The organism is Serratia sp. CY40230, from assembly GCF_052168835.1.
In the GTDB taxonomy this organism is placed as follows: Bacteria; Pseudomonadota; Gammaproteobacteria; order Enterobacterales; family Enterobacteriaceae; genus Serratia; species Serratia nematodiphila.
Genome location: NZ_JBJNLX010000001.1, coordinates 1,471,291 through 1,520,904 on the forward strand (window position 1 = coordinate 1,471,291; position 49,614 = coordinate 1,520,904).

At 60.5% G+C, this 49,614-nt stretch carries 54 protein-coding genes and 2 rRNA genes (1 of these 56 only partly in view); 31 read left to right on the forward strand and 25 right to left on the reverse strand.

Annotation, left to right across the window (positions count from 1 at the left end):
- The 3 genes in view from ACJ8IJ_RS06920 to ACJ8IJ_RS06930 are tightly spaced (at most 38 nt apart) and all read right to left on the reverse strand, a layout consistent with a single transcriptional unit that may run on beyond the window.
- A protein-coding gene (locus tag ACJ8IJ_RS06920) for an HlyD family secretion protein (protein WP_131165094.1) crosses the window boundary here: on the reverse strand, window positions 1-9 show its 5' portion. The gene continues 1,128 nt to the left of window position 1, outside the view; the window shows 9 of its 1,137 coding nt (coding positions 1-9); it begins with the start codon at window positions 7-9; the stop codon falls past the left edge of the window.
- Between the two features lie 9 nt (window positions 10-18).
- The gene (locus ACJ8IJ_RS06925; protein WP_015378821.1) at window positions 19-363 is read right to left on the reverse strand and encodes a DUF3302 domain-containing protein; all 345 of its coding nucleotides are present in this window, start codon (window positions 361-363) and stop codon (window positions 19-21) included.
- A gap of 38 nt (window positions 364-401) precedes the next feature.
- A complete protein-coding gene (locus ACJ8IJ_RS06930; protein WP_004929005.1) occupies window positions 402-1,055 on the reverse strand; it encodes a DUF3313 domain-containing protein in 654 nt (217 codons plus the stop codon).
- Window positions 1,056-1,190: 135 nt separating this feature from the next.
- Here ACJ8IJ_RS06930 and ACJ8IJ_RS06935 point away from each other — a divergent pair, with 135 nt between their 5' ends.
- Window positions 1,191-2,126 carry a LysR family transcriptional regulator gene (locus ACJ8IJ_RS06935; protein WP_082997558.1) on the forward strand — a complete coding sequence of 312 codons (936 nt, stop codon included), beginning with the start codon at window positions 1,191-1,193 and terminating at the stop codon, window positions 2,124-2,126.
- Window positions 2,127-2,181: 55 nt separating this feature from the next.
- Here the strand turns inward: ACJ8IJ_RS06935 and ACJ8IJ_RS06940 are convergent, their stop codons facing one another.
- The 3 genes from ACJ8IJ_RS06940 to ACJ8IJ_RS06950 all read right to left on the reverse strand — a co-directional run bounded on the left by ACJ8IJ_RS06940 (window position 2,182) and on the right by ACJ8IJ_RS06950 (window position 4,890).
- Window positions 2,182-3,843 carry a DUF2534 family protein gene (locus ACJ8IJ_RS06940; protein WP_165491285.1) on the reverse strand — a complete coding sequence of 554 codons (1,662 nt, stop codon included), beginning with the start codon at window positions 3,841-3,843 and terminating at the stop codon, window positions 2,182-2,184.
- A gap of 71 nt (window positions 3,844-3,914) precedes the next feature.
- A complete protein-coding gene (locus ACJ8IJ_RS06945; RefSeq protein WP_257214287.1) occupies window positions 3,915-4,331 on the reverse strand; it encodes a DUF2946 domain-containing protein in 417 nt (138 codons plus the stop codon).
- 106 nt (window positions 4,332-4,437) lie between these two features.
- Entirely contained in the window at window positions 4,438-4,890 is a 453-nt protein-coding gene (locus ACJ8IJ_RS06950; protein WP_080116054.1) for a GNAT family N-acetyltransferase, read from the reverse strand.
- Between the two features lie 100 nt (window positions 4,891-4,990).
- On the opposite strand from ACJ8IJ_RS06950, the gene ACJ8IJ_RS06955 reads away from it, so the two are divergent.
- Window positions 4,991-5,725 carry a class I SAM-dependent methyltransferase gene (locus tag ACJ8IJ_RS06955; RefSeq protein WP_131165096.1) on the forward strand — a complete coding sequence of 245 codons (735 nt, stop codon included), beginning with the start codon at window positions 4,991-4,993 and terminating at the stop codon, window positions 5,723-5,725.
- A gap of 69 nt (window positions 5,726-5,794) precedes the next feature.
- Here ACJ8IJ_RS06955 and ACJ8IJ_RS06960 read toward each other — a convergent pair whose 3' ends face one another.
- The gene (locus tag ACJ8IJ_RS06960) at window positions 5,795-6,301 is read right to left on the reverse strand and encodes a DUF1543 domain-containing protein (protein WP_131165097.1); all 507 of its coding nucleotides are present in this window, start codon (window positions 6,299-6,301) and stop codon (window positions 5,795-5,797) included.
- Between the two features lie 120 nt (window positions 6,302-6,421).
- On the opposite strand from ACJ8IJ_RS06960, the gene ACJ8IJ_RS06965 reads away from it, so the two are divergent.
- The gene (locus ACJ8IJ_RS06965; RefSeq protein WP_015378856.1) at window positions 6,422-6,604 is read left to right on the forward strand and encodes a YodC family protein; all 183 of its coding nucleotides are present in this window, start codon (window positions 6,422-6,424) and stop codon (window positions 6,602-6,604) included.
- A gap of 34 nt (window positions 6,605-6,638) precedes the next feature.
- On the opposite strand, the gene ACJ8IJ_RS06970 is transcribed toward ACJ8IJ_RS06965, so the two are convergent.
- Together ACJ8IJ_RS06970 and ACJ8IJ_RS06975 are read right to left on the reverse strand one after the other, a co-directional pair.
- A complete protein-coding gene (locus ACJ8IJ_RS06970) occupies window positions 6,639-6,917 on the reverse strand; it encodes a GNAT family N-acetyltransferase (RefSeq protein ID WP_033644139.1) in 279 nt (92 codons plus the stop codon).
- Window position 6,918: 1 nt separating this feature from the next.
- The gene (locus tag ACJ8IJ_RS06975; protein ID WP_016929825.1) at window positions 6,919-7,149 is read right to left on the reverse strand and encodes a (4Fe-4S)-binding protein; all 231 of its coding nucleotides are present in this window, start codon (window positions 7,147-7,149) and stop codon (window positions 6,919-6,921) included.
- Between the two features lie 192 nt (window positions 7,150-7,341).
- Between ACJ8IJ_RS06975 and ACJ8IJ_RS06980 the strand changes: the two genes are divergently transcribed.
- Entirely contained in the window at window positions 7,342-7,755 is a 414-nt protein-coding gene (locus ACJ8IJ_RS06980; protein WP_004928980.1) for a DoxX family protein, read from the forward strand.
- A 50-nt stretch (window positions 7,756-7,805) separates the two neighbouring features.
- Here the strand turns inward: ACJ8IJ_RS06980 and smrA are convergent, their stop codons facing one another.
- Window positions 7,806-8,378 carry a DNA endonuclease SmrA gene (smrA, locus tag ACJ8IJ_RS06985; protein WP_131165098.1) on the reverse strand — a complete coding sequence of 191 codons (573 nt, stop codon included), beginning with the start codon at window positions 8,376-8,378 and terminating at the stop codon, window positions 7,806-7,808.
- Between the two features lie 184 nt (window positions 8,379-8,562).
- On the opposite strand from smrA, the gene ACJ8IJ_RS06990 reads away from it, so the two are divergent.
- Both ACJ8IJ_RS06990 and ACJ8IJ_RS06995 read left to right on the forward strand, forming a co-directional pair.
- On the forward strand, window positions 8,563-8,898 hold the full coding sequence (locus ACJ8IJ_RS06990) for an MbeD/MobD family mobilization/exclusion protein (protein ID WP_004928976.1): 336 nt from the start codon (window positions 8,563-8,565) through the stop codon (window positions 8,896-8,898).
- A 64-nt stretch (window positions 8,899-8,962) separates the two neighbouring features.
- Entirely contained in the window at window positions 8,963-9,409 is a 447-nt protein-coding gene (locus ACJ8IJ_RS06995; RefSeq protein ID WP_004928974.1) for a DUF1198 family protein, read from the forward strand.
- Window positions 9,410-9,434: 25 nt separating this feature from the next.
- Here ACJ8IJ_RS06995 and ACJ8IJ_RS07000 read toward each other — a convergent pair whose 3' ends face one another.
- The 3 genes from ACJ8IJ_RS07000 to ACJ8IJ_RS07010 all read right to left on the reverse strand — a co-directional run bounded on the left by ACJ8IJ_RS07000 (window position 9,435) and on the right by ACJ8IJ_RS07010 (window position 12,043).
- On the reverse strand, window positions 9,435-9,773 hold the full coding sequence (locus ACJ8IJ_RS07000; protein WP_004928971.1) for a DUF2002 family protein: 339 nt from the start codon (window positions 9,771-9,773) through the stop codon (window positions 9,435-9,437).
- Between the two features lie 102 nt (window positions 9,774-9,875).
- On the reverse strand, window positions 9,876-11,048 hold the full coding sequence (locus ACJ8IJ_RS07005; protein ID WP_442518382.1) for an MFS transporter: 1,173 nt from the start codon (window positions 11,046-11,048) through the stop codon (window positions 9,876-9,878).
- A gap of 98 nt (window positions 11,049-11,146) precedes the next feature.
- A complete protein-coding gene (locus ACJ8IJ_RS07010; protein ID WP_442518383.1) occupies window positions 11,147-12,043 on the reverse strand; it encodes a LysR substrate-binding domain-containing protein in 897 nt (298 codons plus the stop codon).
- 105 nt (window positions 12,044-12,148) lie between these two features.
- Between ACJ8IJ_RS07010 and ACJ8IJ_RS07015 the strand changes: the two genes are divergently transcribed.
- Window positions 12,149-13,531, forward strand: a complete 1,383-nt coding sequence (locus ACJ8IJ_RS07015) for an MFS transporter (RefSeq protein ID WP_049187029.1) — start codon at window positions 12,149-12,151, stop codon at window positions 13,529-13,531.
- Window positions 13,528-13,908, forward strand: coding sequence for a DUF4440 domain-containing protein (locus ACJ8IJ_RS07020; RefSeq protein ID WP_004928958.1), 381 nt, complete (start codon window positions 13,528-13,530; stop codon window positions 13,906-13,908). The genes ACJ8IJ_RS07015 and ACJ8IJ_RS07020 overlap by 4 nt, the downstream gene beginning before the upstream one ends.
- Before the next feature lie 196 nt (window positions 13,909-14,104).
- Here the strand turns inward: ACJ8IJ_RS07020 and asr are convergent, their stop codons facing one another.
- Window positions 14,105-14,455, reverse strand: coding sequence for an acid resistance repetitive basic protein Asr (gene asr / locus ACJ8IJ_RS07025; protein WP_004928953.1), 351 nt, complete (start codon window positions 14,453-14,455; stop codon window positions 14,105-14,107).
- Between the two features lie 229 nt (window positions 14,456-14,684).
- Between asr and ACJ8IJ_RS07030 the strand changes: the two genes are divergently transcribed.
- Window positions 14,685-14,993, forward strand: coding sequence for a DUF883 family protein (locus ACJ8IJ_RS07030; protein ID WP_004928950.1), 309 nt, complete (start codon window positions 14,685-14,687; stop codon window positions 14,991-14,993).
- A gap of 61 nt (window positions 14,994-15,054) precedes the next feature.
- Here ACJ8IJ_RS07030 and pdxR read toward each other — a convergent pair whose 3' ends face one another.
- Entirely contained in the window at window positions 15,055-16,485 is a 1,431-nt protein-coding gene (gene pdxR / locus ACJ8IJ_RS07035; protein ID WP_131165101.1) for a MocR-like pyridoxine biosynthesis transcription factor PdxR, read from the reverse strand.
- 95 nt (window positions 16,486-16,580) lie between these two features.
- On the opposite strand from pdxR, the gene ACJ8IJ_RS07040 reads away from it, so the two are divergent.
- The 5 genes from ACJ8IJ_RS07040 to nrdF all read left to right on the forward strand — a co-directional run bounded on the left by ACJ8IJ_RS07040 (window position 16,581) and on the right by nrdF (window position 21,036).
- Window positions 16,581-17,012 carry a carboxymuconolactone decarboxylase family protein gene (locus tag ACJ8IJ_RS07040; protein WP_131165102.1) on the forward strand — a complete coding sequence of 144 codons (432 nt, stop codon included), beginning with the start codon at window positions 16,581-16,583 and terminating at the stop codon, window positions 17,010-17,012.
- A gap of 273 nt (window positions 17,013-17,285) precedes the next feature.
- The gene (gene nrdH / locus ACJ8IJ_RS07045) at window positions 17,286-17,516 is read left to right on the forward strand and encodes a glutaredoxin-like protein NrdH (protein ID WP_004928934.1); all 231 of its coding nucleotides are present in this window, start codon (window positions 17,286-17,288) and stop codon (window positions 17,514-17,516) included.
- Between the two features lie 9 nt (window positions 17,517-17,525).
- A complete protein-coding gene (gene nrdI / locus ACJ8IJ_RS07050) occupies window positions 17,526-17,930 on the forward strand; it encodes a class Ib ribonucleoside-diphosphate reductase assembly flavoprotein NrdI (protein WP_015378865.1) in 405 nt (134 codons plus the stop codon).
- The gene (nrdE, locus tag ACJ8IJ_RS07055; protein ID WP_442518384.1) at window positions 17,912-20,056 is read left to right on the forward strand and encodes a class 1b ribonucleoside-diphosphate reductase subunit alpha; all 2,145 of its coding nucleotides are present in this window, start codon (window positions 17,912-17,914) and stop codon (window positions 20,054-20,056) included. Before nrdI ends, nrdE begins: the two co-directional genes overlap by 19 nt.
- 8 nt (window positions 20,057-20,064) lie before the next feature.
- The gene (gene nrdF, locus ACJ8IJ_RS07060; RefSeq protein ID WP_004928917.1) at window positions 20,065-21,036 is read left to right on the forward strand and encodes a class 1b ribonucleoside-diphosphate reductase subunit beta; all 972 of its coding nucleotides are present in this window, start codon (window positions 20,065-20,067) and stop codon (window positions 21,034-21,036) included.
- 61 nt (window positions 21,037-21,097) lie between these two features.
- On the opposite strand, the gene ACJ8IJ_RS07065 is transcribed toward nrdF, so the two are convergent.
- From ACJ8IJ_RS07065 to ACJ8IJ_RS07075, 3 genes are all read right to left on the reverse strand, one after another.
- The gene (locus ACJ8IJ_RS07065; RefSeq protein ID WP_004928916.1) at window positions 21,098-21,301 is read right to left on the reverse strand and encodes a DUF1289 domain-containing protein; all 204 of its coding nucleotides are present in this window, start codon (window positions 21,299-21,301) and stop codon (window positions 21,098-21,100) included.
- A gap of 64 nt (window positions 21,302-21,365) precedes the next feature.
- Window positions 21,366-22,106 (reverse strand): SDR family oxidoreductase, encoded by a 741-nt coding sequence (locus ACJ8IJ_RS07070; protein ID WP_131165104.1) that lies wholly within the window; start codon window positions 22,104-22,106, stop codon window positions 21,366-21,368.
- Between the two features lie 153 nt (window positions 22,107-22,259).
- Entirely contained in the window at window positions 22,260-23,204 is a 945-nt protein-coding gene (locus tag ACJ8IJ_RS07075; RefSeq protein WP_442518385.1) for an MBL fold metallo-hydrolase, read from the reverse strand.
- Between the two features lie 206 nt (window positions 23,205-23,410).
- Here ACJ8IJ_RS07075 and ACJ8IJ_RS07080 point away from each other — a divergent pair, with 206 nt between their 5' ends.
- Window positions 23,411-24,382: a patatin-like phospholipase family protein gene (locus tag ACJ8IJ_RS07080; RefSeq protein ID WP_004928911.1), complete on the forward strand. Its 972-nt coding sequence runs from the start codon at window positions 23,411-23,413 to the stop codon at window positions 24,380-24,382.
- Between the two features lie 97 nt (window positions 24,383-24,479).
- Here ACJ8IJ_RS07080 and ACJ8IJ_RS07085 read toward each other — a convergent pair whose 3' ends face one another.
- On the reverse strand, window positions 24,480-25,835 hold the full coding sequence (locus ACJ8IJ_RS07085; protein ID WP_369324218.1) for a 2-hydroxycarboxylate transporter family protein: 1,356 nt from the start codon (window positions 25,833-25,835) through the stop codon (window positions 24,480-24,482).
- 326 nt (window positions 25,836-26,161) lie between these two features.
- On the opposite strand from ACJ8IJ_RS07085, the gene ACJ8IJ_RS07090 reads away from it, so the two are divergent.
- Both ACJ8IJ_RS07090 and ACJ8IJ_RS07095 read left to right on the forward strand, forming a co-directional pair.
- Window positions 26,162-27,754, forward strand: a complete 1,593-nt coding sequence (locus ACJ8IJ_RS07090) for an ATP-binding protein (RefSeq protein ID WP_265261908.1) — start codon at window positions 26,162-26,164, stop codon at window positions 27,752-27,754.
- Between the two features lie 32 nt (window positions 27,755-27,786).
- Window positions 27,787-28,473 carry a response regulator gene (locus tag ACJ8IJ_RS07095; RefSeq protein ID WP_004928904.1) on the forward strand — a complete coding sequence of 229 codons (687 nt, stop codon included), beginning with the start codon at window positions 27,787-27,789 and terminating at the stop codon, window positions 28,471-28,473.
- Window positions 28,474-28,489: 16 nt separating this feature from the next.
- On the opposite strand, the gene ACJ8IJ_RS07100 is transcribed toward ACJ8IJ_RS07095, so the two are convergent.
- Window positions 28,490-28,753, reverse strand: coding sequence for a hypothetical protein (locus ACJ8IJ_RS07100; protein WP_442518386.1), 264 nt, complete (start codon window positions 28,751-28,753; stop codon window positions 28,490-28,492).
- A 126-nt stretch (window positions 28,754-28,879) separates the two neighbouring features.
- Here ACJ8IJ_RS07100 and proV point away from each other — a divergent pair, with 126 nt between their 5' ends.
- The 3 genes from proV (at window position 28,880) to proX (ending at window position 32,252) form a co-directional block, all read left to right on the forward strand.
- Window positions 28,880-30,082, forward strand: a complete 1,203-nt coding sequence (gene proV, locus ACJ8IJ_RS07105) for a glycine betaine/L-proline ABC transporter ATP-binding protein ProV (RefSeq protein ID WP_044030619.1) — start codon at window positions 28,880-28,882, stop codon at window positions 30,080-30,082.
- Entirely contained in the window at window positions 30,075-31,181 is a 1,107-nt protein-coding gene (proW, locus tag ACJ8IJ_RS07110; RefSeq protein ID WP_004928897.1) for a glycine betaine/L-proline ABC transporter permease ProW, read from the forward strand. The genes proV and proW overlap by 8 nt, the downstream gene beginning before the upstream one ends.
- Before the next feature lie 69 nt (window positions 31,182-31,250).
- Window positions 31,251-32,252 (forward strand): glycine betaine/L-proline ABC transporter substrate-binding protein ProX, encoded by a 1,002-nt coding sequence (gene proX / locus ACJ8IJ_RS07115; protein ID WP_442518387.1) that lies wholly within the window; start codon window positions 31,251-31,253, stop codon window positions 32,250-32,252.
- A gap of 30 nt (window positions 32,253-32,282) precedes the next feature.
- Here the strand turns inward: proX and ACJ8IJ_RS07120 are convergent, their stop codons facing one another.
- On the reverse strand, window positions 32,283-33,161 hold the full coding sequence (locus ACJ8IJ_RS07120; RefSeq protein ID WP_044030617.1) for a LysR family transcriptional regulator: 879 nt from the start codon (window positions 33,159-33,161) through the stop codon (window positions 32,283-32,285).
- A 105-nt stretch (window positions 33,162-33,266) separates the two neighbouring features.
- On the opposite strand from ACJ8IJ_RS07120, the gene ACJ8IJ_RS07125 reads away from it, so the two are divergent.
- The 7 genes from ACJ8IJ_RS07125 (at window position 33,267) to emrB (ending at window position 40,584) form a co-directional block, all read left to right on the forward strand.
- Window positions 33,267-34,466 (forward strand): MFS transporter, encoded by a 1,200-nt coding sequence (locus ACJ8IJ_RS07125; protein WP_004928887.1) that lies wholly within the window; start codon window positions 33,267-33,269, stop codon window positions 34,464-34,466.
- 121 nt (window positions 34,467-34,587) lie between these two features.
- Window positions 34,588-35,334, forward strand: coding sequence for an AzlC family ABC transporter permease (locus tag ACJ8IJ_RS07130; RefSeq protein WP_261126203.1), 747 nt, complete (start codon window positions 34,588-34,590; stop codon window positions 35,332-35,334).
- Window positions 35,324-35,671, forward strand: coding sequence for an L-valine transporter subunit YgaH (gene ygaH / locus ACJ8IJ_RS07135; RefSeq protein WP_442518388.1), 348 nt, complete (start codon window positions 35,324-35,326; stop codon window positions 35,669-35,671). Before ACJ8IJ_RS07130 ends, ygaH begins: the two co-directional genes overlap by 11 nt.
- A 162-nt stretch (window positions 35,672-35,833) precedes the next feature.
- On the forward strand, window positions 35,834-36,352 hold the full coding sequence (gene mprA / locus ACJ8IJ_RS07140; protein ID WP_004928879.1) for a transcriptional repressor MprA: 519 nt from the start codon (window positions 35,834-35,836) through the stop codon (window positions 36,350-36,352).
- A 28-nt stretch (window positions 36,353-36,380) separates the two neighbouring features.
- Entirely contained in the window at window positions 36,381-37,832 is a 1,452-nt protein-coding gene (locus tag ACJ8IJ_RS07145; RefSeq protein WP_004928878.1) for an efflux transporter outer membrane subunit, read from the forward strand.
- 23 nt (window positions 37,833-37,855) lie between these two features.
- Window positions 37,856-39,028, forward strand: coding sequence for a multidrug efflux MFS transporter periplasmic adaptor subunit EmrA (gene emrA, locus ACJ8IJ_RS07150; protein WP_015378875.1), 1,173 nt, complete (start codon window positions 37,856-37,858; stop codon window positions 39,026-39,028).
- Window positions 39,029-39,042: 14 nt separating this feature from the next.
- Complete coding sequence (gene emrB / locus ACJ8IJ_RS07155) at window positions 39,043-40,584, forward strand: multidrug efflux MFS transporter permease subunit EmrB (RefSeq protein WP_161800767.1); 1,542 nt, start codon at window positions 39,043-39,045, stop codon at window positions 40,582-40,584.
- 58 nt (window positions 40,585-40,642) lie between these two features.
- On the opposite strand, the gene ACJ8IJ_RS07160 is transcribed toward emrB, so the two are convergent.
- A complete protein-coding gene (locus tag ACJ8IJ_RS07160) occupies window positions 40,643-41,731 on the reverse strand; it encodes a tRNA/rRNA methyltransferase (RefSeq protein WP_004928870.1) in 1,089 nt (362 codons plus the stop codon).
- Window positions 41,732-41,938: 207 nt separating this feature from the next.
- Between ACJ8IJ_RS07160 and trxC the strand changes: the two genes are divergently transcribed.
- From trxC to pssA, 4 genes are all read left to right on the forward strand, one after another.
- Window positions 41,939-42,358 (forward strand): thioredoxin TrxC, encoded by a 420-nt coding sequence (gene trxC, locus ACJ8IJ_RS07165; RefSeq protein ID WP_004928868.1) that lies wholly within the window; start codon window positions 41,939-41,941, stop codon window positions 42,356-42,358.
- A gap of 114 nt (window positions 42,359-42,472) precedes the next feature.
- Window positions 42,473-43,168, forward strand: coding sequence for a tRNA-uridine aminocarboxypropyltransferase (locus tag ACJ8IJ_RS07170; RefSeq protein ID WP_049187045.1), 696 nt, complete (start codon window positions 42,473-42,475; stop codon window positions 43,166-43,168).
- A gap of 42 nt (window positions 43,169-43,210) precedes the next feature.
- Window positions 43,211-45,859, forward strand: coding sequence for a bifunctional acetate--CoA ligase family protein/GNAT family N-acetyltransferase (locus ACJ8IJ_RS07175; RefSeq protein WP_442518389.1), 2,649 nt, complete (start codon window positions 43,211-43,213; stop codon window positions 45,857-45,859).
- Between the two features lie 152 nt (window positions 45,860-46,011).
- The gene (gene pssA, locus ACJ8IJ_RS07180) at window positions 46,012-47,367 is read left to right on the forward strand and encodes a CDP-diacylglycerol--serine O-phosphatidyltransferase (RefSeq protein ID WP_033645522.1); all 1,356 of its coding nucleotides are present in this window, start codon (window positions 46,012-46,014) and stop codon (window positions 47,365-47,367) included.
- A gap of 36 nt (window positions 47,368-47,403) precedes the next feature.
- On the opposite strand, the gene ACJ8IJ_RS07185 is transcribed toward pssA, so the two are convergent.
- The 3 genes from ACJ8IJ_RS07185 to ACJ8IJ_RS07195 form a co-directional block, all read right to left on the reverse strand.
- A complete protein-coding gene (locus tag ACJ8IJ_RS07185) occupies window positions 47,404-48,714 on the reverse strand; it encodes an MFS family transporter (protein ID WP_004928860.1) in 1,311 nt (436 codons plus the stop codon).
- Window positions 48,715-49,161: 447 nt separating this feature from the next.
- Window positions 49,162-49,277: ribosomal RNA gene (gene rrf, locus ACJ8IJ_RS07190) — 5S ribosomal RNA — on the reverse strand.
- A gap of 106 nt (window positions 49,278-49,383) precedes the next feature.
- Window positions 49,384-49,614: ribosomal RNA gene (locus tag ACJ8IJ_RS07195) — 23S ribosomal RNA — on the reverse strand; the annotation flags it as partial.

Below are 49,614 nucleotides of genomic sequence, written 5' to 3' on the forward strand. Positions count from 1 at the left end.
CAAATCCATAGGCTACGCTCAACTTACCGTGGGGCCGGGAACCGCCGTCGGCTTTTCCTGCAGGCGTTGTAATTCGGTTTCGAGCAGTGCGATGCGCGCCTGCAGATCCGTTGAGGATTCCGTTCTTTCACTCATGCCCCAGCCGCGTTCCGGCCGATAGAGCGTCGCCCAGATCCACAGCAGCGGCCAAATGGCGTGCAGCGTAAACAGGCTGACCCAACCGGCAACGTGAATCGCATCCTGATGCGGGTGCCGGCGCTTTTTCGCCAGCAAATAAGGAATGTCATGAATAATAATGACGCCGTAGAATAATATCAGGAATACCGCAATCAGTACGCCTAACGCAAAATAGTTAAGAAACATGTAAAGTCCTGGTTGAGAATAATGGAAATAAATAATCTCTATAGCGTGTTATATTGTCTGATATCGTTGGCGATGGTATCGATGGCGTTCTTCACGTCGGTGACTTTCAGCTGTGCTTTCTCATTATTAAGATTTTCTCCCGAAGCCTTACGCACCACTTTAATCACAGGCTGGTTGGTCGCGGCATCGATAAACTCCCCTTCCATATAAACCGCGCTCTCCATGGTGCGGTGCCCGGTTACGCTTTGCGTGGCGGCGATCAGCAGCGTGATTGGCAAGACTTCATAGACCTGCAGCCCTTTCTTCTGCGTGTCGATCGCCGTGATGGCGCCGCGGAAAATCAGCGTATGCTCGCGCGGCATGTCCACCAGCGTAAAGTGGGTGCCCATCGCCTGTTTAAACTGCTGATTGGTGTAATTCAGGATATTGTCGAGCGCGCGTTGGCTGACCATTTCGCTCGGTTTCGGCCGCGGGAAATAGATCATCGGTTGATACACCAGATATTGATAACGGGAAAAATCGACGCTCTGATCCTTCCAATATAAAACGTCTTTACCGGACGCGGATTGGCCTTTGTTAATATCGTTATAATTGGTCAGAAAGGTCGAATATTTTTCTTTTTCGGTCACGGCGGACGAGCACGCGGCCAATAATAACAGCGCAGGTAAAATCACCGTTCTTGTTACTTTCATTGACGGATTTCTCTTTATTTATGTGGATAGCAAATAATCAAATCGAATGATACCCACCCGCCCGTGATAAGTCATATGACAATGCCGCCAAAGACGTATATCATTTTTGATATACATACTCATACGAGCCAGCCAGTGAAAGAGAAAGACTTCCGTATTGAAGAACTCAGGATTGTAAGCGTCATCGCCGAAACGGCGAGCGTCAGCAAAGCGGCGCAGCTGCTGGATATGCCGCAGTCGAATGTGTCGCGCGCCCTCACCGCGCTGGAGCGGCGGCTGGGTCTGGAACTGTTCTTGCGCGGCCCGCGCACTCTGTCACTGACCGAGTTCGGCGAACAATTCTTGCGCCGCGCCTCCCAGTTGCTGAACGAGCATAGCGATCTGCTCGATATGGCCGGCACCTATAAGCGCAGTATGAGCGGCATGGTCACGCTCGGCGCGCCGATCGGTATCCACGCTTTCCTGGCCAGCTATTTGCTGCCGCCGCTGCTGCACGCTGCGCCGGCGCTGACTGTCGATCTGGTGACCCGCAACCCCGACGAACGTGAGAAAAAATATGGCGCAGTATTCGACAGCGACTGCGATTTGCTGATCAGCTTTTTCCAGCCGCAAAACGAAAGCCTGATCGCCAGGCCCTTTACCCGTTTTCGCGTCGGGCTGTTCGCCGCGCCGGATTACATCGCCCGCATGCCGTTGAAGGAGCTGGATGAACTGTCGCAGCATCGCTGCATTACCTTGCGTATGCTGGGCGGCATCCGCAATACCTGGAGCGGCTACAATGCACAGGGGGAGTTGGTGCAGGTCGAGATCAACGGCGCCAGCGTCTGCGATAACATTCTGCCGGCGATCGAGCTGGCCAAACAGGGCCTGGGCATCGTCTACGCCCCGTATTATTCCGTGGCCGCCGAGCTGGATGCCGGCACACTGCAGCCTTGCCTGGCGCGCGAGCGCGGCATCGATATGCAGGCCTACCTGATCTACCGCCGGCGAGGCGTGTTGCCGCACCGCGTGCAGGTGACGATGGACAGCATCATGGAAAGTGTCAAACTGCACGCGCACCGGCTGATGTAACCAAGAAAAACCCCGCCGCAGCGGGGTTGAACGCCTCACATCAGCGCAAAATACCTCACCGCCCCTCTTTTTCCCCCAGGAAGAAATACCACAGCGGAATGGAAAGCAGCAGGGTGAACACCAGCGTATACAGCAACACCATCAGGCTCTGCATCACGATCATCTGGGCGCTCCAGGCACCGATCGGCAGCTGAAACTGCTCGACGGTGCCGCCGAGGATCGCCCGGCCCATCACGCAGCCAACCACCACCGCGACCGTCGCCACCGCCGCGCGGAACTTGCGCACCTCGGCGCGGCGGGCGGCCGCTTCCGGCGTTCCGTCCCGAAGGCCTTGCCGCTGGCCGCGCCAGCGCCATACGTCCACCAGCAACAACGCCGCGAGGCTCACGCCCATCACCGGCAGGCAATAACCCAGTACGGCTGCAACCAGCAGCGTGACGGCGCGCGCCGGCAGGGAAAGCGCCAGCCAGGCGGCAACCAGCGTATGCACCGGATGCTGCGCACCCGCCGCCGGGCGGCGACTCCACCACATGCGGTAACCCAGCACGATCGTCAGGCACAGCCCAAGGCCAAACGCCGCCAGCAGCAGCTGATTCGGCAAGCCGAACAGAATGCCCATGTGGGCGTCGATGCCCCAGCGGGTCAGCTTGGCGATGAGCGGGAAGGTGTCGAACCGCACCTGGTCGACGACGGCGAAGCTTTGCGGCGCGATGGCGACCGAGTCCACCTGCGTTGGCCAACTGCGATCCACTTCGGTCACCGTCCAGGCTTTGCCCTCGCCTTTCGGCTGGCGAAGCTCGACCTTAGCGGCGTCTATTCCGGCGGCGCGCGCGGCGTGCAGCGCCCGATCCCAATCGCCGTTCAGCGCATTGCTTTGCGCGGCAGGGCCCATCTTCATGCCAGGCATCATCCCGCGGTGCTCGGCGTGCGGATCGGCCGGCATCTGCGGCGCATCGGCCTGCAGGCTGGCGTTGACCTGCGGCGTCAGCCAGCCCAGGTTGGCCCGCAGCGCGTCGATGTTGCCGCCGGCCCACTGCGACCAGGTCAGCCCGGTAGCCGAGAAGAACAGCAGCCCGGCCAGCAGCGCTACGCCCAGCGTGATATGCCACTGGCGGTTAGCGGCGAAGCCCCCTTTCACCCTTTTCAGCTTGCGCTTCGGCCGCGTCGCCAGCCACAGCGCCACGCCGCCCAGCGCGGCCACCCACAGCCAGGAAGCCGCCAGCTCGCTGTAATTGCGGCCCATATCGCCGAGCAGCAGGCTGCTGTGCAGCTTATCCAGCCAGGTGCGCAGCGGCAGTACGCCGGAGGTGCCGTACACCGTCATATCGCCCTTGATCGCCAGGGTGTAAGGATCGACAAACAGCGCGCGCGACTCGGAAGCGCCCAGATCGGCTCCCACGAACTGTACGCGCGTGGTATCCGTCGCGCCGGGCGCCGGGCGCACGGCGTAAATGCGCGTCTCGGCACCCGCCACGCGGCGGGCGGCGGCGATTTGGTCGGCCAGCGATGTCGCCTGTCCGTGCGGTTCGGTGAAAAGCGCATCGCGATACAGCGCCTCTTCAAGCTGCGGGGTTAGCACATACAGCGTGCCGGTCAGTGCGGCGACCAGAATAAAAGGGGCAACCAGCAGGCCGATATAAAAATGCAGCCGTCTGATCAGGTTCAGCACCGCGCCTCGCGGCGATGCGGCAGGTGGAGTTTTGGTTATTGAAGACATGGCCTTTCTCGTTTTTCAAACTGTGTGCGCAGGCAAACCGTCCGCAGCGATACGGACGGCGTGACCCATGATCAAGCAATAGGGAAAAACGATTGGCCGGGTGGCCCGCGCGGGCTCGGCCGCAGATTAAGGCGCCGAATGGGCGGAGAAACGATGCGCGGCGCGCAAGGCAGGCGTGCGATGCGCGCCATCAGCCACAGCAGCGGGACGAATGTCCACAGCAGCAGCGGCACGTGGATCAGCAGCTCGCAGTAGCCGCAGAAAATCATCTCCGCCGGATCCATGCCGTGGTGGCCGGCATGCTCGGCGGCGGGCATCGCCATCCCGTGCATCTCGTGCGGCATGGCGGCTGCCGGCTGCGCCATGCCGCCCATCATCTGATGGTGCATCAGCAATTTCGACACCACCGGCGCCACAAACAGCAACAGCACCGCCATAATGGCGATGCAGGCGGTAAAGCGTTGCGGTAGCTGGCGTGGCACTCTCATCGCGGCGGCGAATGAATCCGGTCGGTGGCGAACAAGCGGCCAGTGTAACCCGCGATGCGCGATGAGGTGAATGAAAAGTCAGGTTTGTCTTACACGGCGGCGGCGATCACAGCACCCGCGAATAGACCCGCGAGGTCTCGCCCCAGGGGTGATACCCAAGCCCGTTATAAACGAAACCGCTGCGCTCGTAGTAACCCTCCAGATCGGTGCACAGGTGCAGCTGCGGGAAGCCCAACCGGCGAGTTTCCGCCGCCACATGCTCAATCAGCTTGGCGCCGCAGCCCCGGCCGCGCTGCGTTTCCTCTACGTAGAGCGCACACAGCCAGGGATACAGCTCGCCGCGGCTGATAAAGTCGTTGGTAATCAGCCCCGCACAGCCGAGGATCTGGTCATTTTCCATCAGCAGGTACCACTGCGGCAGCGGGTTGGCGGCGCCGAGGCTGCGGTTGATAGCGTCTTCATACATCATCAGCGTCTCTGCCGTGGCCCAGTGCCGCTGAAAATATGCAATGGCGCGCGGCGCCAGCTCGGGCGCTTGCCGCACCGAAATCATGTCCATCGTCATTCCCGTTATTCATGTTGTCAGCGTAGAATTATGCAGCAATATGCAGAGTATGGCAGCGGCATTCCGCCGCCGTCATTCATCCCAAGGAGTCATCATGACGCAAAACATCTATGACAATCAGGCCTTCTTCGACGGCTACGCGCAGCTCAGCCGCTCGCAGCACGGCCTGGACGGCGCGCCGGAATGGCCCGCCATCCGCCGCATCCTGCCGGACTTGCAGGGAAAAAGCGTGGTCGATCTCGGCTGCGGCTACGGCTGGTTTTGCCGCAGCGCGCGCGAACAGTGCGCAGCCAGCGTGCTGGGGCTGGACGTCTCGGAAAAGATGCTGGCCAAGGCGCGGGAGATGACCGCCGACGCGGGCATCGAGTACCGCCGGCAAGATTTGGCGCAGCTGCAGCTGCCGCCGGAAAGTTACGATCTGGTCTACAGCTCGCTGACGCTGCACTACCTCGAGGATCTGGCCGCGCTGTTCGCCACGGTTTACGCCGCGCTGAAACCCGGCGGGCAGTTCATCTTCACCGCCGAGCACCCGATCTACACCGCCCCGGCGCAGCAGGGTTGGCTGACCGACGGCAACGGGCAGAAATCCTGGCCGGTCAACGGCTACCAGCGGGAAGGCCAGCGCGTCTCCAACTGGCTGGCGGAAGGCGTCATCAAGCAGCACCGCACGCTCGGCAGCTATATCAACCCGCTGGCGCAGCAAGGATTTATCATCCAGCATTTGAACGAATGGGGCCCCAGCGCGCAGCAAATCGCCGCTACCCCGGCGCTGGACGAAGAGCAGGAACGCCCGATGATCTTCATTCTCGCCGCCCGCAAACCCGCCTGATGCTTGCCTGATTCACCTGCAGTACACCATTAACACCGCCAAATTTGGGGAGGTCGCCTCCCCCCAACATTACTCACCAATCGGCAGATACCCCTGCCACAGCGGCCGGGCCGGTTTGCCGTGCGGGTTGGCCCGCAGATGAACGTGATAACCCTGCAACGCCTGCAGCAGCAGGCAGTCGTCCACCTCGGCCAGGTCATCCTTGTGCTGCTGCGCGCTGTCGGTCAGCAGCACTCGTTTGGCTTTGTCTTTCGCCTCGTCGGCGGAGCGCGCCACGAACAGGCCGAACTGGTGCAGTTCCGCCAGCTCATCGCTGCGGTAACCGCCCACGTTAACGAAAAACAGCTTCTCTTCACCGGCGAACGGCGCAGGCTCCAGACTCACGTCGTAACCGTCCGCCCAGTCGATGCGCGCATAGCCGTCGACATGCACCTTGCGCTTATCGCCGAACCACTTTTCGCGCAGCAGTGGATACGCCTCATCCGGCCGATCCGCCGCCGCGAACTGCACGTCGTGCAACTCAATATTGGCGCCCGGCGCCGTACCGCCCACATAAAACATCAATAATCCCGGCATGTTAGTCTGCTCTCCCTGGTGATAATCGCTGTATAAGTTAATACATAACGAAACATCTGCCAACGGTAGCGCCATTCTGTGTTATCAATAGGTGAGGTTTAATCTGTTGTGGAGGAACGCATGGCATTCAATATCGGTGATTTTGTACAACGCACCACCGGCGGCCCAAAGATGACCGTGGTGGCGATCGACGGCGAAACCCTGGTTTGCAGCTGGAATGAACTGGGTAAAGAGCAGCGCACGGAGGTGCAGGCCAGCGAGGTGGCGCTGTACCACGAAGACGGCGATTTCGGCGTCTGCTGAACGCTCGGGGCGCGCGCCGCGCCCCGTTATCGCCTCAGGCGCGAATGTCCTGATAGGCTGGCGTGGTATCAAACTCATGCTTGGCGAACGGGCACAGCGGAATGATTTTACGCTGCTCAGCGCGCATTTTCTCCACCACCAGCGCCACCAGCTTTTTGCCGACGCCCTGCCCCTTCAATGACTCATCCACCCAGGTGTGATCGATAATGGTCAGCTTGTCCCCGCTCGGCACGAAAGAGATCTCGGCGATCAACTTGCCGTGCTCGTCATTGATATAAAAACGCTTCTCGTCCGCCAGTATTTTATGATCCATATTATTTCTCCCTATATTTCAGTGCGCCGCTGGGGCAAGTGTCGATAACGCGTTTCACTTCGGCCGCGTCGGCATTGTCCGGCATAATCCACGGCCGGCGGTTCAGGGTAAAAATAGCCGCGTTGCCACGCACGCAGTTGGCGGAATGGCGGCATATCGCGCTGTTAAAATAAACGTCAATCTTGTCGCCGGAATAACGGCGGTAACCGGCGGCGGTCAATTCCTCATCCATCACGACCTCACATTGCCTGTTTTATTGTTTTTGCTCCAGGCTCAAGTATAGGCAATGTCGCCGGCTTCACCACGCGTCTCGCCCAACGAAAAAAGTGGCGCAACCGCCCGTCGCCGCTAGAAAAAAACGTAAATTGTTCTAATCTTTATACAGTAAGACAACATAATTCCGACAGTGGCTAAGGAGTTCGAAATGGGTGATAGCTCAAAAGACGGCGTAATTCTGCTGTCCCGCATATTGCTGATGATTCTGTTTATCATTTTCGGCTGGATGAAACTGGTCAACTTCGGTGCGACCGTCACGGCGATGGAAGGTTACGGCACGCCGATGCCTTATTTGGCGGCGATCGTTGCCGTGGTGGTGGAGTTTATTTTCGGCATCGCGCTTATTCTCGGCCTGTTTACTCGCCCTATCGCGGTCATTTTCGCCCTCTATGTTTTGGGCACCGCGTTTATCGGCCATCCATTCTGGAAAATGACCGGTATGGAAATGATGGGCAACGAAATCAACTTCTTTAAAAACATCAGCATCATTGGTGGTTTGCTGTTGCTGGCGGTGACCGGCGCCGGCCGTTATTCGCTGGACTATAAAATATTTAATAAATAATTCATCGATGGCCGGCGTCTATCGCCGGCCATTTTATTTCGGCAATCCTTTCAACGGCTACGCTTGGCGTGGCGCTCAAAGTTTTCCGCCCTGGCCTGCACCGATTTACGCAGCGTGACGTAGCAGGCGCCCTCGCCGCCGTCGCGCGGTAAGGCGCGGCAAAACGCCTGCACCTGCTCAAACTGCGCCAGCCATTTGGCGACGTAACTGCGCACGATATTCGGATGGCTGTCGTTCTGCCGCCCGCGGCCATGCACGATCAGCAGCGAACGCAGGTTTTGTGTCTCCGCCTGCACGATGAAGCGAAACAGCGCCTGCCGGCTGGCTTCGACCGACTGACGCAGCAGGTTCAGCGACGCCTGCGGCGGGTAACGCCCGTTGCGCAGCTTGTCCAGCACGCCCTGCTGAATGCCTTCTCCTTTGAACTCCAGCGGCTGTTCGCAGGGGATCACCTCGAGAAAATCGGTGCTGAGGAAGTTTTCCTGCCGCAGCCGCTGTGCTTCGCGCCGCGCGCTTTTGTCCACCGTCTCCTGCGGCCGGAGGTGCAACGTCTGCCGCCCGTTCGCCAGCGGCACCACGTCCGCCATCGCCTGTTCAAAAAAGTCTTTTTCCTGCTCGCTCATGTTCCACCTCTCTTGAACGGCAGCCTTTACGGCCGGGAATGGGGTCGATTGTAAGACGCCTTGCCACGGTTGCAAGCCGGGAATTGTCAGCGGCATGTGTCTCATTTGTCGTCAACGGGTGAGCTTGCGAACAGTTTTCGCTATACTGCTAAGCCATCATTGAGTGCCGCAAAGGATCGAGCCCATGACAATGCGCGAGCTGGAAATCCAGTTTCAAAATGCGATGAATGAGTTGCAGAGCAGCTTCGAACGGCAACACCGCGAATGGCAGCAGAGCTACCAGGCGCTGCAGCAACTGCTGGAAGAAGCCAAACAGCGCGAAGCCGCGCTGCGGGCGCAGAATGAACAACTGGCACGCAAGCTGAGCACCGCCAGTTCGGTGCCGGAACAACATGCGCTGGTGAAGCAGATCAAAATGCTTGGCGCCCATCTCGACGCGTTGGCCAAAGACGCGGCCACCTTTAACCACCATCTGCGCCAGCAGAGCGCGGTCGGTAATTTCAGCGGCGAACAGCATTGATAGCGGGCGCTGTCGCACAGCGCCTCTCCCTCTTCTGGCGTATTGAGAGTGTAATAAAGCCTAAATGACCTGGATCATCCTCGCCGTCCTGATCGTCGTATTTATTATCGGTTACCGCATTCTGACGTCCGACACCCGCAAAGCCATCGATTCGCTGGCCCATCTGCTGAGGGTCAAACCGATGCTGATCGAATCGATGATCCAGGAAATGGGCGGCCGCCAAAGCCAGACCTTTATCCGCATGCTGAACAACGGCTACACCGAAGAGATGCACCAGGCCGCTTACCTGCTGTTCATCTATCTGACGTTCATCAAACAGGCGGACGACGAACAGATTGCCCTGTGGCGCGACGTGCTGCTGCGCGCCGGGCTGTCGCCGGAGCTGCACGCCGAGCACACCGAAGCGGCGCTGTTTTACTTCGCCGAGCTGGATATCGATGCATTTGAACTGGCGCAGTTCCGCCGCGCCTACAATGAGCGTTTCAACCGCGAAGCGTTGGCCCACGGCTGATCGCGTCCCCCGGGCGGGGGACCGATTACAGGAACATGCTGTAGAGGTAGCGCGACAGCGCTTCGCGCGAGCTGAAGCCGTGTGCGATGCCGTAACGCAGGTTCGGGGCGTCGCTGCTTAAATCCAGGGGAAACTCCAGATACTGCTCGCTGGTGCGCACCGGGGAGGTCGGCGTGGCGAAATGCACGCTTCTCTCTTTCAACGCCGGGTGGATCACCAATGCGGTTCTGCCCATCCGCGCTTCGCGATTCACATACACATAATGCGTACCCTTGCGGTAGCCATAGGCCTGATCGGTGACATAATCACGCTCAAAGCCGGTATTCTCCAACACTTTAGCCACTTCATCCGGCCGTAAATACATCGATTCCTCCTCTCATTCTGGACCGCTGAGCGACCTTACCGTAATCATTCACCGAAACAACGATTTTCTGGGGAGGAATCCGGGTTTCGGACTATTCCTGAATCAGCGCCGGCTGCGCTGCAGCAGACGCAGGGTGAGCAGCACCCCGATCGCCACCAGCAGTGCCGCCGCCAGATAGATCGACGGCACGCCCGCTTGCCCAATCAGCAGCCCGGCCAGCGGGCCGGTGATGCCCAACGCCAGGTCGAGGAACGCCGAATAAGTGCCGAGCGCCGTGCCCTGGTTCTGCGGCGGCACCTGTTTCACCGCCTCAACGCCCAGCGCCGGGAACACCAGCGAAAAACCGGCGCCGGCCAGCAACGCGCCGGTTTGCACCATCCAGGGTTCGCCGGCCTGCCAGATCAACAGCAGCCCGACGATCTCGACCAGAAACGATGCCAGCGTCACCTTCAACCCGCCGTGGCGGTTGATGACGTTGCTGAAGATCAGGCGGATGCCGACAAAGGCGCAGCTGAACAGCGTCAGCGAAAACGCCGCGCCGCTCCAGCCCTTGTCGGCGTAGTAAAGGGTGATGAACGTGGCGATGACGCCGAAGCCGACGGTGCCCATCGCCAGCCCGAGACCATAGGCCCAGATGCGGCCGAACACCGCGCTGAAGGCGATGCGCTGCCCGGCGGCGATCGAGACGTCCAGCTTGCCGCTCGCCAACAGCAGCGCCACCGCGACCGCCAGCACGATCAGCGCCGCCACTCCGGCCAAGCCCCACTGATGATTCAGGTACACGCCGAGCGGCGCGCCGGCCGCCATCGCCCCGTAGGTGGCGACGCCGTTCCAGGAAATCACCCGTGCGGTGTGCATCGCCCCGACCCGGCCGATGCCCCACAGCGTGGAACCGGTGCTGGCGAAGCTTTCGCCAATGCCGAGAAACACCCGCCCCACGCACAGCAACAGCAGGCTGAGCCACGGATAACCGTCAACGCCAAACGCCAGCGCGTAAAACAGCCCGCTGGCGCCGCAGCACGTCAGGCCGAACAGCACCACCTTCTTCGGCCCCAGCTGATCGGCGTAGCGCCCGGCATGCGGGCGGCTGAACAGCGTGGCGAAGTATTGCGCACTGATGATAAGGCCCGCCAACACCGAGTTGTAGCCCAGGTGGTCATGCACAAATCCCGGCAGCACCGCCAGCGGCAGGCCGATGGTCAGGTAGCAGACGAAGGTGAACATCACCACGGACAGAATGCGTCGGTTCAGCTGGAAGTTATTTTCTGCGGTCATCGAAGGTGGCTCGCATCGGACGGGGTAGACGAAGCCCTCCAGCATACCCCGATGAGATTTGATGATAAATGAGAGAGTGATAACGAATTATTATTTCGCTAACGGTTTGTCGCCACCCGCACGCGCAGAAAATCGATAAACGCCCGCACCTTCTCCGGCACATGACGGGTATTCGGGTAGAGCGCATAGATGCTCTGCTCGGGGAAACGGTGATCCGGCAGCAACCGCTGCAGCCTGCCGGCGTCGATCTCGGGCTGCGCCAGCCACGCCGGCAACAGCGCCACCCCGGCGCCATGCAGGGCGAACGCCAGCAATGCCGCGGCGCTGTCGCCGGTGAGCGTCGCAGCGTCCGCCACCTTGAACAGCACCGCTTCGCGCTGCGGCGTGACCACCTGCCAACTGAGCGGCGAACTGAGCCGGCTGTGGGCGATCCACTGCGCCTGCGCCAGATCCGTCAGTGAATGAATCGGCCGGTCGGCCAGATAATCCGGCGCCGCCACCGGAAAAATGGCGAAGCTGTCGATCAACGCCGCGCGGTGGCTGGAATCCGCCAGCTGGCCCAGGCGGATCGCCACGTCGAAGCGCTCCGAGATCAGATCGGCATGATAAGAAGAAGAGACATGCTGGATGCGCAGGCGCGGATGCTGGCGCGAAAACGCCGCCAGCGCCGGCGCCACCACCTGCGCGCCGTACTCCGGCGTGCTGGTGATGCGCAGCACGCCGCTCAGCCCGTGATGATCGCGACGCACGTCGTCGAGCACGTTCTCCGCCTCCTGCAACAGCTGCAGGCTGCGCTGGTAGAAGCGTTCGCCGGCATCGGTCAGCGATAATCGGCGGGTGCTGCGCGCCAGCAGTGACACCCCCAGCTCATTCTCCAGCTGCTTGACGTTAAAGCTCACCACCGCCTTGGTTTGCCCCAGCGCCGCCGCCGCTGCGGTAAAGCTGCCCGCCTCCACCACCGCCGCGAAGATCGCCAGGCGCTGCAAATTCAGCATTTCGCCGCCCTTATTGTCAAAATGATTTTGACAGTGTAATCGCCCGCCGCCGATTTATCCGCACTTTTCCCCCCGCTACACTGCTCGCCTTCAACCGGAGGCACCATGTCTTATCGCAGCAAAGTGGCAATCGTCTATCTGCTCGGCTTTTTCGTCGATTTGATCAATATGTTTATCGCCAACGTCGCCTACCCCGCCATCGGCCAGGCGATGCGGGCGTCGGTCAGCCAACTGGCGTGGGTCAGCAACGGCTATATTCTCGGCCTGACGCTGGTGATCCCGCTCAGCGCCTGGCTGGCGCAGCGCATCGGCGGGCGGCGGGTGTTTCTGCTCTCGCTGGCGCTGTTCATGCTGGCCACCCTCGGCGCGGGCAACGCCGAGAGCATCGGGGCGCTGATCGGCTGGCGCACCCTGCAGGGCATGGGCGGCGGCTTGCTGATCCCCATCGGCCAGACGCTGACCTATCAGCTGTATCGCAGCCATGAACGCGCCGGGCTGTCTGCGGCCATCATGTTAGTCGGGCTGCTGGCGCCGGCGCTGTCACCGGCGCTGGGCGGCTGGCTCGTCGATCGGTTGGACTGGCGCTGGGTGTTTTTCGCCAACCTGCCGCTGGCGGCTCTGGCCCTGGCGCTGGCGGCGCTGTGGCTGCGCGCGGAAGCGCCGACGGCGGCGCGTAAACCGCTCGACGCCACGGGGCTGCTGAGCGGCTGCGCGGCGCTGACGCTGCTGCTGCTCGGCCTGACCCGGCTGAGCGAGGCCGGCCATCAGGCTTCCGGCGCGGCGCTGCTGGCCGCCGGCCTGCTGGTGCTGGCCTATTATTTGCGCCATAGTCTGCGCACCCCGCAGCCGCTGCTGAACCTGCGGCTGGTCGGCGATCCGCTGCTGCGCAACGCCATGGCGGTTTATTTATGCATTCCCGGCCTGTTCATCGGCGTCAGCCTGGTGGCGATGCTGTATCTGCAAAACCAGCTGGGGATGTCCGCCGCACAGGTCGGCGGCCTGATGCTGCCCTGGGCGCTGGCATCGTTCCTGGCCATCACGCTGACCGGCAAAACCTTTAACCGCCTTGGCCCGCGGCCGCTTTTGATCGTCGGCTGCCTGCTGCAAGGCGCCGGCATGCTGACGTTGGCGCAGATCGATCAGGCCGGGCAGCACGCGCTGCAGATCGCCGCCTTCGCCCTGATGGGGTTCGGCGGCAGCCTGTGCAGCAGCACCGCGCAGAGCAGCGCGTTCCTGCAGATCCCCGACGCTCAGCTTGCGGACGCCAGCGCGCTGTGGAACATCAACCGCCAACTCAGTTTTTGCCTCGGCGTGGCGCTGCTCAGCCTGCTGCTGAATCTGCTGCTGGCCGTGTTGCCGCCCGCGGCGGCTTACCGCACCTGCTTCATTCTGGCGGGCAGCAGCGTACTTATCCCGCTGCTGCTGTGCCTGCGCCTCGCCAACCGCGCCATCGTGCGCCAACTCAACGCTCAACAGGATGCTTTATGAACCCGTATTTTACCGAAGTGATCGACGCCCACATCGCCATTGAACGCTGGCTGGGCAAAGGGGCCGGAGAAGAGCAAGCGCTGCTGGCGCGCTTTACTCCGGATTTCAGCATGATCGCGCTGAACGGCGCCCCGCTGGATTTCACCGCGCTGTGCGCTTTTTTCCGCGCGCATCGCGCCGCCAAACCGGGACTGGAAATCGAGATAGAAGAGATGAAGCTGGTGGCCGAATGGCCGACGGGCGCGGTAGTCAGCTACCGGGAAAAACAGAGTCTGCCGGGGCAAAGCGCCACGCTGCGCTACTCCACGGTGGTGTTTGAACGCCTGCCCGACGCGCTCGGCTGGCGGCATTTGCACGAAACCGCCGCGGCGCAATAATTACAGGAAGCTGCCGGCCAGAAACAGTTCCCAACCGACGATCACCCCGCACAGGGTTACCGCGCTGAAAATGACTTCAAACAGATAGCGATGGATCATCGTGAGTAGCCTCAAAAGAAGACACCCGGAAAGACCGGGTGTCTGGAATACGGGCTGTAGAGTGCGGAACCTTGTCGGTTCCGCAAACATCACTTAATTAAGCTTTTTTACCGGCTTTTTTGTGGTGTTTTTTAGCGGCCTGAGCTTTCTGCACTGGCGCTTTTTTGTGGTGTTTTTTAGCAGCCTGGGCTTTCTGAGCCGGCGCTTTTTTGTGGTGCTTTTTAGCGGCCTGAGCTTTCTGGGCTGGCGCTTTTTTGTGGTGCTTGGCTTTCTTGTGGTGCGTTGCTTTAGCTGGCGCTTTTTCAGCAGCCGCCGCTGGCGCAGCGGTAGTGGTGGTCGCAGCTGGCGCGGTGGTGGTAGCCGGAGCAGTAGCTGCAGTATCAGCAGCGAAAGCAACAGAAGACAGACCCATAGTGGCAGCAACGATCAGCGCTAATACTTTTTTCATCTTTAAATCCTCAGAGTGTTGTTTCGGTAAGCTCCGGTGGAGCCGTTGAAACAGATACTAGTGGAATCAAACCGCCGTTTCCGTGAGTGATTGGTTTCGCCGAGTAACCAAATGTACAAAGCCCAGGTGCCGGCAAACACCTGCGTGACGGCGGTTTTTTTCCGTGATCGGCCACGCAAATCTCGGCATGGTCTACACTTAAAAGACATGTGTCGAAATGGAGAGCTGAATGTTTAAGAAAGCGGAAAGAACAGAACGCGACATCGATCAGGACGTCACTCTGTTGGCCGATACGCTGGATGAAGTGTTGCGCGAGTCCGGTGACAAGACCAAAGAGGAACTGAAAGAGCTGCACAGCAAGGCGAAAGGCGTGTTGCGCGACGCCCGGGCGCGGTTCAACGGCTCCACCAGTCTGACACAGCATGCGCGCGACGCGGTCGATCAAGCCGACAGCTATGTGCGTGACAAACCTTGGCAGGGCGTAGGGATCGGTGCCGCCGTCGGCATCGTGCTCGGCGTGCTGCTGGCCCGGCGTTAACACCCCTGCAGTCATAAAGATAAAACAGATGTGCGTCTGGCCCGCGGAAATCGCGGGCCGTTTAATTTGCGTGTTTAAACAGCTGCGCTAGCCCCTGCACCGCCCGCTCCGCCTCCTCTCGCCGGCTGAAATTGGCGAACCCCAACAGTAACCCCTGCCCTGCCGGATGGTCGATGCGCCAGTCTGAGAGCGCCTGCACCGCCAGCCCCTGTTGCCACGCCTGCGCCGCCAAGGGCGCATCCGCCATGCCGTCGCACAGCCGGGCCAACAGCTGAATGCCGCCCTGCTGCGGCACCACCGTCAGCCACGCCTCCAGTCGCCGTTCCAGCGCCTGCGTCAGCCACTCGCGCCGCTGGCGGTACAACGGCCGCATGCGTTTCAGGTGGCGGTAGAAATGCCCTTGGCGGATGAAATCCGCCACGCTTGCCTGCAGCAACGGCGGGCAGCCGCAGCCGCGCAGCCGGCTGCTGCGCGCGAATGCCTCCGTCAGACCGGCGGGCACTACCAAATAAGCCATGCGCAGCGCCGGGAACAGCGTTTTGCTGAAGGTGCCGGCATACAGCACCCGCCCCTGAACGTCGAGGCTTTTCAGCGGCGGCAATGGTCGCCCGTGATAGCGAAACTCGCTGTCGTAGTCATCCTCGAGGATCCAGGCCCCGCGCTGCTGCGCCCAGTCGAGCAGCGCCATCCGCCGCGCCAGGCTGAGCGAGACGCCGAGCGGGCTCTGATGAGTCGGTGTGACCACCGCCAGCCGCGCCTCGGGCTCCGTCAGAATACCGGCGGCCACGTCCATGCCCTGTTCATCCACCGGCACGGCGACCGGCCTCACGCCGGCGGCCCGCAGCAGCGGGCGCGTAACCGGATAACCGGGATCTTCAATCCATACCGCGTCACCGGCGTGCAACAGCGTCTCCACCACCCAGTCCAACAGCGCCGGGTAGCCGGCGCAGAGGAAAATCTGCTCCGGCTGGCAGCTGATGCCGCGCGACAAATGCAGATAATGGGCGATCGCCTCACGCAGTGAGGGCAGGCCGCCGGCCGGCGGCAGCGCCAGGGAAGCCACCGTAGAACCGCGCAGCTGGCGGGCGACAATGCGCTGCCACAGCGCACGTGGAAACGCATCCAGCGCCGGCACGCCCAGTTGGAAAGGCTGCAGCATGCCCTGCGGCTGCAGCGGATCGGGCGCCACCGCCGGCAGCGGCGGTGCAGCGGACGCCGCCCCCTGCATGGGCGGCAACTGCGGCGAGACATAGGTGCCTGCCTGCCCCCGGCTCAGCAAGAAACCTTCGGCAATAAGTTGCGCGTAGGCGCTTTCCACCGTGGCGCGCGCCACGCCAAGATCGCTCGCCAACCCGCGCACCGAAGGCAGCCGGCTGCCCGCCGCCAGGTTGCCCTGGGCGATGGCGTCTTTGATTCGCAGATAAATCTGCCGGTACAGCGGTTCGGCGAGCTGGCTGTCCAAACGCAGCGAGGTCAGGAAAGTTGGCATCATGGCCCGGTTAAATAATCATTTTATGGCCCTATAGCATAGACCATAAGGCCGCTAAAGTAGCGGCATGATTTCGTTACTATCGATTGAGGTTGACCATGATTAAGCCACGTTTGAATTACGCCGAGCTGGCGCCCGCCCCGTACAAAAATATGGTGAGCGCGCTGATGGCGCTGGAGAAAGGCGCTCTGGACAAAGCGACCATCGAGTTGATGTTTATGCGCGTTTCGCAGATCAACGGCTGCGCCTACTGCCTGGACATGCACGGCAAAGCGCTGCGCGAAAGCGGCTTCAGCCATGCCAAGCTGGATACGCTGGCGGGCTGGCGCGTCAGCCATGAATTCAACGAGCGTGAACGCGCGGCGCTGGAATGGGCCGAGTCGGTGACGCTGATCGCCGCCACCGGCGCGCCGGACAGCGCTTTTGAGGCGCTGAAAGCGCACTTCAGCGATACCGAGATCGCCGATCTGACCTTCGCCATCAGCATCATGAACGCCTTCAACCGGCTGGCCGTCAGCATGCGCCAATAATGCGTTCGCCTCCCCCTCTTCTCTGAGAGGGGGGAATTTCCCACCCGCAAAAAAATTTTCCCCTCGCCTTCCCAGCTCCGACGCGGTCTGCGCACCCAACCCCATAAAACACCATATATAGCGTGGTTGATAAAACAAACATCAACATATAGTATTTTATAGGTCAACCGCAGGGAATGTCGTTCGGTTGATAACGCCGTCAGAAACGCCAGGAACGATGCTCCGTTCTCTGACTTGTCCGCCTTTCCTTCAGCCTAAAGGTAAATGCGAATCATGAGCATTATTATTTACAGTAAGCCGGACTGTGTCCAGTGCAACGCCACCTATCGCGCATTTGATAAGCAGGGGATTGATTATCAGGTGATCGATCTCACCCAGGATCAGCAGGCGCTGAACCACGTTAAATCATTAGGTTATCAGCAGGTTCCGGTGATTATCGCCGGTGACGATCACTGGTCCGGTTTCCGGCCGGACAAAATCGGCGCGCTGGCGCTCACCTGCTGAGGTTCGACGATGAATCCGCTGGTCTATTTCTCCAGCAGTTCGGAGAACACCCACCGATTCGTTGAGAAACTGGGCCTGCCGGCGATCCGCATTCCGATCGCCGGCGCCCGCAGCAAATTGCTGATGGAACAACCCTATATCTTGATCGTGCCCAGCTATGGCGGCGGCAGCGCCGTCGGCGCGGTGCCGATCCAGGTGATCCGCTTTCTCAACGTTCCGCAAAACCGTTCATACCTGCGCGGCGTCATCGCCGCCGGGAACACCAACTTCGGCGCAGCGTACGGCATCGCCGGCGACATCATCGCCAAAAAATGCCAGGTGCCTTTTTTGTACCGCTTCGAGCTGCTCGGCACCGCGCAAGACGTTGAAAACGTTCGACAGGGAGTAACCGCATTTTGGCAACGACAGAACTGACCAGGCCCGAGACGGGCGCGCTGGATTACCATTCGCTCAACGCGATGCTCAATCTTTACGATGCGGAAGGCCGGATCCAGTTCGACAAGGATCGGCTGGCGGCGCGGCACTACTTCCTGCAGCACGTCAACCAAAACACCGTGTTCTTCCATAACCTGGAGGAAAAGCTGCGCTATCTGGTGGAAGAAGGCTACTACGAGCCGCAGGTGCTGGCGCAGTACGAGTTCCCGTTTATCAAGCAGCTGTTCCAGCAGGCCTACGCCAAAAAATTCCGCTTCGAGACCTTCCTCGGCGCCTTCAAGTACTACACCAGCTATACGCTCAAAACCTTCGACGGCAAGCGCTATCTGGAACGCTACGAAGATCGGGTGTGCATGGTGGCGATGACGCTGGCGGCGGGCGATACCGCCCTGGCTCAGGATCTGGTGGAGGAGATGATTTCGGGCCGCTTCCAGCCGGCCACGCCGACCTTCCTCAACTGCGGCAAACGCCAGCGCGGTGAGCTGGTCTCCTGCTTCCTGCTGCGCATCGAAGACAATATGGAATCGATCGGCCGGGCGGTGAACTCCGCGCTGCAGCTGTCGAAACGCGGCGGCGGCGTGGCCTTCCTGCTGAGCAATATTCGCGAGGTGGGCGCGCCGATCAAGCGCATCGAGAACCAGTCTTCCGGCGTCATTCCGATCATGAAAATGCTCGAAGACGCCTTCTCCTATGCCAACCAGCTCGGCGCGCGCCAGGGAGCCGGCGCGGTGTATCTCAACGCCCACCACCCGGATATCCTGCGTTTTCTCGACACCAAGCGGGAAAACGCCGACGAGAAGATCCGTATCAAGACGCTGTCGCTGGGGGTGGTGATCCCGGATATTACCTTTGAGCTGGCGAAGAACAACGAAGAGATGTACCTGTTCTCGCCCTACGACGTCGAGCGGGTGTATGGCATGCCGCTGTCTGAAATCAGCGTCAGTGAAAAATACCGCGAGATGGTGGACGACAAGCGCATCCGCAAGTCGCGCATCAACGCGCGCGAGTTCTTCCAGGTGCTGGCGGAGATCCAGTTCGAATCCGGCTACCCGTATGTCATGTTCGAGGACACGGTCAACCGGGAGAACCCGATCGCCGGGCGCATCAACATGAGCAATCTGTGTTCGGAGATCCTGCAGGTCAACCGCGCCAGTACGTATCATGAAGATCTGAGCTACGATCGCATCGGCAAGGACATCTCCTGCAACCTAGGCTCGCTGAACATCGCCAAAACCATGGACGCGCCGGACTTCGGCAAAGCGATCGAGACCGCGATCCGTGCGCTGACCGCGGTGGCCGACATGAGCGACATCCGCTCGGTGCCGTCGATCGCCGAAGGCAACCGCAGCGCCCGCGCCATCGGTCTCGGCCAGATGAACCTGCACGGTTACCTGGCGCGCGAGCGCATCTTCTACGGCTCGGAAGAAGGCATCGACTTCACCAATCTCTATTTCTATACCGTGGCCTATCACGCCATCCGCGCCTCTAACCGGCTGGCGATCGAGCGCGGCGGCGCCTTTGACGGCTTTGAGCACTCTCGCTATGCCAGCGGCGAGTACTTCGACAAATATACCGAACGCGACTGGCTGCCGCAGACCGAGCGGGTGCGCGAGCTGTTCGCCTCCGCCGGTATCGCCATTCCGGGCCGCGACGAGTGGCGCGCGCTGCGCCAGTCGGTGATGATGCACGGGCTGTACAACCAGAACCTGCAGGCGGTGCCGCCGACCGGCTCCATCTCGTACATCAACAACGCCACCTCCAGCATTCATCCGATCGTTTCGCGCATCGAGATCCGCAAGGAAGGCAAGATCGGCCGCGTTTACTACCCGGCGCCTTACATGACCAACGACAACCTGGCGTATTATCAGGATGCCTACGAGATTGGCCCGGAGAAAATCATCGATACCTATGCCGCCGCCACGCAACACGTCGATCAGGGGCTGTCGCTGACGTTGTTCTTCCGCGATACCGCCACTACCCGCGACATCAACCGCGCGCAGATCTACGCCTGGCGCAAAGGCATCAAGACCATTTACTACATCCGCCTGCGCCAGATGGCGCTGGAAGGCACCGAGGTGCAGGGCTGCGTGTCCTGCTCGCTGTGAGGCAACTTATGACGACCGTAACATCGGCGCCGCTGGTGCGCGCCATCAACTGGAACATCATCGAAGACGACAAGGATCTGGAGGTGTGGAACCGCCTGACCTCCAACTTCTGGCTGCCGGAGAAGGTGCCGCTGTCCAACGATATCCCCTCCTGGGCCACGCTGACGCCAAAGGAGCAACAGCTGACCATTCGGGTGTTCACCGGGCTGACGCTGCTGGACACCATCCAGAACACCGTCGGCGCGCCGGCCCTGATCGCCGATGCGCTGACGCCGCACGAAGAGGCGGTGTACTCCAACATCAGTTTTATGGAGGCGGTGCACGCCCGCTCTTACAGCTCAATCTTCTCCACCCTGTGCCAAACGCCGGACGTGGATGACGCCTATCGCTGGAGCGAGGAAAACCGTGCGCTGCAGAAGAAAGCCGGCATCATTCTGGCGCACTACCGCAGCGACGATCCGCTGCTGAAAAAAGTCGCCAGCGTGTTCCTCGAGTCGTTCCTGTTCTATTCGGGCTTTTACCTGCCGATGTACTGGTCCAGCCGCGCCAAGCTGACCAACACCGCCGATCTGATCCGTCTGATCATTCGCGACGAAGCGGTGCACGGCTACTATATCGGCTATAAGTTCCAGAAAGGGCTGGAGAAAGTGGACGCTGCACGGCGCCAACAGGTGAAAAACTTCGCCTTCGATCTGCTGCAGGATCTGTACGACAACGAGGTGCGTTACACCGAGGAGCTGTACGACGGCGTCGGCTGGACGGAAGACGTGAAGACCTTCCTGCACTACAACGCCAACAAGGCGCTGATGAACCTCGGGTATGAAGCGCTGTTCCCACCGGCGATGGCGGAGGTCAACCCGGCTATCCTGTCGGCGCTGTCGCCGAACGCCGACGAAAACCACGACTTCTTCTCCGGCTCAGGGTCGTCCTACGTTATCGGCAAGGCGGTCAACACCGAGGATGAGGACTGGGATTTCTGAGGCTGGCTAGCCGTATCAGGAATAAACCTTCACGGGAGTGCGGCGTGTCGTGCTCTCGCGACTATGTGTTTTGCTTGAATTCCGCACGCAGCTCAAGCCGCCGCCAGATAGCGCGTTTCTCCGCGTCGCTGGCGGTCAGCCAGGCGGCGATCTCCGCCCGCGTGCGCCGGCATCCGCGGCACTGCTGGGTTTCGTCGTCGATCCGGCACAGGCTGACGCAGGGCGATCTGACGCCAGGATAGGATTGCTGAGTGTGGCCCACCATACGTTGCCCTTGATGTAATATGTGCCGCCACAGGATACCCGATCCGGCGGCGGCGCGTCGCCAATCAGATGATGCCGCCGTTGGCGCGCAGGGTTTGGCCATTGATCCAGCCGCCGTCGGCCCCGGCGAGAAAAGCCACCGCCGCGGCGATATCGTCCGGCGTACCCAGGCGTTCCAACGGCGCCATCTTCGCCAGCCGCTCGATAAGCTCCGGGGTTTTGCCGTCGAGGAACAAGCCGGTGGCGGTCGGCCCCGGCGCGACGGCGTTCACCGTGATATTGCGGCCGCGCAGCTCTTTCGCCAGCACGCTGGTCAGCGCTTCGATCGCCGCCTTACTGGCGGCATACATGCCGTAACCCGGCTGCAGCAACCCCACCACGCTGGAGGAGAAGTTGATGATGCGGCCATTGTCGCGCAGGCGCTTCGCCGCCTCGCGCATCGCATTGAAGCTGCCTTTCAGGTTGATGTCGAGCAGGCGATCCACGTCTTCATCCTTCATGTCCGCTATCGGCGCCAGCGCGATCACTCCGGCGTTATTGACCAGCACGTCGACGCCGCCAAACGCCTGTTCAGCACTGTCGAACAGCCGGACGACCGCAGACGCATCGCTGACGTCGGCCTTGACGCTCAAGGCGCGGCCGCCGCGCTGTTCTATCTTGCCCACCAGCTCATCGGCCGGCGCCGGATTGCCTGAATAGTTGATGATGACGGTAAAGCCATCGGCGGCCAGACGCTCGGCGATGGCCGCGCCGATGCCACGGGATGCGCCGGTGACGATGGCGACAGGAGGCGTTTTCTGGTTCATCGGGAGATCCTTAAAGAAAGCAACGGGCAGAGCGTTAATCATGCACTGTTTATCACGGCGAATCAGCCCCGATTCTCTGGCATCATAATCCCAAATTATCGAACAATGCCGCTGGGCTCTGTTCGATGGCCGCCCAACGGGCGGCCATCTCCGTTACAGCGCGCCGTAGTTCAATGGCACCCAAGTGTAACCGTCGCCCTGGCGGTTCAAATACCCCAACCCCGGGAACGACAGGTGTGCGCCACCCACCAGCTCGCTCTGCCGCGCGCTGTCGCCAAATATCCGCAGCCGCTGAGCGACCGCCGCCTTGGCGTCATTATCAAAGCTGATAGCCACCTTCGGATGCGGCATCTGCACCGCCGCCACGTGGATCAGATCCCCCAGCAGCAACAGCTTCTGGCCCTGGCTGGTCACCTGATACACGCTATGCCCCGGCGTATGGCCATGGGCGGCAAAGGCGGCAATGCCCGGGGAAAGCTCACCGTCGCCGCTGAACGGCTTAAAGTGGCCGGCCGCCTGATACGGCTTGATCACTGCCTGAGCCCTTTCGAAGTTGCTTTTACTGCCCGCGCTAGCCTGTTTCAGTTTGTCCGCGCTTAGCCAGAAGTCCGCGTCCTGGCTGGCGGCGCGCACCACCGCATTGGGGAATACCGCCTTGCCGTCGTGCGTCAGGCCGCCGAGGTGATCCGGGTGCATGTGGGTCAGGTAGATCTCATCCACCTGCTCCGGCTGGTAGCCCGCCGCGCGCAGGTTATCCACCAGCTTGCCCAGGCCATCGCCCAGCAGTTGGCCGGCGCCGCTGTCGATCATCACCAGCTTGTCGCCGGTGTTGATCAGATAGGCATTGACCGAGGTGACCACCGGCAGGCTTTGATGCCGCTCGGCCAACCCGGCGGCGATCTGCTGCGGCGTACTGTTCAGCAACAGCTTGTCCGCCGGCAGGCGAATGATGCCATCGGACAACGCGGTCACTTCAAAACTGCCCAGCATGATGCGGTAGAATCCCGGCGTCGGGGTTTTGGCCTGCGGCGCGGCGGCGGCGGCCTGTAATGACATAACGGCCAGCGCCGCGCCCAGCAAACAACGTTTCCAGAACATGATGACTCCTTGCGAGAATTGAACAGCGCTAAGTATTGACGCAAAAAGCCCGATGCGCCTGTTTAATAAATGCCTTTGATAAATATATAAATAATATATTTATTGTGAATAATTTTGTTTGCCGCCCCACACAACCCCAATCCATATTTTCTCGTTCGCCACTTGGTTATTTTCCTTACTCCCTAAACCACGAGTAAGGAAATAACATGAGCTATCAATTCGAAAACCTGGTCTTTGAAGGCGGCGGCGTAAAAGGCATCGCCTATGGCGGCGCGCTGGAACTGCTGGAAGCCAAAGGCATCATGCCGCAGATCAAGCAAACCTCCGGCGCCTCGGCGGGCGCCATCGCCGCACTGCTGGTCGGCCTGGGCTGCAGCTCGGCGGACGTCACCAAAATTCTGTCGGCGATGGATTTTAAAAAATTCCTCGATTATAACGGCGGCTTTTTCGGCACGATCCAGGACGCCTATCGCCTGTTCAATCAATACGGCATCGCGCCCGGCGATTATTTCTATCAATGGTCGCGCGATATTATCAAGCAATATACCGGCAACCCGGATATTACCTTCGAGCAGTTCGAAGCGATGAAAGCGGCGAAAGGGTTCAAGTCGATTTACTTTATCGGCGCCAACCTCAACAGCGGTCAGCGCGAGGTCTATTCTCACCGCACCACGCCGCGCATGAAAGTGGCGGACGGCCTGCGCATTTCGATGTCGTTCCCGTTCGCCTTCGTGGCGAAGAAAAATGCCCTGGGCGACCTGTGCATCGACGGCGGCATGATCGACAACTATCCGGTGCGGCTGTTCGACTATGACTTCTCCGCCACGCCGCCTTACATCGACAGCACCAGCCAGCGCATCAACACCCGCACGCTGGGCATTCGCCTGGATTCCGCCAGCGAAATCGCCCAGGCCGCCGGCCAGGCCGGCCCGCGCACGCCGGTCAACAACCTGTTTGATTTCACCCTGGCGGTGGCCAACGTGATGCTGGACATCCAAACCAAGGTGCATCTGGACAGCGATGACTGGAAACGCACCGTGTATGTCGACACGCTCGACGTCGGCACGCTGGAGTTCGGCATCAGCGAGGAGAAAAAACGCGCGCTGATCGAATCCGGCCGTCGCGGCGTAGAGCGCTACTTCGCCTGGTATGACGCCGCCATGAAACAGGCGGCGTAACCGGTGTTTTCCCGCCTGCGCGGCCGGCCGGCGCGCGGGCAAAAAAAATCCCCGCGGGGGCGGGGAAAGGCAAAGTAACGCTAAGGATTTATAGGAGTTATACGAAGAACTTGGCCAACACCAGCAGCGACAGCGAGACGTTGATAGCGCCGCCGATACGGGTTGCGATCTGGGCGAACGGCATCAGCGACATGCGGTTGCCGGCGGTGAGGATCGCGACGTCGCCGGTGCCGCCCTGCCCGCTCTGGCAGCAGGAGACGATCGCCACGTCGATAGGGTGCATGCCGATTTTCTTGCCGACGAAGAAACCGGTCGCCACCAGCGCGCTGACGGTGGTGACGATCACGATCAGATTCTGTACGGTAAACGCGTCCACCAGTTCCTGCCATGGCGTGATGGCCACCCCGACCGCAAACAGGATCGGATAAGTCACGGCGGTGCGGAAGAATTTGTACACCACCTGCGAGCCTTCCTGAATGCGCGGCGACACCCCGTGCGCCAGTTTCACCGCCACGGCGGCGAACAGCATGCCCACCGGCGCCGGCAGGCCGATCAGACGGTGCAGCAGCATGCCCACCATATACAGCAGAATGGCCAGCAGCGCGCCGCAGGCGATGGTGCTGACGTCCACCTTGCCACTGATTTTTTCCACCGCGTTCATGTCACCGTCGCCCGGCTTGCTCGGCATCAGGCTGCCTTCGCCGGTCAGGTGCGGATAACGCTTGCCCAGTTGGTTGAGCAGACCGGCGATGACGATGGCGGTCAGGCTGCCGAGCATCACGATCGGCAGAATGCGCCCCAGCGCCACGCCCTGCTCCATGTGCAGGATCGCCGCGTAGCCCATCGATAGCGGGATCGCCCCTTCACCCACGCCGCCAGCCATGATCGGCAGGATCAGGAAGAAGAAGATCTGGAACGGCTCCAGGCCCAGCGCCATGCCGACGCCCATCCCCACCAGCATGCCGACGATCTCGCCGCACAGCATCGGAATGAAGATGCGCAGGAAACCCTGGATCAACACCTGGCGGTTCATGCTCATGATGCTGCCGACGATGATGCAGCAGATGTAGAGATAAAGAATGTTGGTCGATTTGTAGAACTTGGTGGTCGATTCCACCACCACGTCCGGCAGCAGGCCATAGTGCACCAGCGCGGAAGGAATAAAGGTGGCGCAGATCGCCGCCGCGCCCATTTTGCCGATCAACGGCAGGCGTTTGCCGAATTCGCCACAGGCGAAACCGAAGAACGCCAGGGTGGCCACCATCACCACGATATCGCTCGGCAATTTGCCTTCCAGGCAGTCGAGCAGAATCAATACGCCGGCCAGAATAAAGAACGGTAACGGAATAATCCCTACTTTATAATTGTCCAGTATCCGCCACCATTTCTCACGCAGAGGAATATCGGCGGTCTTGTCTTTGGCTACGAGGTAAGAATCATCTGTTGTGCTCATAATCTGGCCTCTTATTAGTTTGTTCAGCCATCATAGAGAAGCGCACGGATTATCTGCTGTGATTATGTTCAAAGTTAAAAAGGGTTTTTAATGGTGGTTATGGTTTCTATGGGGTTAATTAAGATTATGTAAAAACCGGCGTGGTTTTAATGGTGTTAATACCGTTTTTATTTTAAAGCTTATCAATTTTATCGCAGGCGAACAATTCTCGTCCGGTTCACTCTAATCCCGTGTGAAGGATCACAAGTTGATCGGGCGCAATATTACAGACCCCGCTTCTCGTGATAGGGTAAGGCTTCAGGATCTCTTTACGGTGAAGCTCCGCCATGCGCCTCAAACTCTCATTTCAAATCAAGCTGTTTCTGTGCCTGGTGGCCTTCTCCTGCCTGCTGCTGACTTGCATCGGCGCCTACACCTATTACCAGTTGGATGCGCAGCTGCACCGCGATCTCGGCGCCCGCGCCCAAGTGCAGGCGCGGGAAATCGCCCTCATTCCTTCGCTGGTGGACGCAGTGGAAAAACACGACGCCGCCAGAATTGCCGCGCTGATGAAAAAAATCCGCGCCAGCAGCGACGCCAGTTATATCGTCATCGGCGATAGTCATGCCCGCCACCTTTATCATTCCGAATACGAAGGCCGCCTGGGTACGCCGATGATCGGCGGCGATAATAAAGAGGTGCTGGAAGGGAAAAGCATTATTTCCATTCGCAAGGGCGGCATTGGCGTTTCATTGCGCAGCAAGGCGCCGATCCTGGATGAAAATAATCACGTGATCGGCATCGTTTCCGTCGGCTATTTGAAATCGCACATAGATAATTTAAATGCCAGGACGTTGACGCAAATTATCGGCTCCATCGTCCTGCTGCTGATCGCCCTGTTCGTCTTTTCCTGGCTGCTGTCGAAAAACCTCAAGCGCCAGATGTTCTGGCTGGAACCGAAAGAGATCGCGCTGCTGGTGCGTCAGCAAAAAGCGCTGCTGGAAGCCATTTATGAGGGCGTGATCGCCATCGATCCACAGCAGCGGATCATCACCATCAACCATGCGGCGCGCGAGCTATTGGATCTGCACCAGCCGGCCGCCAGTTTACTGGGCCGGCCGATCGGCGACGTGATCCAGGCGCAGCCTGACTTCTTCGCCGCCGCGCAACTGGGCCAGGATACGCACGACGAGGTGTGCCGCTTCAACCACGTGCGGGTGATCGCCAGCCGGGTGCGCATCATGCAGGAGCAGGAGCTGCAAGGCTGGGTGATCAGCTTCCGCGACAAAAACGACATCAATACCCTGAGCAGCCAGCTCAGCCAGGTGAAACGCTATGCCGACAACCTGCGCATCATGCGCCACGAGCAGCTGAACTGGACCGCCACGTTGGCCGGGCTGTTGCATATGCAGCGCTACGACGAGGCCATTCGCTATGTGGAAGCCCAGTCGGAGGGTGCGCAGGAGATCCTCGATTTCATCTCGCAGCGCTTCAGTTCGGCGGCGATGTGCGGCCTGCTGCTGGGCAAATATTCCAGCGCCAGAGAAAAAGGCATCGAGCTGCGCTTCGATCCGGCCTGCCAACTGCGGCAGATCCCGGCGGCGCTGAATGAGACCGAACTGATGTCGATCGTCGGCAACCTGCTGGATAATGCGGTGGAAGCGACGCTGCACTGCCCGGCTCCGCACGACGCGATCGAACTCTATATCAGCGACGGCAGCGACGAGCTGGTGATCGAGGTGGCGGATCGCGGCACCGGCATCGCCGAGGAGATTCGTGATACGCTGTTTGAACAGGGCGTCACCACCAAAGCGGATAAAAGCGACCACGGCATTGGCCTGCATCTGGTCGCCAGCCATGTGGCGCAGGCGCACGGCAGCATAGAAGTGTCGGACAACGAGCCGCACGGCGCGATATTCTCTATATTTATCCCTAAATAAAACCCATAACCCGATTTTTTGAGCACCCGATTATGTCACACCTAGCACTGGACGTTCTGATCGTGGAAGACGAGCCGCAACTGGCGACGCTGCACGCGGAGTTCATCGAGAAAAATTTCAACCTGCGGGTGGTGGCTTACGCCGCCACGCTGGCCGAAGCGCGGGCCAAAGCCAACGAGCATCAGCCGCGGCTGATCCTGCTGGACAACTTTCTACCGGACGGCCAGGGCATCGAGCTGATGGAAGAACCGGCGGTAAAAAACCCCGCCTGTTCGGTGATCTTCATCACCGCCGCCAGCGACATGCATACCTGCAGCCAGGCGATCCGCAACGGCGCCTTCGATTACATCATCAAACCGGTGTCCTACAAGCGGCTGCGCAATTCGCTCGAACGCTTCATGCAGTTCGTGCAGACCCAGCGCACCTTCAAGATCATCGATCAGGACAACGTCGATGCGCTGTATAACCTGCAGTCGAAACAGTTCTCCAGCGAGCCGAGTGCCAAAGGCATCGAAACCAACACGCTGGAGCTGGTGCAGGCGCTGTTTATCGCCCAGCCGGCGGTGGCGCATGCGGTGGAAGACGTGGTTGAGCAAGTCGGCATCAGCAAGACCACCGCTCGCCGTTATCTGGAATATTGCGTCGCCACCCAGTTCGTGCGGGTGGAGATGCTGTACGGCAATATCGGCCATCCGCGCAGGCTGTATCGCAAGGCCTGAGGCTGCCATCTGGCTGTCATACTAAGGCGATAACATGACGCCCGACGATATCCCCCTCGATATCGGCACCTGTCGTTAAAATTGATGAAATACTGATGACTTTTACCCGGCCTCTGGTCGGGTTTTTTATTATCCGAACGGCAGGCGCGGCGCCAAAATATCTCTCTGCGCCACACCGTGTTATTTTCCCAAAAACCAAACCATTATGCCGAATAATGGCCGTCAATTTTGAGTCACGGGCCAAATTACCATAACTAATTAAAACCTTGATGTAAACCACTAATATCCCATTTAAATGACATTGAGGGTTGTCTCAGATATTCACTGTGTTAGGGTAAAAAGCTCTTTTATTTTGCTAAGGACAGCCCATAACGCGTTAATTAAACCAGAGGAAACAGCAAATTGCATGGCAATTAAACTCGAAGTAAAGAACCTGTATAAGATATTTGGCGAACACCCGGAACGCGCATTCAAACTGCTGGATAAAGGTCTGACAAAAGATCGGTTGTTTGAAAAAACCGGCTTATCGCTCGGCGTAAAAGACGCCACTCTGGCCATTGAAGAAGGCGAGATATTTGTCATCATGGGGCTCTCCGGTTCCGGCAAGTCCACCCTGGTACGCCTTCTCAATCGTCTGATAGAACCCACTCGCGGTCAGGTGCTGATCGACGGTGAGGACATCGCCAAAATATCTGACACCGCGCTGCGCACCGTGCGGCGAAATAAGATCAGCATGGTATTCCAGTCATTCGCGCTAATGCCGCACATGAATGTCCTGAATAACACCGCTTTCGGTATGGAGTTAGCCGGAATACCGCTGCAGGAGCGCCAGGAAAAAGCGCTGGATGCCCTGCGTCAGGTCGGGCTGGAGAATTATGCGCTGTCTTATCCGGATGAATTATCCGGTGGTATGCGCCAGCGCGTGGGATTAGCCCGCGCCCTGGCCAATAACCCGGATATATTATTGATGGACGAAGCCTTCTCGGCGCTCGATCCGTTAATTCGTACCGAAATGCAGGATGAGCTGGTGAAATTACAGGCTCAGCATCAGCGCACCATCGTGTTTATTTCCCACGATCTGGACGAAGCGATGCGCATTGGCGATCGCATCGCCATCATGCAGGGCGGTGAGGTGATCCAGGTCGGCACGCCGGACGAGATCCTGAACAACCCGGCCAACGACTATGTGCGCACCTTCTTCCGCGGCGTGGACATCAGTCATGTATTCAGCGCCAAGGATATCGCCCAACGGCGCCCGGTGACGCTGATCCGCAAAACCCCCGGTTTTGGCCCCCGCTCGGCGCTGCAGCTGCTGCGCGATGAGGACCGTGATTATGGTTATGTTGTTGAACGCGGGAAGAAATTTATCGGCGTGGTGTCGATAGAGTCGTTGAAAAAGGCGCTGTCCGCCAATCAAACGCTGGACGATGCCCTGCTCGAGGCCCCCGCCGCCGTGCCGGCCGACACGCCGCTCAGCGATCTGATTTCCCTGGTCGCCCAGGCGCCGTGTGCGGTGCCGGTGGTGGGCGAAGAACATAACTATCTCGGCATCATCTCCAAGGCCATGCTGCTGCAGGCGTTGGACAAGGAGGGCTCAACCCATGAGTGATACCACGCAAACCCAAGATCCCTGGGCTACCGCACCGGCCGATACCGGCGCCGCACCTGCCAGCGATGCCGCCGCCAACGCCGGTGACGCCTGGTCCAGCGCGCCGCCGCCGGCCGCACATGACGCCGCCGGGCAAAGCGCCGATTGGCTCAGCGGCGCCCCGGCGCAGCCGGAGCACTTCAGCCTGCTCGATCCGTTCCACAAAGCCTGGGTACCGTTCGACACCTGGGTCACGCAAGGCATCGACTGGCTGGTGCTGCACTTCCGCCCGCTGTTCCAGGGCATCCGCGTGCCGGTGGACATGATCCTGAGCGGCTTCCAACAACTGCTGCTGGGCATGCCGGCGCCGATCGCCATTCTGGTGTTCTCGCTGCTCGCCTGGCAGGTCTCGGGCCTCGGCATGGGCGCCGCGACGCTGCTCTCCCTGATCGCCATCGGTGCCATCGGCGCCTGGTCGCAGGCAATGGTCACGCTGGCGCTGGTGCTGACCGCGCTGTTCTTCTGCATCCTTATCGGCCTGCCGCTCGGCATCTGGCTGGCGCGCAGCAAGCATGCCGCCAAGGTGATTAGGCCGCTGCTCGACGCCATGCAAACCACTCCGGCCTTCGTCTATCTGGTGCCGATCGTCATGCTGTTCGGCATCGGCAACGTGCCGGGCGTGGTAGTGACCATCATCTTCGCACTGCCGCCGATCGTGCGTCTGACCATTCTCGGCATCAAGCAGGTGCCGGAGGATCTGATCGAGGCCGCCGAATCCTTTGGCGCCAGCCCGCGCCAGCTGCTGTTCAAGGTGCAGCTGCCGCTGGCGATGCCGACCATCATGGCCGGCGTTAACCAGACGCTGATGTTGGCGCTGTCGATGGTGGTCATCGCCTCGATGATCGCCGTCGGCGGCCTGGGGCAGATGGTGCTGCGCGGCATCGGTCGGCTGGACATGGGCCTGGCCGCCGTCGGCGGGGTCGGCATCGTGATCCTGGCGATCATTCTCGATCGCCTCACCCAATCGCTGGGGCGCGATCGCCGCAGTAAAGGCATCGGCCGCTGGTATCGCCGCGGCCCCATCGGGTTACTGACTCGCCCGTTCATCAAGCAAGCCTGACGCTTTTCCCGCCGGCGGCTGCGGCCCCGGCGGGCTATGACACCACCACATCGAAAGAGGGGAAACACTATGCGCACCACGGGCATCTGGGCTCTCGCCCTGACGACGCTGATTGGCTCACAGAGCGTGAGCGCAGCAGATTTACCCGGCAAGGGGATCGCGGTACAGCCGGTGCAAAGCACCATTTCCGAAGAGACGTTCCAGACGTTGCTGGTCAGCAAGGCGCTGGAAAAATTGGGTTACGACGTGAAAGAACCGCGTGAAGTGGATTACAACGTCGCCTACACCTCGATCGCCTCCGGTGACGCGACCTTTATCGCGGTCAACTGGGATCCGCTGCACGCCGATCAGTACAAGGCCGCCGGCGGCGACGCCAAGTTCTACCGCGAAGGCGTCTACGTCAACGGCGCCGCGCAGGGCTACCTGATCGACAAGAAAACCGCCGAGCAATACCACATCACCAACGTCGAGCAGCTCAAGGATCCCAAGCTCGCCAAGCTGTTCGACACCAACGGCGACGGCAAGGCCGATCTGACCGGTTGCACCCCGGGCTGGGGCTGCGAAGCGGTGATCAACCACCACATCAAGGCCTATGGCCTGAGCAACACCGTCGAGCACAATCAGGGCAACTACGCGGCGATGATCGCCGACACCATCACCCGCTACAAAGAGGGCAAACCGGTGCTGTATTACACCTGGACGCCGTACTGGGTCAGCGATGTGATGGTGCCGGGCCGCGACGTGGTCTGGCTGCAGGTGCCGTTTTCCTCCCTGCCGGGCGAGCAGAAAAACGTCGACACCAAACTGCCTAACGGCGCCAACTACGGCTTCCCGGTCAACACCATGCGCATCGCCGCTAACAAACAGTGGGCCGAAGCCAATCCGGCGGCCGCCAAGCTGTTCGCCATCATGAAGCTGCCGATCGCCGACATCAACGCGCAAAACCTGCGCATGCATGAAGGCCAGGCTTCGGAAGCCGATATCCAGAACCACGTCAACGGCTGGATCAAGGCGCACCAGGCCACCTTCGACGGCTGGGTGAAAACCGCCGCCGCAGCGGCGAAGCCGTAACCGTTCAGGGGCGCCGCCTTTGCCGCGCCCCTACCCCACCATATCAATGCCGCTGAACTGTAAAAAACGTGTGGCGGCGTTCGATAAGGGCTGCGGCCAAATGCAATACACCTGGCGCCGCGGCCCGTCTTCAATCGGAATCGACACCAACGCGCTTAAGCGTTGCGCGGTCGAGACAGGTACGATACCCGCCGCCAACCCGCGCCGCACCAGATTCTCCAGCCATTCGATATGATCGATCTCAAAACTGACGTGCCGGCGGATGCCCGCCGCCAGGAAGGCGCGATCGGTTTGGCGCCGCGCGCCGGTGCCGCTGTAAAAATCCACCAGCGGCACTTCCGCCAGCGCTTGCAGGTTGACCCGCTCGCGGTTGGCCAGCGGGTGCTGCGGCGCCACCAGCGCCACCAGCGGCTCATCGGTCAACTGCCGGTGCGACATCGGCAGTAAATCGACATCGCCGGGCCAGATGCCGACAAACGCCATATCACACTTCTGCTGACGCACGTCCTCCAACAGGGCTTCGCTCATGCCAACGTAAAGGCGGATGTTCACCGCCGGATAGTGGCGATGAAACTTGTCGAGCTTTTCGGTCAGATCAATCGCGTTTATGGTTGAAATCGTGCCGATGGTCAGGGTGCCGGACACCGCATCGCCGGCGGCGGTCACCTCTTCCACCAGCGCCTGCTGCGCCGCCAACAGCCGCTGCGCCGACGGAATGAAAGCCTGGCCGGCGGGGGTCAACCGCACCCGGCGCGAGGTGCGTTCAAACAGCGTACAGCCCAGCTCTTCTTCCAGTTTGGCGATCTGGTGGCTGAGCGCCGACTGCACCGTATGGCAGCGCTGCGCCGCCCGGGTGAAACTCTGTTCTTCCGCCACCGCCAGCGCATAGCGGATCTGTTTCAGGTTCATGGCATCTATCTTGAAATGAGATAAATCAAATGAAAATTATACATTGGTTTCCGCAGACGCGTTGCCGGATACTGCGCGCTATCTTCTTCCCGTGATGAAAAAATCATGACCCCAAAAAACGCCCATCCGGGCCTCAGCCCGGCGCTGACCGTGCTGATCGCCATCGCCACCGGCCTGGCGGTCGCCAGCAACTATTACGCGCAACCGCTGCTGGAAACCATCGCCACCAGTTTCAACCTGTCGGTCAACCAGGCCGGCTTTATCGTCACCGCCGCGCAGCTCGGTTACGCCACCGGCCTGCTGCTGCTGGTGCCGCTCGGCGACATGTTCGAGCGCCGCGGGCTGATCGTTTTCATGACGCTGCTGGCCGCCGGGGGCATGCTGATCACCGCCACCTCCGCCACGCTGCCGATGATGATCCTCGGCACCGCGCTCACCGGGCTGTTCTCGGTAGTGGCACAGATCCTGGTGCCGCTGGCCGCCACGCTGGCTCACCCGGAAAAGCGCGGCAAGACCGTCGGCATCATCATGAGCGGCCTGCTGCTCGGCATACTGCTGGCGCGCACCGTCGCGGGCGCACTGGCGTCGTTCGGCGGCTGGCGCACCATCTACTGGGTCGCCAGCGTGCTGATGATCCTGATGGCGTTGATCCTGTGGCGCGCGCTGCCGCGCTATAAGCAACACTCCGGGCTGAACTACCCGCAGCTGCTGGCCTCGATCTTCAGCCTGTTCTGCCGCACGCCGCTGCTGCGCACCCGCGCCATCCTCGGCGCCCTGTCGTTCGCCAACTTCAGCGTGCTCTGGACCTCAATGGCCTTTCTGCTCGCCGCGCCGCCGTTCAACTATTCCGAGGGGGTGATTGGGCTGTTCGGCCTGGTGGGCGCCGCCGGGGCGCTGGCCGCTTCGCGCGCCGGGCATCTGGCGGACAAAGGCAAGGCCGGGCTGACCACCACCGTCGGCCTGGTGTTGCTGCTGCTGTCCTGGATCCCTATCGCGTTCGCCAAACAATCGCTGTGGGCGCTGATCGCCGGCATTCTGATCCTCGATCTGGCGGTGCAGGCGGTACACGTCACCAACCAGAGCGTGATGTACCGCATCATGCCGGACGCGCGCAACCGCCTGACCGCCGGCTACATGACCAGCTACTTTATCGGCGGCGCGCTCGGTTCGCTGCTCTCCGCCTCGGCCTATCAACATGCCGGTTGGTACGGCGTGGCCGCCGCCGGCGGGGTGTTATGCCTGCTCAACCTGCTGACCTGGTGGCTCGGCAAGCACCACGATCCGCAGGGGCCGGCGACAATCTGATTATCGTGCAAATAGTCACTAAAGAAATTTATTAGCGGTGCAGGGTATAAACATTACTTACTCTCTGGTAATGTTCTGGGCATAAACTATTGAAGTCCTATCTACCCTGCGATCCACAACCATGCAAAGCCAAGCTGCAGACAGCCTCAATCCGCCCGCCGTCAGCGCCACCTTCGCCAACGGCGTCGTCGACAGTTTGCCGATCGTCATCGGGTATGTCCCGGTGGCGTTCGCCTTCGGCCTCAGCGCCGTCAAACTGGGTTTTTCCCCGCTGGAAAGCATTTTCTTCTCCTGCATCATCTACGCCGGCGCCAGCCAGTTCGTGATCACCGCTCTGCTGAGCGCCGGGATGTCGCTGTGGGTCTCCGCATTGACGGTGATGGCGATGGACGTGCGCCACCTGCTGTACGGCCCGGCGCTGCGTCACCGCATCGTCTCGCGCATGTCGCCCGGCAAAACGGCGATATGGGCCTTTGGCCTGACCGATGAGGTCTTCGCCGCCGCCACCGCCAGGCTGATGCGCAATAACCGCAGCTGGAGCGAAAACTGGATGCTGGGCATCGCGCTCTGTTCCTGGCTCTCCTGGGTGGCCGGCACCGCGCTCGGCGCGCTGTTCGGCAACGGCCCGCTGGAGCAGTTCCCGGTGATCGAGGCCTCGCTGGCCTTCATGCTGCCGGCGCTGTTTCTCAGCTTCCTGCTGGCCGCCTTCCGCCGCCCGCAGAGCCTGACTATCGCCGCCGCGCTGGCCGGCGCGCTGCTCGGCGTGGTGCTGTTCTCCATTCCGGTCGCCATTTTGGCCGGCATCGGCGCCGGCTGCATTGCCGCCCTGTTCCAACCCGCACATGCGGAGGCCAGCCATGAACATTGATGTGCTGGTGATCGGCCTGGTGGTGGGCTGCGCCAATTACCTGTTCCGTTATCTGCCGCTGCGGCTGGCGCCGGCGCACGCCCAGCCCGGCCTCAAACGCGGTAAAGCCGCCCTGTTGCTCGACAGCATCGGCATCGCCTCGATCTGCGCCCTGCTGGTGGTCTCCAGCACGCCGGTGGTGATGCGCGAGCCGGACAAGCTGCTGCCGACGTTGGTGGGGTTCGCCGCGCTGGCACTGTGCTTCTACCGCAGCAAAAGCATCATTCTGTCGACGCTGCTCGGCGCAACGGCCTTCGGCGTCACATTAAAACTGTTAATGATTTTCGGTGCGGGCTGACGCCGGTCCCGATCGTTTGGCTTCACACTGGCGTTTTCAGGCGCCACATCTTTACAAACACTGACAAATGACACGAATTGCTAAATTATCCGCACGGCTGAACATTTACATTATTTGTCACCGTCGTTACTATCTCGAACGAAATTAATGAGGCCCTAAATTATGGAAAGCTCGTTTGCCCCCATAGAACAAATGCTGAATTTCCGCGCCACGCGGCAGAAAGATTTCCCTTATCAGGAAATCCTGCTGACCCGCCTGTGCATGCACATGCAAGGCAAGCTGCTGGAAAACCGCAATAAGATGCTGAAAGCGCAGGGGATTAACGAAACACTGTTTATGGCGCTGATTACCCTGGATGCGCAGGAAAGCCACAGCATCCAACCTTCTGAGCTAAGCTCTGCCCTGGGCTCCTCGCGCACCAATGCAACCCGCATCGCCGACGAGCTGGAGAAGCGCGGCTGGATCGAACGCCGGGAAAGCGACAACGATCGCCGCTGCCTGCATCTGCATCTGACGCCGCAGGGGGAAGAATTTCTCAGTCAACTGCTGCCGCCGCAGCACCAATGTCTGCATTTCCTGTGGTCCACGCTGACCGACGATGAGCAAAAACAGCTGGAACAGCTGACGCGCAAATTGCTGGCACGTCTGGATCAAATGGAAATCACAGAACAGTTACCCTAATTCACAATTTCTGTTCAGGTACCTACTTATGCGATCCCCATTTCACTGGAGATTCACCCCGCTGTTCGCCGTGTTGCTGCTGGCCGGGTGTGCTTCGACCGATAATATTGCCCCGCAATCCACGCTGATGGATCCGCAGAGCCTGCAGTTGGCTCAGCCGAAAGTCAGTTCGCTGGCCGTCAGCCCGCAGTGGTGGCGCGCCCTCAAGGATCCACAGCTGGACGCCTTGATGACGCAGACGCTGCAAAGTTCGCCGACCCTGCGTCAGGCCGCCGCCCGCGTGCGCGAAGCGCAGAGCGTGGTAGGCGAAGCCAGCGCCGCCAACGGGCCGAACCTGGATCTGAACGCCAGCACCCAGCGCCAGCGCGTGCCGCAGAACGTCAATATGGGGCTGGGGTATCCGCATAAGCCGATCTATTCAAGCTCCAACTCGCTGGGGTTGAACCTGGCGTACGAGTTCGACTGGTGGGGCAAATACCGCAACCAGGTGAACGCCGCCAAGGCGCAAGTGAACGCAGCGCGCGCCGAGCAGGAACAGGCGGCGTTGACACTGACCAGCTCGGTGGCGTCCGCCTACTATCAGCTGCAGAGCAATCTCGCGCTCGAGAAGCTGCTGCAGCAGGAAGTGAACAACAACGAGCGCCTGACCGCGCTGCGCCAACAGCGCTATCAGGCCGGCCTGACCGGCGTCGACGTGCCGCAACAAACCCAGGCGCAGTCCGACGTCGCCAAACAGCAAATTCTGCAGCTGCAGTCGCAAATCGAACAGCTCAGACACCAGCTCGCCGCGCTGGCGGGCCAGGGCCCGAACGCCATGCAGCACCTGCGTCAGGTGCCTTTGCCCGCAGACAACCTGATGGCGCCGCAGGGCGAGCTGACGGCGGATCTGCTGGGCAAACGCCCGGACATCGCCGCGCAACGCCAGCTGGTGGAGTCTTACAGCCAGCGCGTCAGCGCCGCGCGTAAAGAGTTTTACCCCAGCCTGACCATTTCAGCCTTCGCCGGCCTGATGACCACCAATACCAGTGGCACCAGCCCGAATCTGTTTGAAGCGGCCAGCCAGGCCTGGAACGTGATGCCGGCGATCTCGCTGCCGATCTTCCACGCCGGGGCGCTGCGCAGCAAGCTGGGCGAGGAATCCGCGCTGTATGACGAAGCGGTGGAATCCTACAACCAAACCATCCTGAATGCGGTACAGGAAACTGCCGACGCCATCACCATCCAGCAGAGTTCTGCGCAGCAGCAACTGCAGGCGGCGTCCGCGGCCCAGTCGATGCAACAGGTGTATCAGGTCGCCAACGCCCGTTACCAGGCAGGGATTATCGGGCGCGACGATCTGTTGACCAGCCAGACGCAGCTATTGCAGCAGCAACAGGCGGAGTTGAATGCCAGCAGCAATTTACTGCAGGCGAAGATAGGACTGATCCGCGCGTTGGGCGGTGGCTATCAGGCCCCGGCCGCAGCGGATTCGAAAGCATAATAATATAAGGCTTGGAGAACACCATGAGCGCAAGCGCGGAAACCCAAAACCCGCAGCAGCCGAGCGGCAAAAAGAAGCAGCGCAAATTTTGGCTGCTGTTGCTGACGGTTATTTTCATTGTTATAGGGGTGGCTTATTTAGTGTATTGGTTCCTGGTGCTGCGTCATCACCAGGAAACCGACGACGCCTACGTCTCCGGCAACCAGGTGCAGATCATGGCCCAGGTGTCCGGCAGCGTGAACAGCGTCAACTTCGACAACACCGACTACGTCAAGCAGGGCGACGTGCTGCTGACGCTCGATCCGACCGATGCCGAGCAGGCGTTTGAACGCGCCAAAACCGGCCTGGCCAACAGCGTGCGTCAGACCCACCAGCTGATCATCAACAGCAAGCAGTATCAGGCCAACATCGCCCTGCGCAAGACCGATCTGAGCAAGGCCGAGAACGATCTGAAACGCCGCGTGGTGCTGGGCAGCGTTGACGCCATCGGCCGCGAAGAGCTGCAACACGCTCGCGATGCGGTCGACAGCGCCAAAGCCGCGCTGGAAGTGGCGGTGCAGCAATACAACGCCAACCAGGCGATGGTGCTGAACACCCCGCTGGAACAGCAGCCGGCGATCCAACAGGCCGCCGCGCAGATGCGCGACGCCTGGCTGGCGCTGCAGCGTACCAAGGTGATCAGCCCGATTACCGGCTATGTCTCGCGCCGCAGCGTGCAGGTCGGCGCGCAGATCGCCGCCGGTTCGCCGCTGATGGCGGTGGTGCCGGCCGATCACATCTGGGTTGACGCCAACTTCAAGGAAACGCAGATCGCCAATATGCGCATCGGCCAGCCGGCGACGGTAGTCAGCGACGTCTACGGCGACGACGTGGTGTATCAGGGCAAAGTGGCCGGTATCGACATGGGCACCGGCAGCGCCTTCTCGCTGCTGCCGGCGCAAAACGCCACCGGCAACTGGATCAAGGTGGTGCAACGCCTGCCGGTGCGTATTGAGCTCGATGCCAAGCAGGTGGCCGATCATCCGCTGCGCATCGGTCTTTCGACGCTGGTGACCGTCGACACCGCCAATCTGGACGGCCGCGTGCTGGCCGACGTGGTGCGCGACAAACCGCTGTATCAGAGCGACGCGCTGGCGTTGAATCTGGCGCCGGTTAACCAGCTGATCGCCGACGTGATCCATGCGAACGCCGGCTAAGCGCGCGGGAGGCCATCTTGCCACAGAAACCGCTTGAAGGTGCCCAGCTTGCCTGGATGACGGTCGCGCTCGCCATGGCGACCTTCATGCAGGTGCTGGACTCCACCATCGCCAACGTGGCGATCCCCACCATTTCCGGTAACCTCGGGTCTTCCAACTCGCAGGGTACCTGGGTGATCACCTCGTTCGGCGTGGCGAACGCCATCTCGATTCCGATCACCGGCTGGCTGGCGAAGCGTTTCGGCGAAGTGCGGCTGTTCCTTTGGTCCACCGCGCTGTTCGCCATCGCCTCCTGGCTGTGCGGCATCTCCAACAGCCTTGGCATGCTGATCTTCTTCCGCGTGATCCAGGGCGTGGTGGCCGGGCCGCTGATCCCGCTGTCGCAGAGTTTGTTGTTGAACAACTACCCGCCCGCCAAGCGAGCGATGGCCCTGGCGCTCTGGTCGATGACCGTTATCGTCGCGCCAATTTTCGGGCCGATCCTCGGCGGCTACATCAGCGACAACTACCATTGGGGCTGGATCTTCTTCATCAACATCCCGATCGGCGTCTTCGTGATCGTGGCGGCGATGGCGACGTTGAAGGGGCGGGAAACCAAAACCGAGATCAAACCGATCGACACCGTCGGCCTGGTATTGCTGATCGTCGGCATCGGTTCTCTGCAGATCATGCTCGATCAGGGCAAGGAGCTGGACTGGTTCAACTCGACCGAGATCATCACGCTCACCGTCGTGGCGGTGGTGGCGCTGCTGTTCCTGGTGGTGTGGGAGCTGACGGACGACCATCCGGTGGTGGATCTGTCGCTGTTCAAGTCGCGCAACTTCACCATCGGCTGCCTGTGCATCAGTCTGGCGTACATGCTGTACTTCGGCGCCATCGTGCTGCTGCCGCAGCTGTTGCAAGAGGTGTACGGCTATACCGCCACCTGGGCGGGGCTGGCGTCGGCGCCGGTCGGGCTGATCCCAGTGTTGCTGTCGCCGATCATCGGCAAGTTCGGCAACCGGCTCGACATGCGCCGGCTGGTGACCTTCAGCTTCATCATGTATGCCGTGTGCTTCTACTGGCGCGCCTATACGTTTGAACCGGGCATGGACTTCGGCGCATCCGCCTGGCCACAGTTCGTTCAGGGCTTCGCCATCGCCTGCTTCTTCATGCCGTTGACCACCATCACGCTGTCCGGCCTACCGCCGGAACGCATGGCGGCGGCATCGAGCCTGTCGAACTTCACGCGAACGCTGGCGGGCTCGATCGGTACCTCGATCACCACCACCCTGTGGACGCAGCGCGAATCGCAGCACCATTCGCAACTGACGGAGTTCGTCAACCCGTACAACCCGCAGTCGCAGGAGATGTACCGGCAACTGGAGCAGCTCGGCATGAGCAAGCAGCAGGCGTCGGCGTATATCGCCAACGAGATCACCGCGCAGGGCCTGATCATCTCCGCCAACGAGATCTTCTGGCTGTCGGCCGGGGTGTTCCTGGTGCTGCTGGTGCTGGTGTGGGTGGCGAAACCGCCATTCAGCTCCGGCGGCGGTGGGGGCGGCGGCGCTCACTAAGCTTCAATAAACGAAACGGGCGCCCTGGGGCGCCCGTTTTTTTATCCGACGTAGAAAATTACGCCTGATTCTGACGCCACCAGTCCGCCAGCAGAATGCCGGTCGCCACGGAAACGTTCAGGCTTTCCACCTTGCCGGTGCCGCCGATCGAGACGTTCATATCGCCCTGCTGCCAGGCGCTGTCGCTCAGACCGTCGCGTTCCTGCCCCAGCACCAGCACCATCTTGGCCGGCAGCTTGGCCTGCGCCAGCGCGGTGCCTTTGTGGCTGGAGGTGGTGACGATGGTGTAACCCGCCTTGCGGAAAGTATCCAGCACCGACAGGAAATCGTCAGCGTTGATCGCCTTGATGTGCTCCGCGCCGCCTTCTGCGGTGCGCACCGCCGCGCCGGATTCCAGCAGCGCCGGATCCTGCAGCAGCACGCCGTTGACGCCGAAGTGGGCGCAAGAACGGACGATGGCGCCCAGGTTATGCGGGTTGCCCACTTCTTCCAGCGCCAATACGCAGTCGGTCGCCGGCGCGGTTTTCAGGTAGGTCTGCGCATCCAGGCCCTGACGTTTTTTGATCAGGAAGCAGACGCCGCCGTGGTGCTCGGTGCCGGAAGCCTTGGCCAGCTCTTCCTCATCCACCACGTGGTAAGCTTTGCGGTTTGCCGCCATCCAGCGCAGCGCTTCGCGGAAACGCGGGGTGACCGACTGCACGAACCAGGCGCGCACGATCGCTTCCGGACGGCTGGCGAACAGCGCCTGACAGGCGTTTTCACCGTAAACGCGGGTTTCTTCCGCGCGCTGGCGGCGCAGCTGCTCAGGATCGATAAAGCTTTTGCCGCTGATGCCGCCATGATCGAACGCCGGCTCTTCATTCGGCGCGCGCGAGACGGTTCTCCACGGCGACTCATTGCCACCGCGATCTTCAGAGCGCGCCGGACGGCGAGGACGATCGCTTTCACTGCGGCGGGAGTCGGCGCCGCGGCGATCGTTGCCGCCGCGCGCCTTGTCTTGGCCGGTGCGGCCCGATCGCGCACCGTCAGCCGGACGGCCTTTGCCGGCCGGACGTTTATTCTTGTTACGGTCGTCGCCGTTGTCGTCGTCACTGCGGACGTACATCACTTTGACTTTACCGTTCTTGCCACTAAATGAATCGTTCATTGTCTTCTCCACCAACGCGCAGGGCGCGAAGATTACCTGATGTTGGTGCACGAAGCCACCAACTTGCGCTAAAAGCTCCCAACTATCACATCCATTGAACAAACCTCATTGTTCACGCGCCGGGTTTTGCCGATAATTGTCAGCATTAAAGAAACATCCCCGCAACCGCGTTGCGGGGACCATGCTTTCTCTGTACCCGAGGTCAACATGAATACAGTTTGTGCAGCTTGCAATGCCACCAACCGCGTGCCGGAAGAACGTCTGGCGGACAATGCGAAATGCGGCCGCTGCGGCCATGAGCTCTTCGACGGTGAAGTGATCAACGCCACCGCCGCCACGCTGGACCAGTTGCTGCAGGACGATCTGCCGGTCGTGGTCGATTTCTGGGCGCCGTGGTGCGGCCCGTGCCGCAGCTTTGCGCCGATCTTTGAAGACGTGGCCGAAGAGCGCGCCGGCAAAGTGCGCTTCGTGAAAGTGAACACCGAAGCCGAGCCGGAGCTGAGCGCCCGTTTCCGCATCCGCAGCATCCCGACCATCATGGTGTTCCGTCAGGGCAAGATGGTCGACATGCTCAACGGCGCGATGCCGAAAGCGCCGTTTGACAACTGGCTCAACGAGTTAGTGTGATTCGGCAAGTATAGGCCGTATCCCGCCATTGCGCGCGAACGCGCCCCGATCGAGCCCGCCCCTCCCGGCGGGCTTTTTTCTGCGTTACAATAGCGGTTTTTCCCCAGGATCGTTATGACCGACAACGCCGTACTTCGCCTGCGCCAATTCCGTTTAGACCGCGCCACCCGCCCTTTTTTGGCGCGCGGTTGCCGGGTGGCGCGTTGTCAGGGTTGCCTGCTGCCGCATAAAAACTGCCTGTGCGACACCATTCGCCCACAGCAGGCCGGCAGCCGTTTCTGCCTGATCATGTTCGGCGCCGAGCCGCTCAAGCCCAGCAACACCGGCCGCCTGATCGCCGATATCCTGCCGGACACCCAGGCGTTCCTCTGGTCGCGCACCGAGGTCGATCCCGCCCTGCTGGCGGCCATCAACGATCCGACACGGCAGCCTTACGTAGTGTTCCCCGCGTCCTACGCCGACGCCGAACGGCCGGTGTTCAGCGCGCTGCCCGTCGGCGGCAAACCGCCGCTGTTCATCATGCTGGACGGTACCTGGGCGGAGGCGCGCAAAATGTTCCGTAAAAGCCCGTATCTCAATCAATTCCCGGTGTTTTCCCTCAACGTCGACGCCGCATCGGACTACCAGCTGCGCGAAGCCAGCCGCGCCGAGCAACACTGCACGGCGGAAGTGGCCGCCGCCCTGCTGCAACAGGCGGGCGATCTGCCGGCCGCCGAAGGGTTGAATCAGCATTTTCGCTATTTCCGTCAACAGTATCTGGCGGGAAAACCGACCCGGCCGGAGGCACCGGTCACAGCAATGCAGCCATAAAGCGCCTAAAATCAGGCATAACGTTGCCAAAAGGAGCCGTGCATGAGCCAGCGAGGGTTAGAAGCGCTACTACGTCCCAAATCGATCGCCGTGCTGGGCGCTTCGCAGCAGCCGGGCCGCGCCGGCAACCTGATGATGAGCAACCTGTTGGCCGGCGGTTTCGGCGGCCCCATCCTGCCGGTGACGCCGCGCTACAAGGCGGTATGCGGCGTCATGGCCTATCCCGACGTCGCCAGCCTGCCGCTGACGCCGGATCTGGCGATCATCTGCACCCACGCCAAGCGTAATCTGGCGCTGCTCGACGCGCTGGGGCAGCGCGGCTGTAAAACCGCCATCGTGCTCTCTTCACCACCGGAACAGTTCGCCGAGCTGAAAGCCTGCGCGCAGCGCTACGCCATGCGGCTGCTGGGCCCCAACAGCCTGGGATTGCTGGCGCCGTGGCAGGGCATTAACGCCAGCTTCTCGCCGGTGCCGATCCAAAAAGGCAAGCTGGCGTTTATCTCGCAGTCCGCCGCCGTCGCCAACACCATTCTCGACTGGGCGCAGCAGCGCGAGGTCGGCTTCTCCTATTTCATTGCGCTGGGCGACAGCCTGGATATCGACGTCGACGATCTGCTCGACTTTTTGGCGCGCGACGGCAAGACCAGCGCCATCCTGCTGTATCTGGAAAACATCAGCGACGCACGGCGCTTTCTCTCTGCCTCGCGCAGCGCCTCACGCAATAAGCCCATTCTGGTGATCAAAAGCGGCCGCAGCCAACAGGCGCAATTATTGCTCAACAGCCAGCAAGGGCTGGACGCCGCTTACGACGCCGCCATCCAGCGCGCCGGCCTGCTGCGCGTGCAGGATACCCATGAGCTGTTCTCGGCGGTGGAAACCCTCAGCCATATGCATCCGCTGCGCGGCGAACGGCTGATGATCGTCAGCAACGGAGCGGCGCCGGCGGCGATGGCCTTGGACGAACTGCTCGGGCGCAACGGCAAGCTGGCGACGCTGAGCGAGGAGAGCCTGGCAACGCTGAGCGACGCGCTGCCGGACTTCATTCGCGCCGGCAACCCGCTCGACCTGCGCGACGACGCCACGCCGCAGCGCTACCTGGCGGCTCTCGAAGCGCTGCTCGACAGCCACGACTATGACGCGCTGCTGCTGATCCATGCGCCGAGCGCGGCGGCGCCGGGCACCGCCACGGCGCAGCGGCTGATCGACGCGCTGCACCGCCATGCGCGCGGCAAACACATCACCTTGCTGACCAACTGGTGCGGCGAATACTCTTCTCAAGAGGCGCGCCGGCTGTTTACCGAGGCCGCCATTCCCACCTATCGCACGCCGGAAGGCGCTGTGACCGCTTTTATGCATATGGTGGAATACCGCCGCAACCAGAAGCAGCTGAAGGAGACGCCGGCGCTGCCGGTCGGCCTGACCGCCAATACCGCCGACGCCCACCGCCTGATCCATCAGGCGCTGGCCGAAGACGCCACCCAGCTGGATACCCACGAGGTGCAATCCATTCTGCAGGCTTATGACCTGAGCACCCTGCCGACCTGGATCGCCGAAGACAGCGCCGAAGCGGTACATATCGCCGAACAGATCGGCTACCCGGTAGCGCTGAAGCTGCGTTCGCCGGATATCCCGCACAAGTCGGAAGTTCAGGGCGTGATGCTCTACCTGCGCACCGCGACCGAAGTGCAGCGCGCGGCGGAGGCGATCCTCGACCGCGTGAAGCGCACCTACCCGCAGGCGCGCATCCACGGCTTGCTGGTGCAGAGCATGGCCAACCGCGCCGGCGCCCAGGAGCTGCGCATCGCGGTGGAACAGGATGCCATTTTCGGCCCGCTGATCATGCTGGGCGAAGGCGGCGTAGAGTGGCGCCAGGAAAATCAGGTGGCGGTCGCGCTGCCGCCGCTGAACATGGCGCTGGCGCGTTATCTGGTGCTGCAGGCGGTGAAAGGCGGCAAGATCCGCGGGCGCAGCGCGCTGCGGCCTTTAGATATCCCCGGGCTAAGCCGCTTGCTGGTGCAGGTCTCCAACCTGATCCTCGACTGCCCGGAGATCGCCCGGCTGGATATCCATCCGGTGCTGGCCTCCGGCAGCGAATTCACCCTGCTGGACGTTTCGATGCAGCTCGCACCGTTCAGCGGCGATCCGCAGGCGCGGCTGGCGATCCGCCCTTATCCGCATGAGCTGGAAGAGACCATCGCGTTGAAAGACGGCAGTCAGTGCCTGTTCCGCCCGATCCTGCCGGAAGACGAACCGGCGCTGAAGCATTTCATCGACCGGGTGACCAAGGAAGACCTCTATTATCGCTACTTCAGCGAGATCAATGAGTTTACCCATGACGATTTGGCCAACATGACGCAGATCGACTACGATCGAGAAATGGCCTTTGTGGCGGTGCGCGCAGACGAGATCATCGGCGTGACCCGCGCGCTGTCCGATCCGGACAACACCGACGCCGAATTCGCCGTGCTGGTGCGTTCCGACCTGAAAGGCCTGGGCCTGGGGCGTCAGTTGCTGGAGAAAATGATCGCCTATGCGCGCGCTCATGGCCTGACCCGTCTGAGCGGCATCACCATGCCGAATAACCGCGGCATGATCGCACTGGCTCAGCGGCTGGGCTTTGGCATCGAGGTGCAGCTTGAGGACGGCATCGTCAATCTGACGCTGCCGCTGCGGGCCGCCGACGCGCAGTGACCTGCGTCGCAATGCGCTACGAATCCACCACTTAACGCCAAAACATACGCACAATCGGGGCAACTAATGGTATTATCGCCCGATTATTCGGTTTATTGTTTTTATGCCTGTGGCGTTCTGGCCATCAATCATGAGAGAAGAAACGCACTGTGATGTTGTCAAAATTTAAACGTAGCAAACATCAACAACACCTTGCACAACTGCCCAAACTCCCCCAGACGGTTGCTGATGTTCGTACGTTGTACGCGCCGTCCGATTTTCGCACCACGCTGCTGGACGCCATCGCCAACGCCACCCAACGCATCTATCTGGTGGCCCTGTATCTGGAGCATGACGACGCCGGGCGCGAGATCCTCAATGCGTTGTATCAAGCCAAACAGCGGCGGCCCGAGCTGGAAATCTGCGTACTGGTCGACTGGCACCGCGCACAGCGTGGGCGCATCGGCGCCGCCGCCGCCAATACCAACGCCGACTGGTACTGCGCCATGGCCAGCCAACATCCGGAACAGTCGGTGCCGATCTACGGCGTGCCGGTCAATACCCGCGAAGCGCTGGGCGTATTGCATCTGAAGGGCTTTGTGGTCGACGATACCGTGATCTACAGCGGCGCCAGCATTAACGACGTTTATCTGCATCAGCATGAGAAATACCGTTACGATCGCTACCAGCTGATCACCAATGAGGTGTTGGCCGATACCCTGATCGATTACATCAAGCAGCATCTGCTCACCGCCGGCGCGGTGCAGCGCCTCGATCGCAGCGATCGGCCGAAAAGTCCGGAGATCAAAAACGAGACCCGCCTGTTCCGTTTCGCCCTGCGCCGCGCCGGTTACCACTTCCGCGGCAAGGCCGGCAACGATGAGCTGGCGGTGACGCCGCTGGTTGGGCTTGGCAAGCAAAGCGTGCTGAATAAAACCATTCATCACCTGATGTCGTGCGCCGACCAGAAACTGACGCTCTGTACCCCCTACTTCAACCTGCCGGCGCTGCTGGTGCGCAACATCATTTATCTGCTGCGCCAGGGTAAACAGGTGGAGATCATTGTCGGCGACAAAACCGCCAACGACTTCTATATTCCTGAAGACCAGCCGTTCAAAATCATCGGCGCACTGCCCTACCTGTACGAGATCAACCTGCGCCGCTTCCTGAGCCGCTTGCAGCGTTATATCGACACCGGGCAGCTGATCGTGCGGCTGTGGAAGGATGGCGATAACAGCTATCACCTGAAAGGCATGTGGGTAGACGAAGAGTGGCAGCTGATTACCGGAAATAATCTCAACCCGCGCGCCTGGCGGCTGGATCTGGAAAACGCCATTCTGATCCACGATCCCAAGCAAGAGATGCGCGAGCAGCGGCAGAAAGAGCTGGAGTGCATCCGTACTCACACCACCGTAGTCGGCCACTATCAGGAGCTGCAAAGCATTCAGCAGTACCCGATCAAGGTGCGTAAGCTGATTCGCCGTCTGCGCCGCATCCGCATCGATCGGCTGATTAGCCGTATCCTGTAAGCGGTACTCTGACCCCGGCCAAGGCCGGGGTTTTTATTACAGCTGTATCTCCTTGCCTTTGCGATGCAACCGAAGCGAAACCAGCAGCGCGAGCAGGCACATGCCGGAGACATACCAGAAGAAAGCGTTCTCCACGCCGAACGATTTTAGCGAGAGCGCGACATATTCCGCCGAGCCGCCGAACAGGGCGTTCGCCACCGCATAAGACAAGCCCACTCCTAACGCGCGCACCTCCGGCGGGAACATCTCGGCTTTAAGCAGCCCGCTGATCGCGGTGTAAAAGCTGACAACGAACAACGCCAAGACGATCAGACCGAACGCCATAAAGGGGTTGGTCACCCCTTTCAAGGCAAACAGGATCGGCACCGTCAACACAGTGGCGAAGGCTGAGAAGATCAGCATCGAGCTGCGACGGCCGATTTTGTCCGAAAACGCGCCTACTGCAGGCTGCAGCAGCATAAAGACGAATAGCGCAACGGTCATGATGGCGCTGGCCAGCTTGGCGTCCATACCGGCGGTGTTCACCAGGTATTTCTGCATGTAGGTGGTGAAGGTGTAGAAGGTCAGTGAACCGGCAGCGGTAAAGCCCAGCACCATCAGGAACGCCTTGCGATTTTTCCACAACCCCGTCAGCGAACCGGCATCTTTGTGGTTACGCGTCTTCGCATCGGAGGTTTCATTCAGCGAGCGGCGCAGGTACAACGCGACTACCGCCAACACGGCCCCCAGGGCAAACGGAATACGCCATCCCCAGGCCTTCAGCTCTTCAGCGGGCAATATCTGCTGCAGGATCACCAAGACCAGCAGCGCCAACAGTTGCCCGCCGATCAGCGTGACATACTGAAACGAGGCGTAGAAGCCACGCCGCCCCTTGATCGCCACCTCACTCATGTAGGTGGCGCTGGTGCCATACTCGCCGCCCACCGACAATCCCTGGAACAATCGAGCGATCAGCAGCAGCGCCGGCGCCCAGCTGCCGATCGATTCATACGTCGGCAGGCAGGCGATCACCAGCGATCCGGCGCACATCATGCAGACTGAAAGCAGCATTGAGTTTTTTCTGCCATGCTTGTCGGCAATATAGCCGAACAGCCAGCCGCCGATCGGCCGCATAAAGAAGCCGGCGGCGAATACCCCGGCGGTTTGCAACAGCTGCGTGGTGCTGTTGCCCGCCGGAAAGAACGAGGCGGCAAAGTAAATGGAACAGAAGGAGTAAACGTAAAAATCAAACCACTCCACCAGATTGCCTGATGAAGCTCCGACGATAGCGAAAATGCGTTTCTTGTTATCCAGCGCCCCCTGTTCGACGCCGTGCTCATCCCCAAGAGCCGAGGTTGTTTCTGTCATGATATTTTCTCCGAGCCATAGCAATGATGAAATTCGGCTTCCTGCCGCCCTGGTTGTTACTTTATTGTTATTTATAAGTTAACAGCCAAACTTAATAGCGGACGAAGAATATCTGACATTCAGAGAAACAATGCGTTGGTTTTGTGATGAATATTAAACAGTACGATGAAAGCTGAAGCGGGTTACAACGGGGACTTTCCATTTTTCCCATAGCAAAAAGCCCTGAACGTCAGTTCAGGGCTTTCGGCTTTATTTGATGCCTGGCAGTTTATGGCGGGCGTCCTGCCCGCCCCCCTTCGGGCCGTTGCTTCGCAACGTTCAAATCCGCTCCCGGCGGATTTGTCCTACACCATTCGTCTCAGGATGCCCATGCTCGGGCAGAACGCCAGATAACAGACAAAACAAAAAGCCCCATGCTTTCGCATGAGGCTTGTTGTTTTATTTGATGCCTGGCAGTGTCCTACTCTCGCATGGGGAGACCCCACACTACCATCGGCGCTACGGCGTTTCACTTCTGAGTTCGGCATGGGGTCAGGTGGGACCACCGCGCTATTGCCGCCAGGCAAATTCTGTTTCATTCCAACCGCTTCACTCTTGTGTCGCCATCAGAACCAATCTGTAAACAAGCTGAATATTGTCTTGGTCTCACCAAAACACCTTCGGTGTTGTAAGGTTAAGCCTCACGGATCATTAGTACTGGTTAGCTCAATGCATCGCTGCACTTACACACCCAGCCTATCAACGTCTTAGTCTTAAACGTTCCTTCAGGGACCTTGAAGGCCCAGGGAAGACTCATCTTGAGGCAAGTTTCGCGCTTAGATGCTTTCAGCGCTTATCTTTTCCGCACTTAGCTACCGGGCAATGCCATTGGCATGACAACCCGAACACCAGTGGTGCGTT

Excerpts from the sequence above, each read along its gene's own strand:
- ACJ8IJ_RS06925 (WP_015378821.1), bottom strand. The coding sequence starts at position 363 with ATGTTTCTTAACTATTTTGCGTTAGGCGTACTGATTGCGGTATTCCTG.
- ACJ8IJ_RS06930 (WP_004929005.1), bottom strand. The coding sequence starts at position 1,055 with ATGAAAGTAACAAGAACGGTGATTTTACCTGCGCTGTTATTATTGGCC.
- ACJ8IJ_RS06940 (WP_165491285.1), bottom strand. The coding sequence starts at position 3,843 with ATGTCTTCAATAACCAAAACTCCACCTGCCGCATCGCCGCGAGGCGCG.
- ACJ8IJ_RS06945 (WP_257214287.1), bottom strand. The coding sequence starts at position 4,331 with ATGAGAGTGCCACGCCAGCTACCGCAACGCTTTACCGCCTGCATCGCC.
- ACJ8IJ_RS06950 (WP_080116054.1), bottom strand. The coding sequence starts at position 4,890 with ATGGACATGATTTCGGTGCGGCAAGCGCCCGAGCTGGCGCCGCGCGCC.
- ACJ8IJ_RS06955 (WP_131165096.1), top strand. The coding sequence starts at position 4,991 with ATGACGCAAAACATCTATGACAATCAGGCCTTCTTCGACGGCTACGCG.
- ACJ8IJ_RS06960 (WP_131165097.1), bottom strand. The coding sequence starts at position 6,301 with ATGCCGGGATTATTGATGTTTTATGTGGGCGGTACGGCGCCGGGCGCC.
- ACJ8IJ_RS06965 (WP_015378856.1), top strand. The coding sequence starts at position 6,422 with ATGGCATTCAATATCGGTGATTTTGTACAACGCACCACCGGCGGCCCA.
- ACJ8IJ_RS06970 (WP_033644139.1), bottom strand. The coding sequence starts at position 6,917 with ATGGATCATAAAATACTGGCGGACGAGAAGCGTTTTTATATCAATGAC.
- ACJ8IJ_RS06975 (WP_016929825.1), bottom strand. The coding sequence starts at position 7,149 with ATGGATGAGGAATTGACCGCCGCCGGTTACCGCCGTTATTCCGGCGAC.
- ACJ8IJ_RS06980 (WP_004928980.1), top strand. The coding sequence starts at position 7,342 with ATGGGTGATAGCTCAAAAGACGGCGTAATTCTGCTGTCCCGCATATTG.
- smrA (WP_131165098.1), bottom strand. The coding sequence starts at position 8,378 with ATGAGCGAGCAGGAAAAAGACTTTTTTGAACAGGCGATGGCGGACGTG.
- ACJ8IJ_RS06990 (WP_004928976.1), top strand. The coding sequence starts at position 8,563 with ATGACAATGCGCGAGCTGGAAATCCAGTTTCAAAATGCGATGAATGAG.
- ACJ8IJ_RS06995 (WP_004928974.1), top strand. The coding sequence starts at position 8,963 with ATGACCTGGATCATCCTCGCCGTCCTGATCGTCGTATTTATTATCGGT.
- ACJ8IJ_RS07000 (WP_004928971.1), bottom strand. The coding sequence starts at position 9,773 with ATGTATTTACGGCCGGATGAAGTGGCTAAAGTGTTGGAGAATACCGGC.
- ACJ8IJ_RS07005 (WP_442518382.1), bottom strand. The coding sequence starts at position 11,048 with ATGACCGCAGAAAATAACTTCCAGCTGAACCGACGCATTCTGTCCGTG.
- ACJ8IJ_RS07010 (WP_442518383.1), bottom strand. The coding sequence starts at position 12,043 with ATGCTGAATTTGCAGCGCCTGGCGATCTTCGCGGCGGTGGTGGAGGCG.
- ACJ8IJ_RS07015 (WP_049187029.1), top strand. The coding sequence starts at position 12,149 with ATGTCTTATCGCAGCAAAGTGGCAATCGTCTATCTGCTCGGCTTTTTC.
- ACJ8IJ_RS07020 (WP_004928958.1), top strand. The coding sequence starts at position 13,528 with ATGAACCCGTATTTTACCGAAGTGATCGACGCCCACATCGCCATTGAA.
- asr (WP_004928953.1), bottom strand. The coding sequence starts at position 14,455 with ATGAAAAAAGTATTAGCGCTGATCGTTGCTGCCACTATGGGTCTGTCT.
- ACJ8IJ_RS07030 (WP_004928950.1), top strand. The coding sequence starts at position 14,685 with ATGTTTAAGAAAGCGGAAAGAACAGAACGCGACATCGATCAGGACGTC.
- pdxR (WP_131165101.1), bottom strand. The coding sequence starts at position 16,485 with ATGATGCCAACTTTCCTGACCTCGCTGCGTTTGGACAGCCAGCTCGCC.
- ACJ8IJ_RS07040 (WP_131165102.1), top strand. The coding sequence starts at position 16,581 with ATGATTAAGCCACGTTTGAATTACGCCGAGCTGGCGCCCGCCCCGTAC.
- nrdH (WP_004928934.1), top strand. The coding sequence starts at position 17,286 with ATGAGCATTATTATTTACAGTAAGCCGGACTGTGTCCAGTGCAACGCC.
- nrdI (WP_015378865.1), top strand. The coding sequence starts at position 17,526 with ATGAATCCGCTGGTCTATTTCTCCAGCAGTTCGGAGAACACCCACCGA.
- nrdF (WP_004928917.1), top strand. The coding sequence starts at position 20,065 with ATGACGACCGTAACATCGGCGCCGCTGGTGCGCGCCATCAACTGGAAC.
- ACJ8IJ_RS07065 (WP_004928916.1), bottom strand. The coding sequence starts at position 21,301 with ATGGTGGGCCACACTCAGCAATCCTATCCTGGCGTCAGATCGCCCTGC.
- ACJ8IJ_RS07070 (WP_131165104.1), bottom strand. The coding sequence starts at position 22,106 with ATGAACCAGAAAACGCCTCCTGTCGCCATCGTCACCGGCGCATCCCGT.
- ACJ8IJ_RS07075 (WP_442518385.1), bottom strand. The coding sequence starts at position 23,204 with ATGTTCTGGAAACGTTGTTTGCTGGGCGCGGCGCTGGCCGTTATGTCA.
- ACJ8IJ_RS07080 (WP_004928911.1), top strand. The coding sequence starts at position 23,411 with ATGAGCTATCAATTCGAAAACCTGGTCTTTGAAGGCGGCGGCGTAAAA.
- ACJ8IJ_RS07085 (WP_369324218.1), bottom strand. The coding sequence starts at position 25,835 with ATGAGCACAACAGATGATTCTTACCTCGTAGCCAAAGACAAGACCGCC.
- ACJ8IJ_RS07090 (WP_265261908.1), top strand. The coding sequence starts at position 26,162 with ATGCGCCTCAAACTCTCATTTCAAATCAAGCTGTTTCTGTGCCTGGTG.
- ACJ8IJ_RS07095 (WP_004928904.1), top strand. The coding sequence starts at position 27,787 with ATGTCACACCTAGCACTGGACGTTCTGATCGTGGAAGACGAGCCGCAA.
- proV (WP_044030619.1), top strand. The coding sequence starts at position 28,880 with ATGGCAATTAAACTCGAAGTAAAGAACCTGTATAAGATATTTGGCGAA.
- proW (WP_004928897.1), top strand. The coding sequence starts at position 30,075 with ATGAGTGATACCACGCAAACCCAAGATCCCTGGGCTACCGCACCGGCC.
- proX (WP_442518387.1), top strand. The coding sequence starts at position 31,251 with ATGCGCACCACGGGCATCTGGGCTCTCGCCCTGACGACGCTGATTGGC.
- ACJ8IJ_RS07120 (WP_044030617.1), bottom strand. The coding sequence starts at position 33,161 with ATGAACCTGAAACAGATCCGCTATGCGCTGGCGGTGGCGGAAGAACAG.
- ACJ8IJ_RS07125 (WP_004928887.1), top strand. The coding sequence starts at position 33,267 with ATGACCCCAAAAAACGCCCATCCGGGCCTCAGCCCGGCGCTGACCGTG.
- ACJ8IJ_RS07130 (WP_261126203.1), top strand. The coding sequence starts at position 34,588 with ATGCAAAGCCAAGCTGCAGACAGCCTCAATCCGCCCGCCGTCAGCGCC.
- ygaH (WP_442518388.1), top strand. The coding sequence starts at position 35,324 with ATGAACATTGATGTGCTGGTGATCGGCCTGGTGGTGGGCTGCGCCAAT.
- mprA (WP_004928879.1), top strand. The coding sequence starts at position 35,834 with ATGGAAAGCTCGTTTGCCCCCATAGAACAAATGCTGAATTTCCGCGCC.
- ACJ8IJ_RS07145 (WP_004928878.1), top strand. The coding sequence starts at position 36,381 with ATGCGATCCCCATTTCACTGGAGATTCACCCCGCTGTTCGCCGTGTTG.
- emrA (WP_015378875.1), top strand. The coding sequence starts at position 37,856 with ATGAGCGCAAGCGCGGAAACCCAAAACCCGCAGCAGCCGAGCGGCAAA.
- ACJ8IJ_RS07160 (WP_004928870.1), bottom strand. The coding sequence starts at position 41,731 with ATGAACGATTCATTTAGTGGCAAGAACGGTAAAGTCAAAGTGATGTAC.
- trxC (WP_004928868.1), top strand. The coding sequence starts at position 41,939 with ATGAATACAGTTTGTGCAGCTTGCAATGCCACCAACCGCGTGCCGGAA.
- ACJ8IJ_RS07170 (WP_049187045.1), top strand. The coding sequence starts at position 42,473 with ATGACCGACAACGCCGTACTTCGCCTGCGCCAATTCCGTTTAGACCGC.
- ACJ8IJ_RS07175 (WP_442518389.1), top strand. The coding sequence starts at position 43,211 with ATGAGCCAGCGAGGGTTAGAAGCGCTACTACGTCCCAAATCGATCGCC.
- pssA (WP_033645522.1), top strand. The coding sequence starts at position 46,012 with ATGTTGTCAAAATTTAAACGTAGCAAACATCAACAACACCTTGCACAA.
- ACJ8IJ_RS07185 (WP_004928860.1), bottom strand. The coding sequence starts at position 48,714 with ATGACAGAAACAACCTCGGCTCTTGGGGATGAGCACGGCGTCGAACAG.